Origin of the sequence: Parabacteroides sp. ZJ-118, from assembly GCF_011038785.1 — a bacterium.
Classification (GTDB): Bacteria; Bacteroidota; Bacteroidia; order Bacteroidales; family Tannerellaceae; genus Parabacteroides.
In genome coordinates this window covers 1-57,671 of the sequence record NZ_JAAKDT010000010.1, presented here as the reverse complement: position 1 = coordinate 57,671, position 57,671 = coordinate 1, and the positions used below count along the sequence as shown (strand labels likewise).

At 48.4% G+C, this 57,671-nt stretch carries 47 protein-coding genes (1 of these 47 running past the window's edge); 11 read left to right on the top strand and 36 right to left on the bottom strand.

Features of this window, described 5'->3' with window-relative positions; translation table 11 throughout:
* The 8 genes from G7Y39_RS04775 to G7Y39_RS04740 all read right to left on the bottom strand — a co-directional run.
* Window positions 1–1,416 carry the 5' portion of an acyl-CoA dehydrogenase family protein gene (locus tag G7Y39_RS04775; RefSeq protein ID WP_165155590.1) on the bottom strand. The gene continues 291 nt to the left of window position 1, outside the view, so only the first 1,416 of its 1,707 coding nucleotides appear in the window; it begins with the start codon at window positions 1,414–1,416; its stop codon lies off the left edge, out of view.
* A 2-nt stretch (window positions 1,417–1,418) separates the two neighbouring features.
* The gene (locus G7Y39_RS04770; RefSeq protein WP_165155588.1) at window positions 1,419–2,438 is read right to left on the bottom strand and encodes an electron transfer flavoprotein subunit alpha/FixB family protein; all 1,020 of its coding nucleotides are present in this window, start codon (window positions 2,436–2,438) and stop codon (window positions 1,419–1,421) included.
* 4 nt (window positions 2,439–2,442) lie between these two features.
* A complete protein-coding gene (locus tag G7Y39_RS04765) occupies window positions 2,443–3,348 on the bottom strand; it encodes an electron transfer flavoprotein subunit beta/FixA family protein (protein ID WP_165155586.1) in 906 nt (301 codons plus the stop codon).
* 188 nt (window positions 3,349–3,536) lie between these two features.
* Entirely contained in the window at window positions 3,537–4,916 is a 1,380-nt protein-coding gene (locus G7Y39_RS04760) for a peptide MFS transporter (protein WP_165155584.1), read from the bottom strand.
* 172 nt (window positions 4,917–5,088) lie between these two features.
* On the bottom strand, window positions 5,089–7,941 hold the full coding sequence (gcvP, locus tag G7Y39_RS04755; RefSeq protein ID WP_165155582.1) for an aminomethyl-transferring glycine dehydrogenase: 2,853 nt from the start codon (window positions 7,939–7,941) through the stop codon (window positions 5,089–5,091).
* A gap of 12 nt (window positions 7,942–7,953) precedes the next feature.
* Complete coding sequence (locus G7Y39_RS04750) at window positions 7,954–8,592, bottom strand: MBL fold metallo-hydrolase (RefSeq protein ID WP_165155580.1); 639 nt, start codon at window positions 8,590–8,592, stop codon at window positions 7,954–7,956.
* Window positions 8,589–9,230, bottom strand: coding sequence for a 16S rRNA (guanine(527)-N(7))-methyltransferase RsmG (gene rsmG / locus G7Y39_RS04745; protein WP_165155578.1), 642 nt, complete (start codon window positions 9,228–9,230; stop codon window positions 8,589–8,591). The genes G7Y39_RS04750 and rsmG overlap by 4 nt, the downstream gene beginning before the upstream one ends.
* A gap of 43 nt (window positions 9,231–9,273) precedes the next feature.
* Window positions 9,274–10,125 (bottom strand): DUF3298 and DUF4163 domain-containing protein, encoded by an 852-nt coding sequence (locus tag G7Y39_RS04740; RefSeq protein ID WP_165155577.1) that lies wholly within the window; start codon window positions 10,123–10,125, stop codon window positions 9,274–9,276.
* Between the two features lie 320 nt (window positions 10,126–10,445).
* On the opposite strand from G7Y39_RS04740, the gene G7Y39_RS04735 reads away from it, so the two are divergent.
* Window positions 10,446–12,110: an AMP-binding protein gene (locus G7Y39_RS04735; protein WP_165155575.1), complete on the top strand. Its 1,665-nt coding sequence runs from the start codon at window positions 10,446–10,448 to the stop codon at window positions 12,108–12,110.
* A 66-nt stretch (window positions 12,111–12,176) separates the two neighbouring features.
* Window positions 12,177–14,282, top strand: coding sequence for an outer membrane beta-barrel family protein (locus G7Y39_RS04730; protein ID WP_165155573.1), 2,106 nt, complete (start codon window positions 12,177–12,179; stop codon window positions 14,280–14,282).
* 63 nt (window positions 14,283–14,345) lie between these two features.
* On the opposite strand, the gene G7Y39_RS04725 is transcribed toward G7Y39_RS04730, so the two are convergent.
* The 15 genes from G7Y39_RS04725 to G7Y39_RS04655 all read right to left on the bottom strand — a co-directional run bounded on the left by G7Y39_RS04725 (window position 14,346) and on the right by G7Y39_RS04655 (window position 32,327).
* Window positions 14,346–15,767 carry a sialate O-acetylesterase gene (locus G7Y39_RS04725; protein ID WP_165155571.1) on the bottom strand — a complete coding sequence of 474 codons (1,422 nt, stop codon included), beginning with the start codon at window positions 15,765–15,767 and terminating at the stop codon, window positions 14,346–14,348.
* Between the two features lie 31 nt (window positions 15,768–15,798).
* Entirely contained in the window at window positions 15,799–16,995 is a 1,197-nt protein-coding gene (locus G7Y39_RS04720) for an AGE family epimerase/isomerase (RefSeq protein ID WP_165155569.1), read from the bottom strand.
* Window positions 16,988–18,382 carry an MFS transporter gene (locus G7Y39_RS04715; protein ID WP_165155567.1) on the bottom strand — a complete coding sequence of 465 codons (1,395 nt, stop codon included), beginning with the start codon at window positions 18,380–18,382 and terminating at the stop codon, window positions 16,988–16,990. Before G7Y39_RS04715 ends, G7Y39_RS04720 begins: the two co-directional genes overlap by 8 nt.
* An 18-nt stretch (window positions 18,383–18,400) precedes the next feature.
* The gene (locus G7Y39_RS04710; RefSeq protein ID WP_165155565.1) at window positions 18,401–19,573 is read right to left on the bottom strand and encodes a glycosidase; all 1,173 of its coding nucleotides are present in this window, start codon (window positions 19,571–19,573) and stop codon (window positions 18,401–18,403) included.
* A 98-nt stretch (window positions 19,574–19,671) separates the two neighbouring features.
* On the bottom strand, window positions 19,672–20,778 hold the full coding sequence (locus G7Y39_RS04705) for a glycoside hydrolase family 26 protein (protein ID WP_165155563.1): 1,107 nt from the start codon (window positions 20,776–20,778) through the stop codon (window positions 19,672–19,674).
* An 85-nt stretch (window positions 20,779–20,863) separates the two neighbouring features.
* The gene (locus G7Y39_RS04700; RefSeq protein WP_165155561.1) at window positions 20,864–22,330 is read right to left on the bottom strand and encodes a PD40 domain-containing protein; all 1,467 of its coding nucleotides are present in this window, start codon (window positions 22,328–22,330) and stop codon (window positions 20,864–20,866) included.
* A gap of 6 nt (window positions 22,331–22,336) precedes the next feature.
* Window positions 22,337–24,106 carry a DUF6057 family protein gene (locus G7Y39_RS04695; RefSeq protein WP_165155559.1) on the bottom strand — a complete coding sequence of 590 codons (1,770 nt, stop codon included), beginning with the start codon at window positions 24,104–24,106 and terminating at the stop codon, window positions 22,337–22,339.
* Between the two features lie 7 nt (window positions 24,107–24,113).
* Window positions 24,114–25,586: a PD40 domain-containing protein gene (locus G7Y39_RS04690; RefSeq protein WP_165155557.1), complete on the bottom strand. Its 1,473-nt coding sequence runs from the start codon at window positions 25,584–25,586 to the stop codon at window positions 24,114–24,116.
* Window positions 25,583–27,148: a DUF6057 family protein gene (locus tag G7Y39_RS04685; protein ID WP_165155555.1), complete on the bottom strand. Its 1,566-nt coding sequence runs from the start codon at window positions 27,146–27,148 to the stop codon at window positions 25,583–25,585. The genes G7Y39_RS04690 and G7Y39_RS04685 overlap by 4 nt, the downstream gene beginning before the upstream one ends.
* A complete protein-coding gene (locus tag G7Y39_RS04680) occupies window positions 27,132–27,734 on the bottom strand; it encodes a DUF4369 domain-containing protein (protein WP_165155553.1) in 603 nt (200 codons plus the stop codon). Before G7Y39_RS04680 ends, G7Y39_RS04685 begins: the two co-directional genes overlap by 17 nt.
* Before the next feature lie 184 nt (window positions 27,735–27,918).
* Window positions 27,919–29,046 carry an aspartate aminotransferase family protein gene (locus G7Y39_RS04675; protein WP_165155551.1) on the bottom strand — a complete coding sequence of 376 codons (1,128 nt, stop codon included), beginning with the start codon at window positions 29,044–29,046 and terminating at the stop codon, window positions 27,919–27,921.
* 14 nt (window positions 29,047–29,060) lie between these two features.
* A complete protein-coding gene (gene argC, locus G7Y39_RS04670; RefSeq protein WP_165155549.1) occupies window positions 29,061–30,029 on the bottom strand; it encodes an N-acetyl-gamma-glutamyl-phosphate reductase in 969 nt (322 codons plus the stop codon).
* Window positions 30,026–31,225, bottom strand: a complete 1,200-nt coding sequence (locus G7Y39_RS04665; protein ID WP_165155547.1) for an argininosuccinate synthase — start codon at window positions 31,223–31,225, stop codon at window positions 30,026–30,028. The genes argC and G7Y39_RS04665 overlap by 4 nt, the downstream gene beginning before the upstream one ends.
* 38 nt (window positions 31,226–31,263) lie before the next feature.
* Window positions 31,264–31,857, bottom strand: a complete 594-nt coding sequence (locus tag G7Y39_RS04660) for a GNAT family N-acetyltransferase (RefSeq protein ID WP_165155545.1) — start codon at window positions 31,855–31,857, stop codon at window positions 31,264–31,266.
* Between the two features lie 29 nt (window positions 31,858–31,886).
* On the bottom strand, window positions 31,887–32,327 hold the full coding sequence (locus G7Y39_RS04655; protein WP_165155543.1) for an arginine repressor: 441 nt from the start codon (window positions 32,325–32,327) through the stop codon (window positions 31,887–31,889).
* Between the two features lie 447 nt (window positions 32,328–32,774).
* Between G7Y39_RS04655 and G7Y39_RS04650 the strand changes: the two genes are divergently transcribed.
* Complete coding sequence (locus G7Y39_RS04650) at window positions 32,775–33,569, top strand: M48 family metallopeptidase (RefSeq protein WP_165155541.1); 795 nt, start codon at window positions 32,775–32,777, stop codon at window positions 33,567–33,569.
* Between the two features lie 31 nt (window positions 33,570–33,600).
* Here G7Y39_RS04650 and G7Y39_RS04645 read toward each other — a convergent pair whose 3' ends face one another.
* On the bottom strand, window positions 33,601–35,409 hold the full coding sequence (locus G7Y39_RS04645; protein ID WP_165155539.1) for a MutS family DNA mismatch repair protein: 1,809 nt from the start codon (window positions 35,407–35,409) through the stop codon (window positions 33,601–33,603).
* Between the two features lie 212 nt (window positions 35,410–35,621).
* On the opposite strand from G7Y39_RS04645, the gene G7Y39_RS04640 reads away from it, so the two are divergent.
* The 3 genes from G7Y39_RS04640 to G7Y39_RS04630 all read left to right on the top strand — a co-directional run bounded on the left by G7Y39_RS04640 (window position 35,622) and on the right by G7Y39_RS04630 (window position 38,046).
* Window positions 35,622–36,476 carry a BadF/BadG/BcrA/BcrD ATPase family protein gene (locus tag G7Y39_RS04640; RefSeq protein ID WP_165155537.1) on the top strand — a complete coding sequence of 285 codons (855 nt, stop codon included), beginning with the start codon at window positions 35,622–35,624 and terminating at the stop codon, window positions 36,474–36,476.
* Between the two features lie 3 nt (window positions 36,477–36,479).
* Window positions 36,480–37,295, top strand: coding sequence for an N-acetylmuramic acid 6-phosphate etherase (gene murQ / locus G7Y39_RS04635; RefSeq protein WP_165155535.1), 816 nt, complete (start codon window positions 36,480–36,482; stop codon window positions 37,293–37,295).
* A gap of 109 nt (window positions 37,296–37,404) precedes the next feature.
* Entirely contained in the window at window positions 37,405–38,046 is a 642-nt protein-coding gene (locus tag G7Y39_RS04630) for a hypothetical protein (RefSeq protein WP_165155533.1), read from the top strand.
* Window positions 38,047–38,319: 273 nt separating this feature from the next.
* On the opposite strand, the gene G7Y39_RS04625 is transcribed toward G7Y39_RS04630, so the two are convergent.
* The 6 genes from G7Y39_RS04625 to G7Y39_RS04600 all read right to left on the bottom strand — a co-directional run bounded on the left by G7Y39_RS04625 (window position 38,320) and on the right by G7Y39_RS04600 (window position 48,420).
* The gene (locus G7Y39_RS04625) at window positions 38,320–39,153 is read right to left on the bottom strand and encodes a hypothetical protein (RefSeq protein ID WP_165155531.1); all 834 of its coding nucleotides are present in this window, start codon (window positions 39,151–39,153) and stop codon (window positions 38,320–38,322) included.
* A 40-nt stretch (window positions 39,154–39,193) separates the two neighbouring features.
* Window positions 39,194–40,954, bottom strand: coding sequence for a RagB/SusD family nutrient uptake outer membrane protein (locus G7Y39_RS04620; RefSeq protein ID WP_165155529.1), 1,761 nt, complete (start codon window positions 40,952–40,954; stop codon window positions 39,194–39,196).
* 20 nt (window positions 40,955–40,974) lie between these two features.
* Entirely contained in the window at window positions 40,975–44,220 is a 3,246-nt protein-coding gene (locus G7Y39_RS04615) for a TonB-dependent receptor (RefSeq protein ID WP_165155527.1), read from the bottom strand.
* 364 nt (window positions 44,221–44,584) lie between these two features.
* Window positions 44,585–45,463 (bottom strand): AraC family transcriptional regulator, encoded by an 879-nt coding sequence (locus tag G7Y39_RS04610; protein ID WP_165155525.1) that lies wholly within the window; start codon window positions 45,461–45,463, stop codon window positions 44,585–44,587.
* Window positions 45,464–45,507: 44 nt separating this feature from the next.
* Window positions 45,508–47,001, bottom strand: a complete 1,494-nt coding sequence (locus G7Y39_RS04605; RefSeq protein WP_165155523.1) for an IMP dehydrogenase — start codon at window positions 46,999–47,001, stop codon at window positions 45,508–45,510.
* A 126-nt stretch (window positions 47,002–47,127) separates the two neighbouring features.
* Window positions 47,128–48,420, bottom strand: coding sequence for a M64 family metallopeptidase (locus G7Y39_RS04600; RefSeq protein WP_165155521.1), 1,293 nt, complete (start codon window positions 48,418–48,420; stop codon window positions 47,128–47,130).
* Window positions 48,421–48,711: 291 nt separating this feature from the next.
* Between G7Y39_RS04600 and G7Y39_RS04590 the strand changes: the two genes are divergently transcribed.
* From G7Y39_RS04590 to G7Y39_RS04575, 4 genes are all read left to right on the top strand, one after another.
* Entirely contained in the window at window positions 48,712–49,491 is a 780-nt protein-coding gene (locus tag G7Y39_RS04590; RefSeq protein ID WP_206225145.1) for a GDSL-type esterase/lipase family protein, read from the top strand.
* Window positions 49,492–50,061: 570 nt separating this feature from the next.
* A complete protein-coding gene (locus G7Y39_RS04585; protein ID WP_165155519.1) occupies window positions 50,062–50,688 on the top strand; it encodes an NUDIX hydrolase N-terminal domain-containing protein in 627 nt (208 codons plus the stop codon).
* A 43-nt stretch (window positions 50,689–50,731) separates the two neighbouring features.
* Window positions 50,732–51,082 (top strand): L-rhamnose mutarotase, encoded by a 351-nt coding sequence (locus G7Y39_RS04580; RefSeq protein WP_165155517.1) that lies wholly within the window; start codon window positions 50,732–50,734, stop codon window positions 51,080–51,082.
* Window positions 51,083–51,090: 8 nt separating this feature from the next.
* On the top strand, window positions 51,091–52,344 hold the full coding sequence (locus tag G7Y39_RS04575) for a sugar MFS transporter (protein ID WP_165155515.1): 1,254 nt from the start codon (window positions 51,091–51,093) through the stop codon (window positions 52,342–52,344).
* Between the two features lie 75 nt (window positions 52,345–52,419).
* On the opposite strand, the gene G7Y39_RS04570 is transcribed toward G7Y39_RS04575, so the two are convergent.
* The 5 genes from G7Y39_RS04570 to G7Y39_RS04550 all read right to left on the bottom strand — a co-directional run bounded on the left by G7Y39_RS04570 (window position 52,420) and on the right by G7Y39_RS04550 (window position 56,223).
* On the bottom strand, window positions 52,420–53,256 hold the full coding sequence (locus G7Y39_RS04570; protein ID WP_165155513.1) for a head GIN domain-containing protein: 837 nt from the start codon (window positions 53,254–53,256) through the stop codon (window positions 52,420–52,422).
* 138 nt (window positions 53,257–53,394) lie between these two features.
* On the bottom strand, window positions 53,395–53,817 hold the full coding sequence (mscL, locus tag G7Y39_RS04565) for a large-conductance mechanosensitive channel protein MscL (protein WP_165155511.1): 423 nt from the start codon (window positions 53,815–53,817) through the stop codon (window positions 53,395–53,397).
* A 222-nt stretch (window positions 53,818–54,039) separates the two neighbouring features.
* A complete protein-coding gene (locus G7Y39_RS04560) occupies window positions 54,040–55,017 on the bottom strand; it encodes a dihydroorotate dehydrogenase-like protein (protein ID WP_165155509.1) in 978 nt (325 codons plus the stop codon).
* A 29-nt stretch (window positions 55,018–55,046) separates the two neighbouring features.
* On the bottom strand, window positions 55,047–55,715 hold the full coding sequence (locus G7Y39_RS04555; protein WP_165155507.1) for a YggS family pyridoxal phosphate-dependent enzyme: 669 nt from the start codon (window positions 55,713–55,715) through the stop codon (window positions 55,047–55,049).
* Between the two features lie 4 nt (window positions 55,716–55,719).
* A complete protein-coding gene (locus tag G7Y39_RS04550) occupies window positions 55,720–56,223 on the bottom strand; it encodes a DUF4494 domain-containing protein (RefSeq protein WP_165155505.1) in 504 nt (167 codons plus the stop codon).
* A 243-nt stretch (window positions 56,224–56,466) separates the two neighbouring features.
* On the opposite strand from G7Y39_RS04550, the gene trxA reads away from it, so the two are divergent.
* Entirely contained in the window at window positions 56,467–56,940 is a 474-nt protein-coding gene (gene trxA, locus G7Y39_RS04545; RefSeq protein ID WP_165155503.1) for a thioredoxin, read from the top strand.
* A 539-nt stretch (window positions 56,941–57,479) separates the two neighbouring features.
* On the opposite strand, the gene G7Y39_RS13495 is transcribed toward trxA, so the two are convergent.
* On the bottom strand, window positions 57,480–57,671 hold a 192-nt coding region (locus tag G7Y39_RS13495), incomplete at its 5' end, for a hypothetical protein (RefSeq protein WP_206225144.1).

The window sequence follows — 57,671 nt, the reverse complement described above, 5'->3', positions numbered from 1 at the left end:
CATCTCGGCGGAGCAAGGGATCGCCTCGAAATCGCGGATGGTAGCCAGGTAAGACCCGTTTGTCACGTAACGTATGGCCGCTACGGTCTGCAATTGCGTCGTGCCTTCGTAGATGGAGGTGATACGGGCATCGCGGTAGATACGTTGGCAAGCATACTCCATCATAAAACCGGAACCTCCGTGTATTTGGATGCAATCATAGGCATTCTGGTTGGCGTATTCGGAATTCATACCTTTTGCCAACGGGGTGAAAGAATCCGCCAATTTGGCGTATTGCTTCTGTTCCTTGCGCTCTTCCGGAGTCAGTTTACGCTCGCGGGCGATGTCGTCCAACGCCTTGTAAATATCAACGTAACGAGCGGTTTGGTATAACAATGCACGTCCGGCATCCAGCTTCGCTTTCATGATGGCGAGCATGTCGTAAACAGCGGGGAAATCGATGATCGCCTTACCGAACTGCTTGCGCTCCCTGGCGTAGGCCAATCCTTCGTTGTAAGCGGCTTGGCTGAGGCCTACCGATTGAGCGGCGATACCTAGGCGTGCGCCGTTCATCAAGGCCATCACGTATTTGATCAAGCCCAGTTTGCGATCGCCACAAAGCTCCGCTTTCGCGTTCTTGTAAACCAATTCGCAAGTAGGAGAGCCGTGGATTCCCAATTTATTCTCGATACGGCGTACGTTTACGCCTCCTTCCCGTTTGTCGTAGATAAACATGGACAAACCGCGCCCATCCTTGGTACCTGCCTCGGAACGAGCCAACACGAGGTGAAGATCCGCGTCGCCATTCGTGATGAATCGTTTCACGCCATTCAACCGCCAGCAATTCTCCTTCTCGTCGAAGGTAGCCTTTAGCATCACGGATTGCAGGTCGGAGCCAGCGTCCGGTTCGGTCAGGTCCATAGACATGGTTTCTCCTGCGCAGACACGCGGGATGAAGCGGCTGTGCTGATCCTCATTGCCGAACTCGTATAAGGTTTCGATACAATCCTGTAATGACCAGATATTACCGAAGCCGGCGTCAGCCGCCGCTACGATCTCCGCACACATGGTATACGGCGTGATCGGGAAGTTCAAACCACCGAAACGGCGCGGCATCGTCATGCCGTTCAAGCCGGCTTTTACCATCGCGTCGAGGTTTTGCTTCGTACCCGAGGCATATTCCACACGGCCATTCGCGCAGTGAGGACCTTCGGCATCCACGCCTTCCGCGTTCGGGGCGATGATCTCTCCGGTGATCTCTCCGGTAATCTCCAGCACCTTATCGTACGAGTCTATCGCGTCGGCATAATCTTGCGGCGCGTAGTCGAACTCTTCCTTGTCTCTGTACTCGCGTTCCTTCAGCTCGCAAATACGTTCCATCATCGGATTGTTCAAGTGATACTTGAGTTCCGGTATGTCTGTATAATAATTAGCCATTTTTACTTACTGTTCTTTTTGTAATACTTAATCATCTTAGGAATCACCTCTTCTACCGTGCCATTGATTACGTAATCGGCAATCGTGTTGATCGGGGCATTCTCATCATTATTGATCGAAATGATGATACCGGCGTCTTGCATACCGGCGATATGCTGGATCTGCCCGGAGATACCGCAAGCGATATACAATTTCGGACGTACCGTGACACCGGTCTGGCCGATCTGGCGGTCGTGGTCGCAGAACCCGGCATCGACAGCCGCACGGCTGGCGCCTACCTCGGCGTGAAGCTCTTTCGCCAAATCGAACAATAAATTAAAGTTCTCCTTGGAGCCTACGCCATAACCTCCGGCCACTACGATCGGAGCGCCTTTCAGGTTGTGCTTCGCTTTCTCCACATGACGGTCGATCACCTTCACCACGTAGTCTGTCTCGGGGACATACTTCGCTACGTCGTGGCGGATCACTTCACCTTTATAGTTCTCGTCGAGGACCTCCTTTTTCATCACGCCCTCACGGACGGTCGCCATTTGCGGGCGGTGTTCCGGGTTGATGATCGTGGCTACGATGTTACCACCGAACGCCGGACGGATCTGGTATAACAGGTTCTCATAGGTAATTCCCGCTTTCTTATCCTCGTGCGAGCCGATCTCCAAAGAGGTACAATCGGCCGTCAGGCCGCTTGTCAAGGCGGAGGATACGCGAGGGCCCAAGTCGCGACCGATCACTGTAGCGCCCATCAAGCAGATCTGCGGTTTCTCCTCTTTGAACAAATGGATCAGGATAGAGGAATGAGGGAGTGACGTATACGGGAACAAACCCGGGGCGTCGAACACATGAACCTTATCGACGCCAAAAGGCAACACTTGCTTTTCTACACCCTCAAGGCCGGATCCGGCGACAATTGCCTCCAGCTCACAGCCCAATTGATTGGCCAGCTTACGACCTTTGGTCAGAAGCTCAAGACTTACATCGGCAACATTCGTGCCTTCTGTCTCACAATATACAAATACGTTGTTCATAATCTTATCCGATGGTGTGGTTAGCTAACAGTTCGACAATCAAATCCTCTACATCTTGGTCGGAACCGGAGATCGTCTTGCTTTCCTTGGCTTGGAAGACGATGTTCTGGATTGCTTTAACCTTTGTCGGTGAACCGCTAAGGCCGCATTGAACCAAGTCTCCATTTACGTCGGCTACGCTCCATTCTTGAATATCCAGATACGGGCGGGTCTCGTACAATTTCGGGTAACGAACGGTCGGTTCTTCATCTTGGTGACAGGCGGGTTGCGTGTTCCGCTCTTGCTTGCCCATGGCGTATTTGTACTTCTGCACCAACTTCGCGTTACGGGGACGGCAGGGAGCGGCGGAACCATTCACGGTGATTACGATCGGAAGCGGACCTTCCACGGTCTCGACACCCCCGTCGATATGACGTTTTACGGTGATACGTCCGGCCTCTTTATCTACGTTCAGGATCTCCTCGGCATACGTGATTTGGGTCAGTCCCAGTTTCTCGGCGACTTGCGGACCTACCTGCGCCGTATCGCCGTCGATCGCTTGGCGACCTCCGATGATAATATCATAATCGTTGATTTTCTTGATAGCCGTGGCAAGCGCATAGGATGTGGCTAGCGTGTCGGCTCCGGCAAACGCACGGTCGGTCAACAAAAAACCGCCGTCAGCACCACGATACAAACCCTCGCGGATGATTTCGGCGGCACGTCCCGGACCCATCGTCAGCAGCGTAACCGTTGTCCCGGGGTAAGCGTCTTTCAAGCGTAACGCTTGTTCCAACGCGTTCAGGTCTTCCGGGTTAAAGATCGCGGGCAAGGCGGCGCGATTGATCGTTCCGTCCGCTTTCATGGCGTCCTTTCCCACGTTTCGTGTATCCGGGACCTGTTTCGCTAAAACAATAATTCTTAAACTCATATTATATATTAGGAATGTTAGATTAATCTCGCGTGCAAAAGTAATCAAACATTCTTTATCTCAAAGCATTTCGGGCGAGAAATGCACACTTCCCGCCCTTTTGAGCATAAGACCTTTCTTCATTCAGGGTTGCGCGACCTTTGTCGCGGTGAGACCGGCACATTGGGCGATTACTCGCTGTCTTGGCGTTATACCTGTTTCGCGTCCAAGCGTTTCACCACTTGGCCGTAGATAATGAGGGCAAAGGCTGATACCAAGGCGATCGCGCCGAAATAATACCAGATATAATGGGCGTTCGCGCTAGCCGCCAGCCATTCCTCATGAGAGGCGAAGAGGGTAGGCTCCGGGCAGTATTTGCTCAACAGGAACCCGGACAACCCGAATCCGAAGATGGAGGACAGGAAAGAATGCAAATGGCTGAATCCAAGATAAAGACCTTCCTCTCCCTTGGGTGCTTGCAAGGAGAAGTACTCGAGGAAGCGAGGGGAGATAAACGTCTCCGCCAGCCCTTGGAAGACGATACCCACCACCATCATGAAGGCGACAGGATGCATGCCTAGTATATCTGCGTTCCCATCCAGCATGTTGCCGGATGCCATGCAAAGAGCGGATACTGGCATGATGAACATACCGATCGTCATGGAGGTAAGCGCGGTTCTCTTGCGCATCATCTGTGTTACCAGGTTGACCGTAAGCACGACGACCAGTGGATTGACGTTGGCATACCAAGAAGGAGAGGCTCCTTCACCGGCTAGGCGGAGTACGTACTTCGGCATGGTGGCATATAATTGGTGTTGCACCATCCAGAATCCGGTGATAATGATGATCAAGGTGATCAACCGGCCGTTACCGCAAACCTTGACCAGCGCATTCCAGATCTGCCCGAACGTCTTGCCTTCGCCCGAGTGTTGGGTGCTTTTGTAGAAGAACCAGATGGCTAGCAAGGCCAGGAGCGTCATGCTGGCCGAGAAATAATTCAGGGTGATCAGCCCTTCGTTGCCCAACGCCTCGCGAAGCGGCTTCACGATCGTCTTCCCGGAGAAAGCCCCGATATTTACCATCGCGTAGAAGATAGAGAAACCCTTCGCCCGGGTTTCCGGCGTTGTCTCTTTAGCGACCGTGCCGGAGATGACGCTCTTGATAAAAGCCCCGCCGCATACGATCAAGGCCATGATGGGGATAATGCCGTATTGAAGGTTGCTCTCCAACAATCCCGTGAAGGTAGTCGTCGTGCTGTATTCAACCAGTCCGGCGGATTGGAGCCAAGTAGGGTAAATCGCCAGTCCCAGATAACCGCAGGTTAGCAAAGTAAAAGCCAATAGCATGGAGCCGCGGAAACCGATCTTGTCGGCCAACGCCCCGGCGAACGTGGGCAGCAGATACAAACAGGCGGAAAAGATACCGGCGATGCTGGCGGCCTGAATGTCGCTAAAGCCCAGGATGCGGCTAAGATAAAGGGTGATGACGATAAATACACCGTAATAAGCGGCTCGCTCGAACAGCTCGACGGTGTTCGCCACCCAGAAAGCTTTACTGAACTTGATTTTCTCTTGTTTCTTAGTTGTCATGATATTGTTTATTAGCAAGATAGATCAGATGGATAAATCAAAGAGGAGGCGCAGGTGAGAAAATGAAGAACTGCGCCTCCTCGTCTTTGTTTTATCGTATAGAATAATTACGAGTCAGGGCTTTACGGTATGCGATTGGTGGATCGCCTTGACGCAAGCGTAAAGATATTTATCAGATCTCGCAAGCGCATAAAGTCGGGATCAAGTTACGATCGCCATAAGCGTTATCTACACGGGCTACGTTAACCCAGAACTTGCTGTCGTGCAACCATTCCAGCGGGAAGGCGGCCTTGCCGCGGGGATATGCGTGTTTCCACTCGTCGGCGGTTACCTCGTATTCCGGATGCGGAGCGTTCTTCAAGACGTTATCCTCCTTGGATGCCTTGCCTTCCTCCACTTCCTTGATCTCGTTCCAGATACATTCCATCACCTCTACGAAACGATCCAGCTCGGCTTTGCTCTCACTCTCGGTCGGCTCTACCATCAAGGTGCCGTGTACCGGGAATGATAGGGTAGGAGCGTGGTAGCCGAAGTCCATCAAACGCTTGGCGATATCGCCCTCGTCGATGCCCGAATGCTCTTTTACCGTGCGGCATTCCAAAATCAACTCATGTCCTATGCGGCCTGTCGCTCCGGTATAAACAATCCCGTACGTATCCTTGAACTTAGCGGCCAAATAATTGGCGTTCAATATGGCCGTTTTTGTCACGGTCTCAAGGCCTTCCGTACCCAGCAAGCGGATGTAAGCGTACGTGATCGGCAGGATACCGGCGCTACCATAAGGAGCCGCGGATACCGTATTCAAGTCGCTGCCCCAAAGCACCGGATGCTGCGGCAAGAACGGAACCAGATGCTCGGCTACGCAGATCGGGCCTACGCCAGGGCCGCCACCTCCGTGAGGGGAAGAGAAGGTCTTATGCAGGTTCAGGTGACATATATCGGCACCGATCGTACCCGGATTTGTCAATCCAACCTGCGCGTTCATGTTGGCGCCATCCATATAAAGCTGTCCTCCGCAAGCGTGGACGATCTCGCACATCTCCTTGATGTCCACCTCGAAGATCCCATGCGTAGACGGATAGGTAATCATGCTGGCAGCCAGACGCTCCTTGTTTTCCTCGGCTTTCGCACGGAAATCTTCCAGATCGATATTGCCATTCTCGTCGCATTTGACGGTTACGGTCTTATACCCGCATTGGATAGCGCTGGCCGGGTTGGTTCCGTGAGCGGAAGCCGGGAGCAAAACGATATCGCGATGGCCCTGGCCGATACTTTCCAGATAAGCGCGGATCACACGAAGGCCCGTATATTCGCCGGCGGCGCCGGAGTTCGGTTGCAACGTACAGCCCTTGAAGCCCGTGATCGTGCATAAGTAAGAAGATAGGTTCTCGATCAGCTCCTTATAGCCTTCCACTTGCTCCTCGGGAGCGTACGGGTGGATATTCATGAATTCCGCACGGCTGAGCGGCAGCATGGAGGAAGCGGGGTTCAGCTTCATCGTACAAGAGCCCAGGGAGATCATGGATTGGGCCAAGGAGACATCCTTTCGTCCCAAACGGGTGATGTAACGCATCAACTCGGTCTCCGTATGATATTTCTTGAATACGTCTTGCTGCAAGAAATCGGAGGTACGGGCGAACTTAGCGTCGAAATAAGTCCGGGCCGGGATAGACTCGTCCAGCATATAGTCTTTACCGGCGGCGCCGGCGAAGATGTATAATAATACGCCTATGTCCGTAGGCAACGTCGTCTCGTCTATGCTGACTCCCACTTGTCCGGCCTCGAAATAACGCAAGTTCACCTTGCACTCCAAGGCGATCTCACGCAGCGCGTTCACAGACACGTGTGAGGGAAGCTGTATCTTCAAGGTATCGAAGTAATCCTTGTTTAATTGCGTATATCCCAGTCTCTCCAACTCCTTGGCCAAGAATCCGGTCGTGGAATGAATCCGTCCGGCGATGTCACGCAATCCCTCCGCCCCATGATATACGGCGTAGAAGCCGGCCATGGTAGCCAACAACGCCTGTGCCGTACAGATGTTGGACGTAGCCTTCTCGCGTTTGATATGCTGCTCACGGGTCTGCAAGGCCAAGCGATAAGCCGGATGGCCGTAAGCGTCCTTGGAGATACCGATGATACGTCCCGGGATCGTACGTTTATAATCATCCTTCGTGGCGAAGAAAGCGGCGGAAGGGCCTCCGTAGAACATCGGGATGCCGAAGCGCTGGCTGCTGCCGAATACGACATCCGCTCCCCATTCTCCCGGGGGAGTCAACAATACCAAGCTCATCAAGTCGGCGGCTACGCCTACCTTGGCACCGGCCGTGTTGGCACGGGCTACGAATTCCTTGTAGTCCTCGATCGAACCATCTGCGTTCGGGTACTGCACGATGGCGGCGAACACATCCGGCGTGAACTCGAATTTCTTATAATCGCCCACTACTACCTTGATACCCTGCGGGATCATACGGGTGTGGATGACGGCCAGCGTAGAGGCGAACACATGTTCGTCGACGAATACCGTATCGGCCTCCGCTTTCACCTGCGCACGACTGCGTGAGCCATGGAACATGGTAATCGCCTCGGCTGCCGCTGTCGCCTCGTCGAGTAGCGAGCAGTTCGCCAAGGGCAATCCGGTTAATTCGCAAATGACAGTCTGAAAGTTTAGCAACGCCTCCAAGCGTCCTTGGGATACTTCCGCCTGATACGGAGTATAGGAGGTATACCAAACCGGGTTCTCGAATACGTTGCGTTGGATCGGGGCCGGGCAAACCGTGTCGTACCAACCCATACCGATATAAGAGGTGAATACCTCGTTCTTGGAAGCCAGCTCGGCGATGTGCTCGGCGAACTCACGTTCCGTCATGGCCTCCGGGAGGTTCAACGGCTCTTTCAAACGGATGTTGGCCGGAATGGTCTGATCGATCAACTCATCCAGTGATTTCACGCCAATCGTCTCCAACATGGCCGGAATATCTTCCGCTGAGATACCCACGTGGCGGTTTACAAATTTATTTGTGTCCATAATTTTAGTATTTTATAAATAAGGATTATTTAATTTCTCATCAATGATTCGTGTCTCGGGGCCATGGCCGGGGTAGACCACGGTCTCGCCCGGCAACGACAGCAATTTGTCTTTGATAGCGGCGAGCAGTATATCTTGGTTGCCTCCCCATAAATCGGTACGGCCGATGCTTCCGGCGAACAGGGAGTCTCCTACGATCACGAAACCGTTCTTCTTGTTATAGAAAGCCAAGCCTCCAGGCGAATGGCCGGGGACGCTCAATACCGCCAGCTCGGATTTCCCGAACTTTATGATTTCCCCGTTTACCAGATAGTTCCCTACCGGGATGCTTCTCACCTTCATCGGCAGGCCGAATATCTTGGCTTGCGCCTCGGGAGAGGGAAGGCCCTTCACGTCCGCTTTATGGGCTTCCGGGCTCAATCCGTAGGTGTTATGGATGAATTCGTTACCGAATATGTGATCCAGATGGAGGTGTGTACAAAGGTAGCGTTTCAGCGTCAGCCCGTTCCGGGCGATAAAGTCGCTTACTTCTTTTTGTTCCTCTTCGCGCAGGCAGCCGCAATCGATAAGGACCGCCTCCTTGGTATCATCGTACAGCAAGTAAGTATTCTCGGAGAAATAGTTTACTTCGAAAGATTTTATCGTAATCATAAGGGTACGTACACTACTTTTTTAGTTTCAAAAAACGCTTCTTTAAAATGACCTTTCAGATCTATGCTGATCGCCTGATTCCGGAAGGGCAATATCTCGTGCGCCAGCTCTCCGCCTTTCAGGCAGATCAATCCGTTGGGCAACGCGTTGATCTGTTTTTTCTTTATATTCTTGCGGACGATCTTCGCCAGATCTGCCAGAGGCATCACGGCCCGGCTTACCACGAAATCGAAAAGCTGCTTTTCCTCCTCGCCCCGGCAATGGCGGAAGGATACGTTCTCCAGCCCGATCGCTTCGGCCACGGCTTGTCCCACCTTGATTTTTTTCCCGATACTGTCTACCAGATGGAAATGAGTCTCCGGGAATAAGATCGCCAAGGGGATGCCGGGGAAACCGCCCCCCGTACCCAGATCCATCACCGAGGAACCCGGCTTGAAACGCAACATATCGGCGATACCCAGCGAGTGAAGTACATGATGCGGATATAGGTTCTCGATGTCCTTCCGTGAGATCACGTTGATCTTGGCGTTCCAATCCGTATAGAGCTCATATAGGGCGGCGTATTGCTCCTTTTGCCGATCGGTGAGATCGGGGAAATAGGAGGTGAGAATTGAGAATTTCTCTGTATGTTGTTCCATAAGACGTCTGTTTCTGCTTCTATCAATCGTTCATTTTCAATTCTCAGTTTTCGATCAACGGGCTTATCGGGCTGTCATCCCGCAGCAAATAGCGGATCTCTTTGTAAGGGAGATGGACGTTCGTGACGCCTACCGCGTAGGCCGCTATCTCATATTCGTTGAAAGAATAGGTGATACCCGTCTTGTCTACGAGGAAGTTCCCGTTCGGGAAGATCTCGTCCACGCTAAAGAAACCGATGTTTTCCAGTTCCTTGGCATCGGATACGTTGTTTTGCCTGGCGATCTGATCCACCAATATTCGCGCCAGATTGTCCTGGTAGTTGTCCACGAATATCTCCTCCTCAGTGATGGGCTTACCGGTCTTGAGGCTCACCGTGTGGTTGCTGTAGGAATGTGCGCCATGCGCTCCGCCCGTATAGTTCTCGAAGCGTACCGTATAGCTGATGATATCGTCTTGGTTGAAGGTGATTTCATCCGACGACAGCTCATAGTAAGAGAACCAGGCGCCCACCGGTGTCTCGTCGGATTTCGCCACCTCGACCTTGTAATCCTCTTCCAGATCCTTATAAGCAGCCAGATAGTCGTCGGTATATTTCCGTACCGCCTCCTCGGGGGATAATAGCTCATAATCCTCGCCGAGATAAGAGGAGACGAACTGTCTCTGTAGATTCTTAAGAACCTCTTTATCCGTATATTCCCGGGGATAAACGAACTTGATCTCCAAATCGCAATTGGGATTATCCGGATCATCTAGCAAATGGTAAGTCTTTTCCACGCTGATAGAATCAAACGTGATACTGTTTTCGGAAGCCTTCTTCGTTCCGGTATCGCAACCTGTGGCTAAGATTCCTATCCAAAGGAGTGCCAGCATGCTTTCGCGTAAATGCGTTCTCATCGGACTGCAGATTTAATTTATTTGTACGCGAATGTACGTCATTAAATCGTATAATCAAATTACACGATGAAGTTTAATAACCGGATAACCACACCTGAAATTCAGCCGCCTTATTTTTAGCCTCGAGCATGGGTTCGTCGGCCGGGAGACTCGGATTTAGGTTACCGCCCTTGCCACAGGAAACAAACAACAACGTTTGTGTGTTTTATGAGGAACTTAGCCACATAGTTGCGCACGGTCAGATATTTTAATTTATAGGCTATATCGTGGCAAAAGTAAGGATTTGTTTTTACTTTTACGCGAATTTCAAAAGAGGGGCTATGATCAAAGAGAATTTCATTAAGATTTACGAGGAGAGTTTCAAGGAAAACTGGGCCTTGCCGGCATTGACGGATTACGGAAGAGGAAAGACCTTTACTTTCGGTGATGTAGCGACGGAGATCGCACGTATTCATCTTTTATTCCATGAGTGCCAAGTCCGCCGAGGGGACAAGATTGCGTTGATCGGTAAAGATAGTTCCCGTTGGTGTATCGTTTACATGGCGGTTGTTACCTACGGGGCGATTATCGTACCGATTCTTCAAGACTTTAATCCGAATGATGTACACCATATCATTAATCACTCGGAATCTGTCTTTTTGTTCGTCAGCGACCGGATTTGGGATTCCTTGGAGGAAGATAAGATCGAGGAGGTCCGCGGTGTATTCTCTCTCTCTGATTATCGTTGTTTGCATCAACGGGATGGGGAGAGCATCCAGAAGTTTATGAAATCGCTGGATGAGAAGATGGCCGGGAAATATCCGGATGGCTTCACCCCGGAGGATATCAAATACGCCGAGCTGGATAATGACAAGGTGGTGGAGATCAACTATACGTCGGGTACGACCGGATTTAGCAAGGGGGTTATGTTGACGGGGAATAATTTGGCTGGTAACGTGACGTATGCCCGGACACTGGATTTATTGTTCCGGGGTGAACGTGAGCTATGTTTTCTGCCCCTGGCTCATGCCTATAGTTGTGCTTTCAATTTGTTGGTACCTATGGCTTTCGGTGTGCATGTCTACTTATTAGGTAAGGTGCCGTCTCCTAAAATCTTATTAAAGGCATTCGAGGAGGTGAAGCCGAACTTGATCTTGATGGTTCCCTTGATTTTGGAGAAGATCTATAAGAAGATGATCCTTCCCCAATTGAATAAGCGAACCTTGAAGTTGGCCTTGAATATCCCCTTGCTGGATTCGCGTATCTATGCCCAGATCCGCAAGCATTTGGTGGATGCCTTGGGCGGACGTTTCCGTGAAGTGATCGTGGGGGGCGCCGCCATGAATCAAGAAGTGACGGATTTCTTGTATAAGATCAAATTCCCGTTCACGATCGGTTATGGCATGACGGAATGTGGTCCGTTGATCAGTTATGACCATAATAATGAGTACGTGCCCGGCTCTTGCGGACAGATCTTGAAAGGGATCATGAAGGTCCGTATCGATTCAGAAGATCCTTATAACAAGGTAGGTGAGATTCAGGTATCGGGCGAGAACGTAATGAAGGGCTATTATAAGAACGAGGAGGCAACCCAAAAAGTCTTCACGGAAGATGGCTGGCTGAAGACCGGCGATTTGGGTACGATCGATCATGATAACCGTATTTTTATTCGTGGACGTAGCAAGACAATGATCTTGGGCTCCAGCGGACAGAATATTTATCCGGAAGAGATTGAGTCTAAATTGAACAACCAGCCATTCGTGATGGAGAGTTTGGTCGTGGAGAAAAACGGGAAATTGATCGGTATGGTGTATCCGGATTACGATACGGTGGATAGCACGGGTATATCGCACGCGGATCTTCCGGTTATCATGGAGCAAAATAGGATAGAGTTGAACAAGCTACTGGCTCCTTATGAAACGATCTCGGAGATTCAATTGTATCCCACCGAATTCGAGAAAACACCGAAGAAAAGTATTAAGCGTTACCTATACAACAATTATTGAGATGTAAACAGAATGCAAATACAACGAATAGGTATCATTCTTTGTTTATAAACCGCAGATAATGAGATGAGACAAATTTTACTTCTTTTAGGGGCCGCTTTATTGGCTATGCCGGTATTCTCGCAGACTCCTGCCGATACGACGCTTGCGATCCGGGACATAGAGATTCAGGGTACCCGCTTCGCCGGGTTGAGCGAGAGAGACGGGATGAAAATCTTGCGGGTAGATAATAACTTGAGTAGCGTTACCAATACGGCGGCGGACGCTTTCCGTCAATTGCCCTCTGTCATAACCGATATAGAAGGAGCCGTTGCATACAGGGGCTCCGGTAATGTAGGGATGTTTATCAATGGGGTTCCTTACGGCTTGCTGGAAGAATATAGCGGTGACGTGTTGATCCAATTGCCTGCCCTGTTCTTTAACCAGATCTCATTAGGGGCTTTTCCTCCGATTAACGTGGTGCCGGATGGCGACGCGGGCATACTCGATCTGGTGCCTCGTAGGTATGGAACCGGAGATTCCCCTCTGTATGTCTCGCTTGGGGCGGGATGGAATGAGCGATATAACGTGGGTGCGGTATTGAATTTGCATCCCGGAAAATTCCATATCAACGCGAAATACAATTATAGGAGGGAATACCGGGAACGATCTTTCAGCAAATCGACCGCGACCGCTAAAAACCGGACGGAAATGAACAATAACGCTACGGCTCGTCCGGACGTACATGTGGCGGATATGAAAGTAGATTATGATCTTTCCGCGAAAGACCGGATCACCGTGCATGGCCTGTATCATTTGATGGATTATAGCCGGTATGGACGCATTAACAACCGGGTATTCAACCCGAAAGGGGAGCAAATGAAGTACGTGATCCGTAACCGGTATAACGACCAGCGCCAGGAGGCTTATGCCGTCGAAGCGTATTGGAACCATGCGATCGCGGAGGATCGAGGCTTTTATGCCGTATTCAACTCGAATAATTTCTCGTATGATGAGGATAATGATTTCAAGAATGAGAATCCTCAAAACGGGCATATCGTCTCGGAGGATAACCAAGCTATCGACCATACGAAACATAATTATTTCTGGGGATTAGGATATGGGCAGGAGATCGGTGGCTGGGACTTCAAGGTCGGTTATATCGGTCGCATGCGAAACGAGGATTATTTTACGACCGTTTCTGATATCGTAGAGGGTCGTATGGATTTGAATGAGGCGAAATCGTATGATTACGATTTCAACCGTTACCTGAATTTGATCTATGCGGACGTGGTTAAGAATTGGGGCGCTTTTAAAGCGGAGATAGGGATGCAGGTGGAATTTAGTCATTTTAAGATGGATGAGTTCAGTCCTTCTTGGATCAACGACCCTTATTGGCAGGGGATAAAAGACAAAGAGAACAAGAGCTCCCGTTTTCATTTGTATCCTCGCGCCCGTTTTACTTATGAGGTGAATAGGAGCAATCGCTTAAGCTTGAGTTATCAGCAACGGGTAATTCGTCCGAACGGCAGTTATTTGTGCTCTTTCTTGAATAAAAGTGATCCTACCTATATCATACAGGGAAATCCGGACTTGAAGGACGAGTTTATCCATCATGTAGAGCTGGGATATCAGTTCTCGGCTCCCCGTTTCCGTTTGACTCCGGCTATTTATTACCGGAATCGTACGAATCGTATCATGGAGACCGCTAGCCAAGTAAATGATGAGACGGTTTGGAAGAAAGAGAATATCGGGCATAGCCAAGCCCTCGGAGCCGACTTGTCCGGCAGCTGGAATCCGGTACGTATCTTGACGGTCGGTTTCTCCGGGGATATCTATCGGGACGAGATCGACGGGCGTACGATAGGCTATGACGCGAAGAAGTCTCTGGTTTGTTGGGATGTCAAGGGGAATGTAAACGTAAGTATTACGTCGACTACGGATTTTCAGGTAGACGGCTTCTACGTCTCCGACCAACTTACGCCTCAAGGTAAGATCAAAGGCCGTTATAGTGTAAATGCCGGTCTTTCTCAGTATTTCCTCAATCGTAAATTATGCGCGAACTTAAGTATCAACAATCTATTCGATAGCTTGGAAGAGACAACGATCATTGACGCTCCGAACCTGGCGATGACGCAGAGACGCAATCGCGATGCCCGGGTAGCTTGGCTTACGTTGACTTATAATCTATAAGGGTCTTGTCCGGTCCGACACCCAACATGCTTTCCGGTGTCGGACCGGTATCTTCCCCCTTTTTTATTTATCCGTTCGGAATGGAAGCATCGGTAATCCTTGTACGTTTTTCAAGTTGCCAATTTGGAAATTCCGGAAGCCATAACGAACAGCTTTGGGGGCTTTTACGCCCGGAGCTGAGACAATAACGGTCTTCTTGTTAGCGTCCATGGTCGCGTTTGCTTTGTGGAAACGCATGTCTTTTCCGGCTATCTCGAAGCCTATGATCCCGTTATCTCGATTGAAGCCATCTTCCGCGTTCTTGAAAAAAAGAGTGACTTTGTCTTTATCGATCTCCATATGATCGTATTGAGGACCCTCGCAGGCGATGGTTGTATAGCCATAAGTCTTGTTTAGAGCCATATAACAAAGACGCTCACCGATCTTTTGTTTCTCTTTAGGGTGAATTTGCCGTTTCTCGTAATCCTGTACCAGATCGTTCGTGGAAATAATACCGCTATTGGGGATCAATTGGGTCGCCTTGTATTGCTCTTCACGAAGGTACGCGGCTTGGTCTCCTTCCCCATATTCGTAAGGGGCGATTTCTACCTGGTAGAAAGGCAGTTCTTTTTGTCCCCATAATCCTCTCCAATGTTCTACCATGGTCGCCAGGCGTTTAGCGTAGTCCGGATGTCCGACATTTGACTCCCCTTGATACCATAGGAAACCTCTGACCGTGTATTTGCTGGCTGGTTTCAACATCCCGTTATACATGATCATAGGTTGCAACATCGGATGGATTTTCTCGTCGTTACCCGCTAAGGATAGATCGATATCGCTGTAATTTAACAGGATGTCTTTGGGTAACCAACCTTCAACCGTGGAGCCGCCCCAGCTGCAATTGATGATACCTACCGGTACGTTCAATACCTCGGTCAACAGGGTTGCGAAGAAATAGGCAGTAGCTCCGAAATTCGGGGCGTTTCTCGGATCACATACTTTCCATTCGCCACCTACCGGATAATCTTTCGGCTCCAAGGCTCCGACCCGTTGGATCGTAGCATAACGGATCGAGTTCTTATATTTCCCGGATGTGGCGATAGCTCGGTTACCTCCCTCGATAGGGCAGTGCCAGAAACCTCTTAATGGCATTTCCATATTGGATTGGCCGGAACCGAACCATACCTCGCCGATCAGAAGATCATGCAAGACAATCTTCTCTTGTCCATTCTCTAATGTAAGCTGTTGCTTTTCGAAACTGGCCGAAGGGGTCTGAATCCAGACTTCCCATGTGCCTTGATCGTTTACTTGGGCGGTGTATTCCGTATTGTCCCAAGAATTACGGACTTTCAGGCTCGAATTGGGGGTGGCATTTCCCCAAAGCCGTACTTTAGTGGCTTGTTGAAGTACCATATTATCACCTATCAAAGCCGGAAGCTTGATCTCGGCGAGCAAATGAGTACTACAAATAAATAAAGCGATTAGTAAAAGATTGATCTTACGCATATGAATAATTGTTTTAAATAGAAAATCCTAATTATGAGATCGTACGTTCGATAATTTCCATGCACATGCGTCCATTGTGATAGGGGCATTTCCAGAAACCAGCTTTGTCATCCTCACGATTGATCTCGTGATCAAGTGATACGCTCCAATGCCATTCCCCATGTTCCTTATCGATTAAATAACGCTGAATGAATTTCCAGCATGTATAGGCTGTGCCTAAGGCCGGCTCATCTCCAAAGTGCTGATATAGGTTGAAGTGGCCCACTACATTTTCGGCTTGTACCCACCAATGCAGGTCTGTGTCGGCTTTCTTCTCATTCGGATGATACTCGTAAATGAGGCTGCCGTTCGCTAATAACCCGTCTTCGGCCGCTATCGCTATTTTTTGGACCAAAGGCTCTACTCTCCGGAGAATCTCGTCATCGCCCAATTCGATAGCGGCCTCATGCAGCAACCAAGATGCCTCTATATCATGGCCGTAGGAGATGATACGGTATTTACTTTCCCAATCCTCGTTGAAAAAGAGGTTTAAATGATAGGTACGGTGATCCAAAATTTTGTCGGTGAAAATCAGGATCAAGTTCCGGAGTTGTTTCTTGAGGCGCTCGTCTTTCCATACCCGGTACAAGTTGGTATAAGGTTCGAGGATATGCAGATGGGTGTTCATCGTTTTTTTCTCATTCTCATCCTTGTCACTGAGTCGCATATCCTCTATCAGCTTCCAGTCTCTCGTAAAGGCTTCCATATAACCGTTCTTTTCCGGGTCGAAACTGTATTGCTCGATCGCTTTGAAGAGACGGATCGCGTAATCCAGCGCTTCTTTATCTCCGGTAGCCCGGTTGTACTCGCTTAATCCGTAGATGGCGAACCCTAAGGCATAGATTTGCTTCTTGGTTTGCGCGGGTTGACCGGTATAGTCCAATTCCCAGTAAATGCCCTCGAATTCTTGGTCGTAGAATTTATCGATAAGGTAGCGTTTGGCACGGGTCGCCGTTTCCAGATACTCCGGCTTTCGTAATAAACGGTATGCGGCGGAGAATGTCCATAGGATACGAGCGTTCAAGATAGCGCCTTTCGGGGCATGTACGACTCGTTGGTCGTTCCCCTTGATTTGCCCGTGGAAGCCGCCATACTTACTATCTATCATTTGGTTCATCCAAAAGGGAAGGATATTGTTCTCTAGCTCCCATTGAACCTCGTTTTGTAAATCTTCGGCGATTTTATTCATGTGTTTTTTCCTTCCTTTTGGTTTCTAACGTAGCGGTGATTTCCTTCATGCTTGTCTCGCTAAGCGGGTAGAAGGCGATAAATACAACGGAAAGGATCGTCCCTACGGCCGGTAAGAAGCTGAGGAACATCTTGATTCCGCTAATCGTTTCCTCGCTTTGTACGGTGTTGGCCTGAAATCCGAAGAAGGCGAGTAGCCAGCCTGTGATAGCCGTACCGATCGCCCATCCGAATTTCTGGCTCATGGAGGAGGAACTGAAGATCAATCCTGTGGCACGATTCCCTGTTTTTAGTTCTGAGTAATCCGTGCAATCGGCATACATCGACCAAAGTAGGGGGAAAATACTGCCGGCGCAAATACTGATGAATACTTGGAACGTGAAGATCAGGGCAAGATCCGTCTTGTCGAGCCAGAAAAAGAGAATGCTTAAGACCGAGGCGATCAGCATGGCGCCCATATAGGTTCTTTTCTTTCCGATCCGGTTGCTCAATGGGGCGGCCAGGATTACACCGATAATGTTAGCCGCCTGTCCTACTGCTAGATATAATCCGCTTAGGACGAAGGAGACTCCGAAAAGAGATATATTGGCATAGGTTTCCTCTACGATAAAGTACTTGAAATAATATACGGTAGCCCCGTCACGGATGGAATTGAAAACCAAAGCGGAGACACCTGCTCCCAATAATATCCACCAAGGCTTGTTGTGCAATAGGTCTTTCAAGTCTTCTTTTAACGAGCCTTGCTGCTCCTTAATCGGTTTTACCCGTTCTTTTGTCCATGCGAAACATCCATAAAAGAGAATGGCGCACAGGACGGCGATCACTACGACCGCTAGGGTCCATCCATGCTGTTGGTCCGCCAATTCGTCGCTATTTCCGCTAAAGAAACGCACCATCGGCATGAATAGCAAAAGGGCTATGAAACTACCGATATAAGCGAAGACCATGCGGTACGTAGAAAGGGTATTACGGTCTTGTGGCAATGGGCTCATGACTCCAAGTAAGGATGCGTAAGGCACGTTTATGGCGGAGTAAACCATCATCATCAAGGAATAGGTGATATAGGCATAGATCAAATTGCCTGTCTGCCCGAAAGAAGGAGTCGTGAAAGTGAGCACTCCGATAGCGGCGAATGGGATCGCCAGCCAAAGTAAATAGGGGCGAAACTTTCCCCAGCGTGTTTGCGTACGATCTGCCGCGACACCGACTATCGGGTCAAATACAGAGTCCCATACACGAGTTATCAAGAACATCGTACCTACGGCTGCTGCCGGTAGTCCGAATACGTCCGTATAGAAAATCATCAAGTAAGCGCCAAACAGTTTCCAGAACATGGACGATGCCATGTCTCCGAAACCATATCCTATCTTCTCTGTTAGTTTAATCATATGAGTGGTTTTTGTGGATTATTTCAAGAGTGAAAGATTTCGATCAATCAGCTTTTTCAGTGTCTCGACAGATGCGGTCGTGGTCAACCCGTCGGCCGGAGTGTTCATGCAATAATCTACCAATTTATCGATTGTGGACACAGCCACGTGCATACGGGTATCGGAAGACGCGTAGTAGATATATACGGTTCCGTCCTCATCCGCGATCCATCCGTTGGCGAATAAAACGTTGGATACATCGCCAATTCGTTCTTCATTTTCCGGAGCCATGAAATAACCGGCGGGTGTGGCGATAGGCTTCGTGGGATCTTCCAACGAGGTCATATACATGTAAAGTACGTAACGTAATCCGGCGGCGCATCCCCGTACGCCATGGGCGAGGTGTAACCAGCCTTTCGGGGTCTTGATCGGGTGGGGACCTTCGCCATTTTTTACCTCCTTGATCGTATGGTAGTAACGTTGGTCGATAATGGTTTCTTCCTTGACTTCGGCGTGCGTGATATCATCTACCAAGGCCCATCCGATACCTCCGCCACTTCCCGCGTCGATAAATCCGTCTTGAGGGCGGGTGTAAAGCGCGTATTTACCATTTACGAATTCCGGGTGTAATACGACGTTGCGTTGTTGGCTCTTAGTCTTCAAATCCGGAAGACGTTCCCAGTTTTTCAAGTCTTTTGTCCGGGCGATGGCTGCCGTGGCGGTTGCCGAGGACAAATCTCCGGGAGCAGCGTTTGGGTCATGGCGCTCGGCGCAAAAGATACCGTAAACCCAACCATCTTCATGGGCGGTCAGGCGCATGTCGTAAATATTTGTGGCTGGGACAAGATCGTCCGGCATGGTTACCGGATACTCCCAAAAGCGGAAATTGTCTACTCCGTTCGGGCTTTCGGCCACGGCGAAGAAAGATTTACGGTCGTTTCCTTCTACACGTACCATTAATACATATTTGCCATTCCATTTAATTGCGCCGGAGTTCATGGTCGCATTCATTCCGATGCGCTCCATCAAGTAGGGGTTTGTCTTTTCATTCAGGTCATATCTCCAGTAAATCGGGGTATGCGCGGCTGTCAGTACAGGGTGTTGATAACGGGTAAAGATTCCGTTCCCGTCTTCTAAAGGAATATTTTTTCGGCTTAACAAGGCTTCGTGTTTAGCGAAGAGTGCGTCTACTTTCTCTTGGAATTGTTTCATGATGCTTTTGCTTTAAAGATATCACCAGATGGAGGAGAGACGGGGCATGCCCCGTCTCTACGACTGGATATGACGTGCTTTATCTGTTATGTATGATGTTATTTATAGAGGTCGATGTCGGAGGTGAATAATGTTTTCGGATTTTCAAAGAACTTCTTGAAATCCTTGGCTGAGGTTTGTCCGGGATAGGGGGCAAAGTAGTGAGTGACTCTCTCTCGGGCGTTTCTCCACACCAATACATAAGCGACCGGATATTTCTCCAGGGCAGGCAGCAGGGTTCCCGTCCACCATGTGGAATCTGGTACCCCTTCGTAGCCAGTCTCCGTGACCGCTATGATCTTACGGTTGGCTTTGCCTATGCTGTCTATTACGGAAAGACTGGTATCCATGCTTTTCAAGAAAAAATCCTTATCTTCCCGTTGGTAAGCGTCAAAGCCTAGGACATCGATCAAGTCATCTCCGGGGTAACGTTCCAGGTAAGACGCCTGATCCTGCGGCTCTGTACCCGTGGAATAAGCGTATACGATCTGGTCTGTCGCCCCGTGAGCGTTTAGATAATCGGCGGTCATTCGCCATAGCGCCTTGTATTCATCTGCGGTACATAAATCCTGTCCCCACCAGAACCAACTTCCGGTGTGTTCGTGCCAAGGACGGAACAGAACCGGGATCTTGGTGCCATCGCTTGTTTTCAAGGAAAGGATGAAATCACACACCTTGCCTAGCCAGCTTTGGAATTTTGCGTAGTTCTCTCCTTCCGGAAGGATCGATTTCACGACGGCATGATCGGATACGTCCCAGGCGTCCCCTCCGGTTTTAGGGTTACGGGCATGCCAACTTAAGGATACCAAGCCTCCCCGGTTGTATTGGTGGATGATTTCTTGTCGTATTTTCTCGAACGGTACTTTATCCAGGCTTTTATCTCCTCCGAGTTCGATCTCTCCAAGATCAAAGCTGATAACGGCCGGATAATCGCCGCATACTTTCTGCACGTCTGAACCTCCCTCCTCAAATTCCCATCCGATGCCATAAACCGTATCATCGTGATGTCCGAACATGATTCCTTTTTGTGGAATCGCACGCAGGTTCTTTATGAGACGTTCTCTCGGCGAAACCTGCTCGGTTGCCGGCTCCTGTCCTTTCTTCGACGGTGAACAGGCGACTAATGCCCCTAGGCATAACATAGTGATTAATTTCGTGTACTTCATGATAACTGTCTTTCTTTATGAATGCGAATGTAAGAGGTATCGGGCAGACAATCTAATATTATTTTATCGGATAGTGGTATTATTTCTATTTCTTAGCTTGTACCTGTATACGCTCTTTTGAGGTTATCTTCTTCCTGAATACTTTTGTGTCCAATTGGATCGGGGTATTGACGAAATCCGGGACATTATAGGAATAGACCGAGCGATCGTAATAGGTCTCCGGATCTTCTTGGGGAAGGAGAAAGGGCTTGCTTATCTTGCCATTTTCATCCATGCTTGCCAGGTAAAGGCGGGTATAAAGGCCGTCACCCCGGCGGCTACTGAAGACAAACCAACGGGAGTTGCCGCTCCAGTTGTGAAAGCTTTCGGTATCATCGCTATTTACCTCGGATAGCTTGCGGAGGTTTCCGCTTGTCAATTCCAGTAACCATAGATCCGCCTCTTTATGCCAGATCGAAAAGTTTCCGTAATCAGATAAGGTGAACATAATATATTTGCCGTCATAGGAAGGACGGGGAAAAGATACGCTTTTTCCTAAAGCCTCGGCGTTCACCAACGTATCGATACGGCTCCCGAATGCACCGGTGGAGGGATCGAAATCGATACGACATAGGTTATATCTGATCTCTTTATAGGCTTCCGGAATCTTTCTAGCTTCGGCGGAACAAAAGTAAAGCGTACGACCATCCGGGGAGAAGGCGGGGAAGGTCTCGAACCTGTCTTTCTTTTGCAAGGAATCGCAAAGGAGCAGATGATGGTCTGCCGGATGGTAAACGACTACATCAGATTCCAGATCCAAGACTTCTACCCGCTCGTCTTTAACCGTATGGAACGATTGCCGGGTGTTGTTCGTGGAATACGCTATATATTCACCTCCGGGATGCCAGTAGGGATAGACACAGGCAGTGATTGTCCGGTCTGTTTTCGTGTTGAGGTATTCATCCTTATTATCAGTTCTCATAAAAGTGGCCCCATGCGTCCCTCGGATATGAAGGCTGAAATAGCTCGGGTCCGTACGGTTGAAGGCATGGCAGTTTACGCACATACCTTTGACCAACGTGTTTTCCACCAAGGGCCTTTCTTTATGAGACGATAGATCACGCTCATAAATGCCCATACGACTATAGACTTCATAGCCGGGAGCGATCTTCCGGTATGCCAAACCGTAATCGATCGGGTAGGGGCTGATGTACATGGGGAAAGGTTTGTAAGTACTCCATCGACCCTTTTGCTGGATACTGACAGTAAAGAGTAAACTATCGCCTTGATTGGAGGTGAGCAGTTGTTTCCACTCTTTTTCCGGGAATTTGACATGCCGCCTTGCGTTTATATGTACTGCTTTGCCTTGGCGTCCTTTTACGATAACATCGATCCGCTCATAGGAGGTATCCGCATAAGAGAAATTCATAGGAGCTATCGTGGCGGGAATTGTCACCCCGATGTAATCCGGATAGATGGACGGGTATTTCTCTATTTGTTCGGGGGATACCACCGATTCCTCACAAGCGGTGAATAACGCCACACATATATATAGTAAGATAAGTTTTCTCATGGTCATTTATTTTCTGAATAATAAGTAATACCAAAATGTCTTCTCATATTTCGGGCGAAGGATAGGCTCGGAGTTTTTTTGTGTCACATAAACACGGGCGAACTCGCTTACCCCTTCCAATACATTGCGGGAAATGCTCCAAGGAAGGCCTTGGAAATTAGGATGCTGCTGTGTCCAAATGAAGATCAATGCCTCTTGGTAAGAGATGGGTATGTGGTTATAGCCCAGGTCTTTTCCCAGCGGATAATATTTCATGAAACGTTCCAGATCCTTCTTTTGCAAAACGTAGGCTAACATATACTCGAAAGCCATCCGGTTACTTTTGTTATGTTGCAGTAATAAACCCAGCATGACATCCATTTCCGTGTCGCTGAACAAGAAATCTTCCGTATATCGGGCTTCCCTCAGCCATCCCCATTCGGGATGTTTCTCTATTTTTTCATCGTTATTCAGATAGCTCATGGCATGGGTCGCCCATTTCTTATAGAACAAGGTCTGCTGCAAGGCCCGCAGGTATTTGGCGGCAACAGCGTATTGTCCATTGATCAAATTGGTCTCCGCCAGCCGCATATAGGCACGTCCGCTTTTCTTATAGTCGGGGATAGCCTCCATCGCCTCGAACATATAGCGTTGCGAGGAGTTGATCATTCCCAGATGATAGAATATCTCGCTGGTTGGGAGCGGTGAGATAAAATCTCTTTGGAAGGCCGGGATCAACCCTTCTGTTCCATTCTGGTAGAAATGAAACATGCGATCCCCTAATTGTCCGGTCTTGGCGAGAGCCAGATTCAGGCAGGTCACGGAGAAGGGAGAATCAGGTTCTTTGTTTTCCGCCGCCTTGATGATCTTATTCCATTGTTTCATGCGAGTGAGGTAATCGTATTTCAAGACCTCCTCCTTATCCGGATTGCCGGCGGCATAGATCCATGTACCGCCACCGATAAGAATCAAGGTGGGGATAACAACCCTCCAAGCCTTGGTACCCTTTTCCGGTGGGGGAAGTAAAGCGAGTGCCCCGGGAATCATGGCTACGGTAACGATTGACAGTAATAGCGTATTGGGAACGATCATGGGGAAACGGTAATAATCGATGCCGACCATGAGGCTAAGCAATGGATATTGCGTGAGGCTTTGTGCCAATAGGGGGCATAGGATTCCAAGCAAGATGTAGACAGGAATCCATAGATTGGATTTCTTGGATGCGGCTGGCACGAATTTGATGCAATGCCCGATTGCTACTCCGATCACGAAGATGAAATAGGCTCCACCACCTACCACCCAGTAGAGTATCGGCATCATTAGGAGCGTATAGATGATTTGTCCCCATGGATGAGCGATTTTTCGCTGGATGATTAGAGCGAGGAGGGCGAGTGTTATGGAGATGGGAAATGCCAGCAGGGCATTCTCATCACATAAAAACACCCAGAGCAGGATGGAGGGGAGAAAACTGAATGGATACCAGAAGTCGGAAGCCCCCATTTGTTTGGCAAGCCAGTTTATTTGCCGTTGGATAAGCACGAGGACGATCGCCAAGATCACAGCTCCTGCCCAAGCGAAATAATAGAACTGCGTCAGGAACTCCGCTATATATTCCGCGATACCTCCGGGATAGAGGCATTTGTCGATTCCATATTCCGGCGTGAACAGAAATAACTGGAATTGTTCGTGGTAATGTAAATGATGGGGATAATAAAGTCCCCAAAACAGGCAAATCGCACCACCGAATAATAAGGAGGCGATCCCTCTCAGGTACCTATGTTTATGTGTATTTTCCATGATCCTGTTATTTAAAAATCTCGGCCTCCTCGTTGTAGTAGATCTCTTGTACATCTTCTGCGTCGAAAGGAAGCTCGCTGGTGGATAATTCAGGTATATTATAAGATTTTAACGTGATATCGTAATGTTCCGGGTCCTTTTGCGGGAGTACGAACGGTTTATAGGCTCTTCCGGCACTATCCACGTAAGAGAAATAAGGCTTTCCGTACAACCCATCATCCCGCTTACTGGCAAAGACAAACCAATGGCTATTCGAGGACCAGCTGTGGTAGGTATCCGATTTATCGGAGTTGACGGCAGGTAGGGTATCTATCTTCCCGGTCTGTAGGTTCATCATATGCAGATCTGTTTCCCGGTGCCAGATCGGGAAAGTCCCATAATCAGCTACCGTGAAAAGCAGGTATTTCCCGTCGGGCGATATCTTGGGATGGCAGGCGGAGCCATTATGCTTTCGGGCATTCCATACGGTCTCGATCCGTCGGCCCCATTCTTTGGTGTCTTTATGGAAAGATATGCGGTGTAGGGAATATTTTAGGCTATGGATACTATCGGGCAATGGCTTGAGGGGCGCGGAACAATAATAGATCCAATTCCCATCGGGAGAGAAGGTAGGGAAGGTCTCTAACACATCCTTCCGGCTAGTCAAAGGGGAGCTGATGAGTTGTTGTCCCCTGAAATCGGCGACAACTAGGTCGGAAGTCGTGTCATAGACTTCCAATCGCTTACTTCCTTGCGAATGAAAAGCGGGGATGATGATATTCGTGGAAAAGACGGCGAATTGCCCCGATGGATGGAAATCGCCATAGACAGCCCCGTTCGGCAGACCGTCGTTGCTCAGTTTCAATTTCCTCAAGTATCCGTCACGGTTCAGCAGGGTGCCTCCCCGTTCTCCCCGTAAATGAAACATGGATAAACTTCCCTTCTTATTTCCGTAAATATGGCAGTTCACACAAGAACCATCGGTATCTTTATTGTCGGCGATGACCCGTTCCTTGAAGGTCTTGATCTCCCGTTCGCGCAATTGGATCTTGTTCCATACCTCGTAACCCGGTTCGATGAGCCGGTAGCTTATATAATTATCCAGTTCCTCCTGGACTACTTGCCAGTAGAAAGAGGGGTAGCGGAGCCATTTGCCCCTGATACGGGCGACCACGGTTATTTGCAGGCGGCTGCCCACCTCCTGTTCTAGGAGGTTTTCCCATAGAGTTAAAGGGAAAATGGCTTTTTCCCCGAAAGATAATCGGATCTCCTTTGATTTCCCCTTTAAGGTTACTTGCATAGCGTCCGCATCGTTTCTCAATAAGAAGTTGAGCGGGGCGATATTCGCGGGGATCCGGATATCCGTATAATCGGGATACATGGGGATCGGGTCTGTGGTATCCTCTATTTGCTTCGGGGTAGGGGTACATCCTGTCAACAAGCAGATGATCCAGACGAGGCAATAGATTGTGTCTCCTTTTAGGCTTCTTGTCTCTTTCATGGCTTATTCTCCTTTCCGGATTCTGTGGTCGCAAAATGATAATAGAACCAATAGGTCTTGTCGTATTTCTCTCTCAAGCTCGTGTCCTTTGCCTCATAAAGCCGAGTATAATCGGCGAATCCTTTTGCTGTCTCTACCGGTATTTGGTATTTTATAAGCTCTTCCGCACGGATGTTACCTTTGCGGGCGAGATTGATCAGCATGGCCTCGGCGAAGATAGGACTGGATACCTTGCCCGGCACATAATCTTCTGCAAAGGAATGGAGATCTTTGGAGAGTAAATGATAGCAGAGCAAATATTCGTAAGCGCACAGGTTCCCGGCGTTTGAGGCGACTAAGTTCCGTAAGGAAGTCACGGCATCATTACCGGAACGCAGTGGGTCTTGGGCCGGGATGTCTCTACGTTTTTTCTCCAACCAATCCATTACCTGCGGGGTCTGCTGACCGGGCATTCTCTTTTCGGCCCAGCTTTTATGAAGCAGTGTCTTGTCTAATATACGCAAATATTTAAGAGCCGCCCCATCATCCCCATTGACCAGATTGATCTCAGCCAGCCGTTTTATCATACGGCTGCCTGAATTGCGGGGAGAGAAGATCATACTTAGCATGGCACAATGCTCGGCCATGGTCATATCTCCTACCGCGAGCCACAACTCGTTGGCGAATAGGATAGAGAGGAAAGACGCGGATGGATTCACGGGGAGGATCAATGCTTTCGTGCCCGGTTGATCCCACGCCAGGAGGTTCCGGGAGAGAGATCCGGGTAAGTTGGTCTCGGACGGATACGCGGCGTTGTACAGGTTTCGGTAGTAGGTAGCCCAAAGGATGTGGCGGTCTGTCTCGAGATATTTTCGCATCTTTTGTATATTCCCGAAATAATGTTCCGCATCGAGGCTGAGTACATACTCCCGGTCGAGATCCGGTTTACTCCACCAGGTGGTAGCGGGATATGAGGTCGCCGGAAGAAGCAATATACCCGCCGCGAGCAGGGCACTTAGCTTTTGATGGTGCGCTATGACTCCGGCGGCCAACATAAGGGCGAGACAGAGCCATGCCCCGTACCCGAAACACCAATAGCAAAGAAGCATGGCGGGAATACAGGAGAGAAGACGCTGCCCCTCGGTTTGGCTCCGGCTATATAAAAGGAAAACACCTTCCGCACCGATCAAGGAGAGAGTCGCGGACAACGGATAGGCGAGTCCGCAAGACCTTCCTGTCTCCCATAATACAAGCAGTATCATAAGAGGAAGGGCATATTTCTTGCCGACGAATTGCCGGAATGTCCGGTAGGTAAGCAGGGCGAATAACGTTAAGACAACGCTTAGGATGAACGGGCCTCCCCCGATATAATAAAAGAATTGCGTAAGGAAATCGCCGGCGAGACAAGCCAGCCACGCTCCCTCCTGAAAATATCCGCGGAGAAACTCCTCGCTGTACAAGAACAACATCATTTGCTCTTTGTGGAACAAATGATAGGGGTACATCCGGAAGAAGAAAGCGAAAATCGCTATCCCCAATACCGCCAGCGTGATCGACAGATCTTGTTTAAAGATTCGCTTCATCCAGTTCCCTCCGTTGTTCTTCGGTCAAGGAGGGCTTTATCATCTTATAGAGGAATTTCCCGACCGTTTGGTGGATATGTTCTTTCATGAATGCGTAATTAAAAGCTTGCGTCTCTACTCGCAAGGAGTCCCACGCCTGCTTGATGCGGCCGGAATCTTCCGGCGAGCAAGTCTTAAGCGCAGTCCGTAAAGCATAAGATTCGCCATCGGTCTTTTGTTTCCGCTCTTTCCAATGCTGCAAGGCATCGTTTTGCGCGGTACCGGAGGCCGAGCTGATGGAGTCTATCCGTACCGAGGTCACGCCCGGTTCCGTTACGACCAGTAATTCTTGGAACTTGAAACGCAAAAGGATGCGCATACGGAGGACCTTCATCTCTTCTCCCGTCCCTTGGAAAGTAAATCGTGCGTTCTCTATCCTCGTAGAATCGATATTTTCGATCGAGGCGTTTTCCATAGGTGCCAAATAAACCCATTCCCCATCCTGCTGCGTGGTGGGTAAGGTGCCTTCTAGGATGTATTGGGAGTCGTTAGATTGACAGGCAATCAGGCACAACAAAGTGAATATTCCTATAAATAGATATTTCATCAATCGTGTTCATTAGTAATTGAAGACTCAAAGTCTAGACCGCGTAAAGTTAGTGTTTTTTCGGGAAAAGGAATGGTGTTTTCATGACAAAGGGTGATACTTAACTTACGTAGCCGTCGGGGGAGGTATGAAAAAAGGAGAACGCTGATTAAGACATCCTCCCTTTTTATGAAATAAAGAACAATTAAGCGTTTAGGACTTTCTTGAAGCGACGGATAAATTCCCGGGCCTCATCCATTGTCAAACAAAGCGGAGGAAGCAGACGGATCGTATGGATTCCGGCTACGCCTGTGAACACTTTCTCCTCAAAGAGAAGTTTGCTACGCACCTCCTTGATAGATTGCTCGAACTCGATACCGATCATCAAACCGCGACCCCGAATTTCCTTGATACCCGGAAGCTGGTGAAGCTCGTCCAATAAATAGGCACCCACTTTCGCCACGTTATCAATCAAACGCTCGTCTTCCATGATATCCAGAACGGCGATAGCAGCTGCGCAAGCCAAATGGTTACCGCCGAAAGTAGTGCCGAGCATACCGTAAACCGGCTTGAATTTCGGGCTGATCAATAACCCGCCCATCGGGAAGCCATTGGCGATACCTTTCGCTACCGAGATCAGATCCGGTTTGATGCCGGCATACTGATGCGCGAAGAATTTACCGCTTCTTCCATATCCGGATTGAATCTCATCCACGATCAGACAGGTCTCATAAGTCGTACACAGATCGCGTAACTCGCGCATGAAATCATCCGTTGGCAATTGGATACCACCTACACCCTGGATACCTTCGATGATCACGGAAGATACATCCCCCTTCTTCAACGCTTCCTCTACGGCGGGAGCGTCGTTCAATGGAAGATAAGTAACCGCCAGATCCTCATTGACCGGAGCGATGATCTTCGGGTTATCCGTCACACGTACGGCGGCGGAGGTACGGCCATGAAAGGCGTGCTTGAATGCGATCACCCGCTTTTTCCCGTTGTGAAAAGAGGCCAGTTTTAACGCGTTCTCGTTCGCCTCCGCTCCGGAGTTGATCAAGAACAACGAATAATCATCGTAGCCGGAAGCCTTCCCTAGCTTATCCGCTAATTTCTGTTGCAAGCTATTTATGACCGAGTTCGAATAAAAGCCTAATTTATTTACCTGCTCGGTGATCGCCTTTACGTAAGCAGGGTGGCTGTGACCCACCGACATCACGGCATGGCCGCCATATAAATCGAGGTACTCATTTCCCTCGCTATCCCATACATGACATCCTTTGCCTTGTACGATCTCTATATTAAATAATGGATATACGTCGAATAAATTCATCTTTGTCGTATTTTTTAAAACGCTGAGGGTTTCAAGTGCAAGCCTACTGTCTCTTCCAACCCGAACAATAAGTTCATGTTGTGGACCGCTTGGCCGCTGGCGCCCTTCAATAAGTTATCGATCATAGAGATGATAAGAAGCTTACCATCTATTTTTTGTAAGTGGATCAAGCATTTATTTGTATTTACCACCTGTTTCAAATCCGGGTTCTTATCGGTGATAAACGTGAAGCTGTGATCCTCATAGTATTCCTCATAAATACGTCGGATCTCCACCAAGTCGATCTTGCAATCGATGTACGTCGTGGCGAATATGCCGCGGGAGAAATTACCGCGTACGGGGATGAAGTTGATTCGGCTTGAATAGCTCTTCTGCAACTGGCTCAGGCTTTGGTTGATCTCGGCCAAGTGTTGATGCGTAAAAGGCTTATAGATCGATATGTTGTCGTTGCGCCAGCTAAAGTGAGAGGTGGAAGAAGGCTTCACGCCCGCTCCCGTGGATCCCGTGATGGCATTGACATGCAAGTCGGAATTCAGCATCAAGTGCTTCGCCAGCGGCAACACGCCCAATTGGATGCAAGTCGCGAAACAACCGGGGTTCGCGATATGCCGGGCGTCGCAAATCCGGCGGCGGTTTAATTCCGGCAGGCCGTATACGAAATCGTGCTCCGGGCCTTCGATCCGGTAGTCCATGCTCAAGTCGATAATCTTCACGTTCTTGGGAATCGTGTGGCTCTCCATGAACTTCTTCGTATCGCCATGAGCGGTACAGAAGAACAGTAGGTCGATGCTATCTAACGGCAACTCGCTGGTGAACACCAAGTCCGTTTCGCCATAAAGACCGCCATGCACGTCCGTGATCTTGTTACCGGCGTTACTGCTACTGTTTATAAATGTAAGCTCGGCATCAGGGTGGTTTAGGAGCAGGCGGATCAATTCACCCGCCGTGTAACCCGCTCCGCCTATAATTCCGCATTTAATCATATCTCCTCGTCTTTATGGTTTGTATAATAAACACGCAACGGAGTGGAAAGAACCTTGATAAAGCCTTTTGCGTCCTCGGCGGTCCAGCCTTTCTGCATCTCCCCGTACTCACCGAATTTCGTCTTTACCAAGTCGTCTTCAGACTCTACGCCAACGGTAGAGAAGGACAACGGGCGAAGCTCCAGAATAGCCGTACCGTTCACGTTACGCTGAGACTCTTGCAGCATCGCCTCGATATCGCGCATCACCGGTTCCAGATATTGGCTTTCGTGCAAGAACATGCCGTACCAGTTCGCTACCTGATCCTTCCAGTATTGTTGCCATTTGCTCAACGTATATTTCTCCAGGAAGCGGTGCGCCCCGATAATCAACATCGGAGCGGCAGCCTCGAAACCGACGCGCCCCTTGATACCGATGATCGTATCGCCCACGTGCATATCACGACCGATACCATAAGCGGCCCCGATCTTCTCGATCTTCTGGATAGCGGCGACCTTATCCTCGAACACCTCACCGTTCACGGCATGAACCTCACCGTTCTTGAACTCAATGCGCAATTGCTCGCTACCGGTCTTTTCCACTTGTTTCAGATAAGCGCTCTCGGGCAATCCTTGCGCGGAATCGAGGATCTCGCCACCGCAGATAGAGGTTCCCCAAAGACCTACGTTGTAGGAATATTTCAACTTCGTGAAATCAGCCTCGAAACCGTGCTCCTTCAAGTAGTTGATCTCAAAATCACGGCTCAAGGCCATATCGCGGGTCAAAGTGATAATCTCCACGTTCGGGGCCAATACCAAGAAAGTCATATCGAAACGGATTTGATCGTTACCCGCTCCGGTAGAACCATGAGCGACAGCGTCGGCGCCAATCTCGTTCGCGTAGCGGGCGATCGCCAAAGCTTGGAAGATACGCTCGGAGCTCACGGAGATAGGATACGTACCATTACGCAGCACGTTCCCGAAAATCATGTACTTCAAGCTCTTCTCGTAATACTCTTTCGTAACGTCGATCGTCACGTATTTCGTGGCGCCTAGCTTATAGGCGTTCTCCTCGTTTTGTCTCAATTGTTTCTCGCTGAAACCACCGGTGTTAGCGCAAGCGGCGTACACCTCGTATCCTTTTTCCTTCGCCAGATACATGACCGTGAACGAGGTATCCAAACCTCCGCTGAACGCTACTACTACTTTCTTCTTCATTGTTTCTTTATTTTAGGTTGTTCTTTTATCGTATTAATTTAGTCTTTTTTAGCCTGATCGCGAGCCTCCCGCTCTCGTTGCGCACGATGCGGATCGGCCGGGTCGAACAGCATAGCCGTGCAGATGCAATACTTACGCCCGGTGCGTTCCAAGATATCATGGTTCACGCAACCGTTGCAACCCCGCCAGAAAGCCTCATCGTCCGTTAAGTCGGAGAACGTTACCGGTACATATCCCAATTCGGTATTCATCTTCATCACGGCAGCGCCGGAGGTGAGGCTGAATACCTTCGCTTTCGGCCAGCGCATGCGGGCAAGCCGGAAGGTCATGTCCTTGATGCGTCTCGCTATGCCCAAGCCCCGGAAATCCGGATGCACGATCAAGCCGGAGGTAGTCACGTACTGTTTGTTTCCCCATGACTCGATATAACTAAACCCGGCGAACTCGTTTCCCGCCAAGGCGATCACCGCTTTGCCCTCTTTCATCTTCTGGGCCACATACTCGTGCGTACGTTTGGCGATACCCGTGCCCCGGACTTTAGCGGCAGACTCGATCGTCTCCAGGATCGTATCCACATATACCTCATGAGAGGCTTCAGCGATCATAACATCAATTTCTATTTTTTGTTCCATCTTATTGTTTTGTTCTTAGTTTTTCCCTTTTATATGAAATGTGATAAAGCGGCAATCACCTCCTCTTGGCTTACACCGTCGCGGGGGATTACCAAGATCGTATCATCTCCGGCTATGGTGGCCAGTATCTCGCTAGGAGCATGGGAGTCTATGTCCGAGGCGATTCCCATGGCGTAACCCGGTCGTGTTTTCACCACCGCCAAATTGCCGGAAAACTCGATATTCGGCCTGTTCTTGTCTTCCGGCCGTGCTTGTTTGCTTATACTCTCTTCGGGAAGGCGATATACATAATCTCCGTTCCCGTCGTGTACCTTGGCTCCTTTCAGTTGCTTGATGTCGCGGGAAAGCGTAGCTTGCGTAACCGAGAATCCGCTATCTTCCAATTCTTTAAGCAGTTCTTCTTGATTACTTATCACCTTCGTCTGTATAATACCGCAAATGGCATCCAATCGTTCCTTCTTTGTACTCATGTTGTATATTTATGCGAAACAGGCTGCAAATATAAGGAGTGTTATTGAATAAATATTCATCTAAGGGCTTTTTTCTATCTATTATTCACGACTTTTCATTCAAAATGCTTTCGCTTTCTCAAAAAGACTCTTATTTTATGGCGAGAACGGTTATAAGCTAAGCCGACAACCGGCACAGTATTGACCATACATCGTTTTCACTCGCCGTTTTATACTTAAATGATGTTTTTTTAATGTACGCACGCACATTAATATTGCATAGAATGTCTCCATCAACAAATAAGCAATGTTTCGGGTAGATTGGTAATCTTTTTGAAGGAGACTCAGATCATAGGAAAAGGCCAATACTTCCTATAGAAAGGACGAAAGGATGTGGTCGTTTTGAACAAAATGGTAGTATCTTCGCGTTATTAAAAAAGTATCAAGTTTAATTTCAAATAAAAGGATATGAGAAAAATAGCAAGTTTATTCGTGGCCTTGCTTTTGTTGGCAGGCTGTTCCAGCGTACCGTTGACAGGACGTAAGCAAGTGCTGTTGGTTTCGGATCAAGAGGTGTTGTCGTCCAGCCTTACCCAGTATAACGATTATATAAAGACGGCGAAAAAATCGACGAACGCGAACAAGAGCGCTATGGTAACCCGGGTAGGGAAGAGGATAGCCTCCGCTACGGAGGCGTATTTGCGCGCGAACGGGATGGCGGATGAGGTGAAAAACTTCGCGTGGGAGTTTAATTTGGTGAATGATCCGCAGGTGAACGCCTTCTGTATGCCGGGCGGTAAGATCGTGGTGTACGAGGGGTTGTTGCCTTTGGTTTCCTCGGACGATGAATTGGCTGTGGTCATCGGACATGAGGTCGCTCATGCCGTAGCGAAACACAGCAATGAGCGTATGAGCCAGCAACTAATGGCCCAATATGGGGCGGCGATTTTAGGCGCGGCCGTAAGCAATAAGAGCGCGGCGGTACAGCAGGTGGCCAATACGGTATATGGTGTGGGAGCGCAGTATGGCGTAATGCTTCCGTTCTCCCGTAAGCACGAGTCGGAAGCGGATTATATGGGGTTGGTATTCATGACTATGGCGGGATACAATCCGGACGTGGCGGTCAACTTCTGGCAAAAGATGTCCGCCGGAAAGAGTGGCTCCACTCCGGAATTTATGAGTACGCACCCCAGTGATGCCACCCGTATAGCGGAGATACAGAAAGCGCTCCCGGCAATCAAGGCGAAATACAAGAAGAATTGAATATTAAAGGCAAGCCTCTAATACTCAATTCTCAATGAATGATGATTCCCATTTTGTTCATCAAGAAACAAGCATTCATGTTCTGGGCTATCCCTTCTCTTAGTTGGTAAGAGAAGGATAGCTCCTCGTCTTTTATATCCGCCTCGAAGCGATAATTCTTTATTTGTTCCGGGAACTCTTCCTCCAAAGTACCCAACACTAAATCGTGGGTGGCGATGATACCGCAAGCCTTATAAGCGACCAGTTGCTTCATAAGGGCAAGGGAGCCTTTCTGTTTGTCGACAGAATTTGTTCCCTTCAAGATCTCGTCCAAGATGATAAATAGCTTCTCTCCGTTTTGCAGCCTGTCGATAATCATTTTCAGCCGTTTCAACTCTGCGAAGAAATAAGACTCGTTGCCAGCCAACGAATCCGAGGTACGCAAGCTGGTGACCATGTGGGCGGGGTAAACCGTCAAGGAGGCGGCACAGACCGGAGCGCCTACGCAGGCCAATAAGTAATTGACACCGATCGTTCGGAGGTATGTACTTTTTCCGGCCATGTTCGCTCCGGTGATAATTAGGAACCAAGGACTTTTGCGGATATCGATACCGTTCTTTACGCAAACTTCCCGGTTCAAAAGAGGATGTCCCAAAGCCTTGCCTTCCATTTGGAAATAAGTGTCGGCGATCTTCGGATAGATGTATTCCGGATGGTTAAAAGCGAAACCTCCCAACGAGTTCAGCGCATCGAAACGAGCCAATGCGTCGAACCAAAGTGGAAGCTTATCGGAGTAAGTCTGGATCCAGCGTTCCAAGAGGATGGCGTGTCGTGTATCCCGCAAGTAGAAGAGATTGAAAATGATACCCGCCAGGCTGAATCGTTGGTCTAATCCTCCGATATACGACGACAGACGTTTAATGGCACGCGAGGCCAATTCCTTCTCACTCGCCAATTGCCCGCTGATCTCTTTCAGCTCTTCCGACTGGAAGTTGTCTTCTTCCACACATCGCATCAGCTTTGCGTATCGATTGAAGATAGACTCCATCTTATTGACGGTCGCGTAAAGCGCATTGATCTCCCGGGCACGTGCGTAGGCGATCACTAGCGTGATCAAGAAATACATATTCAATAAACTCCCGCCGATCCAATCCAGCGAGTAAGCGATACCCGATACGATCCACAATGCGGGGACTGCCCGGATCAACAGTTTCCACGGTAGGCTGTCAACGAATTTATGCTTACGCTGAGTGAGTCGATCCATGAAGTTGGTATCGTTGTCTCTCGTATCTATCGTGTCCTGCCGGATAATTCCCGTCACATAGAAATGTTGCCGTAAGGCGGACAAAGCCGCTAATTCCTTGACTGCCTCTTGCCGTTTGACGATCTCCTTCTTATCTGTCAGGGGATTCGAGAACCAACGGGCCAGCCGCTCCCGCCCGAACCCGGTTACGGTACGATTGAGTGATTGAAACAAGGAGCGGTCTCCAAACACATCCAAATCCAAGCAGAAAGAGTGTCCGCCCGAGATCTTATCGGCTGCCCCGTTGAATGCGCTGAAATCATAGTCTAGTCCTTTCAGCTCGTCCTCGTTCAGCTTGATCAAGGTCTCAGCGTATACTTTTCGTGCGTACATTTTATTGTGGTACCACATCAGCGACGCGAACGGGATGATATAAGCGAAGGCGATTCCCGTCAACCATTGCCAACTCCCATCCCTGAATATCCACAGGGAAAGGATCGCCCCTGCCACTAAAGCCAACCGGATACTCCCCATCAGATGGATCTTCTTCTTCAAATGGCTCAAGCGCCGTGTATAAGCGTCGATATTTTCTTGGTAATAACTATAGACTTCTTCCATAGGCGCGAATATAGGAAAAAATAAACGAGCTGAGACGATCGGATAGATCGGGTATCGGGGTTATGGTTTTTATTCGCTTAAAAACATGTCGTCTTTCTGGCGTGATACAGCGTTATTATTTCTACATTTGTAGCGTTTAAACCTGAATCATGAAGTTCTGTTGACAGCAATGGTCATCATTGTGTCCCAGGATTTGAAATGCTGATAAGTATATGATATTAATCGCGGATAGCGGATCTACAAAGACAGAGTGGTGCTTGGCGGATCAAGGCAGGCCGGTGCGTACGGTCGTGACAGCGGGTACCAATCCTTACTTCCAGACGCGGGAGGAGATCGCCGTGGAAGTTCGGGATGCCTTATTGCCCGCGTTGAAGGGAGAGCGGGTCGATGCCATTTACTTCTATGGCGCCGGTTGTGCCTTCCCGGAGAAGAACCGGATCGTGGAAGAGGCGATTATGCCTTATATCGCGGCTCCCATAGCGGTGTATAGCGACTTGATGGCGGCGGCTCGTGCCCTGTGCGGGAACCGTCCGGGAATCGCCTGTATATTGGGTACGGGATCGAACGCTTGCCTGTACGACGGTACGGAGATAACGGAGCATATCCCCCCCTTGGGGTTCATCCTGGGGGATGAGGGTAGCGGAGCCGTACTCGGGAAGTCGCTGGTAGGGGATTGCTTGAAGCGTCAGTTACCGGAGCCTTTGGCCCGGAAGTTTATGGATCAATATAAGCTGACGCCCGCCTTATTGTTGGAACGGGTCTATAAACAACCTTTCCCCAATCGTTTCTTGGCTACCTTATCCCCTTTCTTGTTGGAGAATATCCGGGAACAACCGATTTATAATTTGGTCTATACGAATTTCCGTAGCTTCTTCCTCCGTAACGTGGCGCCATATCCGGGAGCTGACACGTACCCGATCCATTTTGTAGGTTCTATCGCTTATTATTATCAAGAGGTATTGAGAGCGGCGGCCTTATCCTTGGGCTTGAAGGTCGGTACGGTCGTACAGGCTCCCATGGACGGATTGATCCGGTATCATTTTACAAACAAAGAAAAAAACGAGTGAGCGATGGCATTTCAAAAGATAACCGAGTCGGAATCGTTGTACGATAATCTGGATCAGATGTCAGTCCGGGAGTTGCTGGAGGGTATCAATAACGAGGATCGGAAAGTGGCGATCGCCGTTGGCCGGGAAATCCCGAAGATCGAGAAGTTGGTAACCCGCATCGTAGAGCGAATGCGGAGGGGCGGTAGGCTCTTCTATATCGGGGCGGGTACGAGTGGCCGCTTGGGGGTCTTGGATGCCTCCGAGATCCCGCCTACGTACGGTATGCCGAACACCTTGGTGATCGGCTTGATCGCCGGTGGTGACCGGGCGCTTCGGAATCCCGTGGAGTCGGCGGAAGACGATCCGGATAAGGCTTGGCAGGAACTTCAACAATATCATATCCATACGGCCGATACCCTGGTGGGGATCGCCGCCTCGGGTACGACTCCCTATGTGATCGGCGCCCTCCGCAAAGCACGTTCCGAGGGGATCTTGACGGCCTCTATCTCCTGCAACCCGGATTCACCGATGGCGGCGGAGGCGGAGATCGCCATTGAGCCGGTCGTAGGTCCGGAATTCGTCACCGGAAGCACACGGATGAAGAGCGGTACGGCCCAGAAGTTGGTGTTGAATATGATCACGACTTCCACGATGATCCAGCTGGGCCGGGTGAAAGGGAACCGGATGGTAAACATGCAACTGACCAACCAAAAGTTGGTAGACCGCGGTACCCGCATGATCATGGAAGAGCTTCGTCTGGATTACGAGCGGAGCAAGAACCTCCTGCTGCTGCATGGCTCCGTCCGGGAGGCGATCGATTCTTATCACCGTGAATGAAGGCTGAAACAACAAAGAATTCCCATCTTCCAGGGTAAAACCTAAAAGATCATGGATTATGACGTGGAATTCGTATATTCGCGACTCGAAACCATTTAATAATCGTACGATGAATTTTATCTCTAAACTATTCAAGAAGAACGTATCCGAGGCAGAAGAGGCCGGTAAAGGCTCCGTGGAGGAGTTCGTATCTTTGATCCGTGTATATTATCAAGCCGTCATGGCCGTAAACTTGGGTGTCACCAACTTGAACATACTCGCCGATATGGCCTTGTTCAAACGCATGTTGAAGATACCGACCCAGAATAACAAATTGGGAGTTGCCGAGAAATCCCGTGTGCGCAAGGTCTTGATGGAGGATTACGGCCTGAGCGAGGCTTTCTTCAAGGAGATCGACAGCTCGGTGAAGAAGAACTGCAAGAACCAGAACGATATCAAGACCTATTTCTTCATGTTCCAAGGCTTCTGCAATGACTTGTTCAACTTGCTTGGCAATCTGATGCAGTGGAAGTTCCGCTTTTCCATGCTGGTGAAGAAGTTGCTGTATAACATGACGATGAAGACGGTTCACGATATCTTGACCAAGTCCGAGTGGAAGGAGGTCAGCGTACAGAAGGCCGCGTGGAGCGTGCGTAAGTATGCCGAGAAACTGGGTTACTCTGAGCAATGGATCACGGACTTCGTGTACAACGTCGTGCTTCTGGCGAAAGAGGATCAGAAGAAGGAACTCAAAAGGAATAAGGAAGCATAATCATTGAGTCGCGTCCCCGGGCTTCTTCCTCGAGGATTGGAAGAGGAAAGTAACTGGATTACGATAGGATTGTAACAGGTTTAGCGCGCCTATCTACGGTTGTTCATGACCCTATTCCAGGCAGTTTCGATGCCCAACGTCCTGGCATCTTTAGATCTGTGGTGAGAAACCTGATATGGACACACAGAGGTCTGGAAACGAAAGTAGGTCAGAAAACTTTCGTTTCCTGACCTACCTGATTGAGTGATATTCTTTATCCCTCGGACGTGTCTGTTATTTCTTCACTTTGAAATTCCAGAACCAAGCTGTGCCACCTTGACCTGCTCCGGCTTCAGGAGCGCAGAGACGTAAGTGATCATCGTCTGTTACCAAAATATGATAATTGTATTCCTTGGAGTTGCCGTCGTTCGGTTGTATTCCCAGTAAAGGAGTCGTTCCGTCGAATGACAATGTACCGATGTCCCAACCTTCCATGGCGATGGCGGAGAGATCCCATGAGATCGTACCACTCTCACCGCGGCTCATTTCTACTTTTTTCCCGCCTAAGGTGAATTTCATCCATCCTTTCTCGATGGTATCATCCGGATAACCCTTGTCAATAGCCTGTTGGTCTAGATCGGCCGCTTGGATAATCCACCATCCCGGGCCGGAATTACTCATGTAACCACCGTTACCCCAAACGCCATCCGAGGCTTCTGTATCCCATACCCATGTGCGGTTGCTGTATTCCGGACCGAATAGATGCTTGTAGATGGCAGGGACATCTACGTACTCGGTGACGGTCACATCATTCTTGAAAGAAACCAAGGAGCCGTCTTGATTGATCGCCCGGACGATCAGGCCTGTCAACGGAGGAGTTCCGATGATGGATCCGGAGGTGCCGGTCGTCAGGATATTGCCATCTTGATCCAATACTTGCACCGTGATGGAAGGATTGGTCTCGAACGTGAACTTGTTTTGCCCGGCCGTAGTCTGCGTCAGTGTTACCCGGCTTTGCAATTGCTCGGCAGTTATGCTCGCTCCCATGCTACCCTCCTCGATCTCAGTAGGATCGCAGGATGTAAATACAAGGGCGAATGCTGATATTGCTAATAAGAATTTCTTCATTACTTTCTGTTTATTTAGAATGAAACATTAATGTTACGTATTACCAACGAGAGTATTGGCTGTCCGCGCCATCCCATCCGGGATTCTGCGTGATACCTCCGTTGGAGTTGTCGATCTCGCTCTCGGGGATCTTGCAGAAACCGGCCGTAGCGTTATATCGAGCGGCGTAGCCCCCGGCGTGCGCCTTGTTGGTGTCTTCTACGCCATTGCTGTAGACTTTCACGTTTAATTGCTTATCGAGTGCGCTTGCCGCTATGTGCCAACGTCGTATGTCGTTCCAACGTATTCCCTCGAAGGCCAGCTCCCATCGCCGCTCGTTTTGCAAAGCTTGCAAAGAATAGGAAGCGATCGGGGACAAACCTGCTCTGGCACGTACCCGGTTGATACCGTCTACATTTTCTTTCAACTCAGACTGCATCAGCAGCACGTCGGCGAAGCGGATCAATACCAAGTCGTGGATATTGTTCAGTTGTAGATTCTCGGAACCTGCTGCCCATCCATCTGTTCCATACATCAAGTTCTCAAAACATACAGAGTATGCGTCTCCGTTCTTTGCGCACACGGGAAGCCACTTCTTTGAATAGTAGCCTGTCTCTTGGATGAACTCACCGCCGCCGCCGAGAACCCAGCCTTGCGAGGCCCATGCGGTCGCGTCGGATACGGAAGCATCACGGCGCATGTCGTTCGGCTCGGCGCTTTTCCAATCGTTTACCAAGTTGGGTGCGGCAGGTCCGGCTCCCCAGCCTTGTCCGAAGGGGAACGATTCCGCTACGCCCGACATACCGCGTACACCGAAGTGAAGGGCGAAGCCGTTGGCGTAGCCGATGGTTGTACCCCAGGATGCCAGTTTGTTGTATTTGATGGCAAACAAAGTCTCCGGGTTTACGGCATTATCATCCTCTACCCATTTTAGGCCCTGGCCTTTGGTGTATTCGTAGTCTTCCACCGTATACTTGTTCGTATAGGCCCAAAGGTTACGGAAATCGGAGGTTACCAAGGAATAACCGGAATTGTTCACGCAATCGTCGATATATCCGATTACTTGGTCTTTGTTCAATGTCGTACCATCCGGCAAGGCTACGGAGGTCATAGGAGAATAAGTCGTACTGGTCAACGCGGAGATATCGTCACCGTTTCCGTAGAAACCGGTGTAGAACAAGAAGGCACGTCCCAGCATCGCTTCGGCTGTGTATTTGTCTACGTGCCCGTCTGTCTTACGAATCGCCGGCAATACCTCGCAGGCATCGCGTAGATCTTGTAGGATCTGTCCCCATAATTCCGCGCTAGTCGGTTGTACCGGCTCGGCCGATTGGGCAGTGATCGACAGAGGTACCCTGCCATACATGGAAGCCAGCTCGTAATAGTAGAACGCACGGAGGAATTTGGCCTCGCCTTCAATCACGTTGCGATCTGCCTCCGCCAGATCGACGGCGTTAACGCCGTCGAGCAAAGCATTCGCCCGATTGATACCTTGATAGCGATCTTTCCAGAATTGATGGGTCATATCATTCTGGGAGTTCAACATCATATCCAATGACTGCATCTGCAAATCGTTGGGCCCGCCTCCGCCCAGGCAATCATCACTTGCCAGCATCGCTGTGTAGAGAAACGAACATTGCGGTGTCGCGGATACTTGATTTAAGTTTTGGTAGACACCGGCCAGCGCTTGGTTGGCGTCTTCTGTATTGGCGGGGAAGTTACCGCCACCCTTCACCACATAATTCTCGGCATCCAACGTACAGGAGGATACTCCGATCGTGAGTGAAGCGGCTATTCCTAATAAATATATTACTTGTTTCATTTTGATAATAGTTCGATTAATTAGAATTTGACATTAACACCAACCATGAAGGTTCTCGCTTGCGGGTAGTTACCTACGTCTACGCCGGTGATCCAAGGTGTGTCACCGTGCAGGGCCTTACCGTTCTCCGGATCCATACCCTTGTATCCGGTGAATGTGAACAGGTTCTGGGCAGATACATACAGACGGAGTTGCTGGAACTGACAGCTCTTCCACAGCCGTTTGATGTCGTAGCCCAAGGTTACGTTCTGGATACGGAAGTAATCCGCGTCATCAACGTAGATGTCTGATATGTTAATGTGGTTGACCGTATTACCCGGCAAGAGGATGGGGTAGCGATTGGAGGTACCTTCACCGTGCCAGTAGTTGTAGACATTCGTGGTATAGTTGTCAAATTGCCCGTTACCGAACTTACGATACGTGTGAGCTACCTGCATTCCGAATGCCCCGTATGTAGAGATACTTAAATCGAATCCTTTATAGGAGAAATCAAGATTTAAGCCCATGGTCAAATCCGGATGTGGGTTTCCGATCTCGGTCTTGTCTTCCTCTGAGATCTTTCCATCGCCGTTCATATCGACAAACTTTAAGTCTCCCGGAGCGATTGCCGTCCCTTGCAAAGCGTTCTCGGCGTTGCCGCCACAGTTTTGTTGCAGGTAGGCTTGTACATCCGCCGCGCTCTGCATGACACCATCTGTCTTGTATCCCCAGAAGTAGCCGATCGGGAATCCTTCTTCCATACGAGCCATGTAAGTGGTTCCCTCTGACAGGTATTTATTACCACCGTTTACGTAATGCATACCATTGTTTACCTCGGTTACCTCATTCTTGTTGTGCGCGAGGTTCAAGCCGATACCATACGTGAAATCATCACCGGCTTGGTCTCTCCAGTTCAATGACAATTCCACACCGGTATTCTTTACGGTGCCGGCGTTAGCCATCTTTGAGGCGAATCCGTTGATAGAGGAGACCGGAACTTCCAGTAGGAGGTCTTTTGTCTTCTTGTTGTACCAATCGAGGCTCGCGCTTAGCTTACCGCTGACGAAACGTGCGTCCAAACCGACGTTGGTTTGTTCGGATGTTTCCCACGTGATCTCGTTATTCGGAAGCAAGGAGGGGTAAGCACCTTGTGTTCCACCGTTCTTGTCGCTGTTGAAGGAATACAGTCCAAAGTCACCGAACGCGTAAGCGGCGGCGTATTTGTAGGCACCGATGTTCTCATTACCGTTCTGTCCCCAGCTGGCGCGAATTTTCAAGAAGTCCATCCAATCGTGTGTATTCTCCATCCAATGCTCGTTGCTGATTACCCAGCCCGCGGAGAATGATGGGAAGTAACCCCAGCGATGTCCGTCCGCGAAGTTAGAGGAACCATCCGCACGAATGATCGCGCTGAGCATATAGGTTTCCTTTAAGTCGTAGTTAACACGGCCGAAGTAAGAAAGTAGCGAGTGATCATCGGTTGGATAGCCTCCTAAGATTCCATTCGTACGTCCGGAGAAATTATTGAGGTAAGCGTGCGCGAAGTCATTGAATACACTGGTTGTAGCACGTCCGGTCATTGTCTCAGACATGTTATTGCCTTCTCGCGAGTATTCTGTACCAACCAAGACATCGAAATGGTTTTCTTTGATGTCGAAAGCGTAGCTTAACGTATGCGTCATACCCCAATTCCAGCCAATGGTCATGTTTTGCTGCATAGTGTCGTCGGTATTCATGTCGTTGTTATTGTTATGATAGATACCGTCGTAGCTTTTCCAAAGGTTGGAGTTTTGCTTGTAGAATACCTGCCCTTTATACTTCAAGTCCTTGATAGGTTGCACCTCGATATAGCCGATCGCGGTCAGGTTATGTCCCCTGCTCTTGTTGTTGCCACTGCTATTGTTGACCAAAGAATTCATCGGGTTTCCGATGTATTGGTTCAGGCCGAGCAGACCCATCGATCCGGTCCCTTGCGCGATCAGGTCGTCATAATCGAAGTAGTTGCCGTCTTTATCATACATGGGTACGAGCGGATTGGCCGATAACATGCTGTAAATACTGTTTGAGTATTGATCGCCAATGCTGATACCTTGTTTCTCCGCGTGTTGATAGTATACATTCTCGCCGAATTTGATGACCTCAAGATCATCGTTCTTCCAAAGTATATGCTCTGAGTTCAAGCGAAGGGTGAAACGCTTGTAATCTGATTTTACCGGGCCTCCGAAAACACCGTCTTGATATTGATAACCGATACCGGTAGAGAACTTAGACAGCTCGGAACCTCCGGTGACGTTGACGGAATGGGAAGTCGTGAGAGCGTTTTTGTTGCGCAAGGCTTCCAACCAGTTTGTCCCGGGGTTTGCCCCACTGCGGTAAGCATCCAATAAGTCCGCGTCTAAATATTTTGTCCAGTCGAATGGGGCTACACCTGCGTTGAAGTTGATCTGGTCTTGTACCTCCATATATTGCTTCGCGGTCAATGTCTGTGGCATCTTTACGATATTTTGCCAACCTACATAGCCGTCATAGCCTACTTGTACTTTCCCCTGTTTGCCTTGCTTGGTTGTCACCAAGATCACACCGTTGGCGGCACGTGCTCCATAGATGGCGGAGGATGCGGCATCCTTCAATACGTCGATACGCTCGATATCGGAGGGGTTCAAGGAATTGATATCGCCACCGGCTACACCGTCAATAACATAGATCGGAGACGTATCTCCATTCGTACCGGCACCGCGGATGTTTACCTTAAATCCGTCACCCGGCTGACCGGAAGAGGCCACGATGTTGACACCCGGGCTTTGATTCTGCAACGCGCTTAACGGGCTGATCGTATTACGCTTGGCGACCTCATCGCCTTTTACCTCTACGGTAGCGCCGGTCACCAATTTTTTCTTTTGTACACCATAACCTACTACCACTACCTCGTCCAAGCTCTGCGTGTCTTCTTTCAAGGTGATCTGTAGGTTGGATGTTTGGGCGGTTACAGGAATCTCTTGGGTCATATAGCCGATGTAGGAGATCTCAATGATAGAGCCGGGAGCGGCCTCTAAGCTGAACTTACCATCCAAATCGGTTATCACTCCGTTCGTTGTTCCCTTTACGACTACATTAGCACCGATGACTTCCATTCCTGTCGCGTCTTTCACGGTACCAGTGATTCTTTTTGTTTGTTGCATGACTTCCATCGAAGTACCAGGAGCGGCTAACATTTGTGGTATGCCACCTAGCTGGAAGGCCATACATGCGCCTAAAAACAGCGTCGTTTTCTTAATTGTTGAATTCATTATTTTTTACATTAAATCATATAAGGCTAAACTAAAATTCATTTACTCAATAGGGCCATTAGCGGTTAACTGCTAAAAACATTAGATTCTCGGTCCTTTCTCATAGGCAATTTTTTTTGTTGTTAATATATATATTGTTAATTTATGTCGCAAAATTACGTTGCATCCCAAGTGCGTTCAAATACTATTTTATCCAAGAATAATACTTTTTTGCCCGCGTGTATTTTTAACACAGCGATAGGGAAGCCGTAGGCATGAAAGCCCTGCGATTGGTCGCGAAGATAGAGGTGTGAAGGTAAAGAGAAGGGGGAATTTTGTATAGAAATAGGGGGGAATATGTATTTGTCCCTGTTAAAAAGGTCTCTTATACAATGATTTTTGTCTTTTTGTAGTTATCCCGGAACTCTTTGGGAGAACAGTTCTTCTTTTTCTTGAAGATACGGTTGAAGTTCGAGAGGTTATTGAAGCCGCAGTCGTAGCAAATCTCGGCGATGGACCGTTGCGTGTCTACCAACATGCGGGAGGCGTAACCGATACGGATATCGGTGATATAGTCGGAAAGGGTCTTCCCTGTCCTTAACTTGAAAAAGCGGCTGAAAGCGGAAGGGGTCATACCTGCGAGCTCCGCCAGCAGGTTCAGGCGGATGTCCTGTTGGTATCGCTCGTTGATGTAAGTTTGTACTTTCTGGATACGACGGCTTTCGGAATGTATATCCGTTATTTTCGCGAATGAGGAGCTGGACAATACCTTGTAGTTTTCCTCGACGGAAAGCTCATACAAGATAGTGAAGAAATTGATTACCGCATAAAAGCTTTGCTCCTCGGATACCAGCTTTCCCAGTAAACGGTAAACCTTCAGGATGGAAGACATCGGGAAGCTGATGCCGCATTGAGCTTTCTCCAACATTTTCCGGATACTGTTGAATGGGTTTTTCTCCAATAGATTCTTCCCGAAGAGATCGGGAGAGAACTGGATCGTGATCTCATGGATCAGAGGCGATTTACAGGTGTTCTGTTCCCAGACATGCTCCAGCTCTTTCCCGGTTATCAATACTAACTCGTATTCTCCGATCACTTCCGCGGAATCACCGACCACACGCCTTACCCCCGGAGCGTGCTCGATGAAATTGAGCTCGTACTCCAAGTGGCAATGGATCGGATAGGTAAATTCTGTCTTACGCCGGTCTGCGATGTAAAAACAGTCCTTTTCCGATAGAGGGGTTATTTCGCGAATAATATCCATTCTCCAGATCCTTCATGGTGGATTATTGAATGTGTAAATTGCAATTAATTCTGTTCTTTCAGGATCACGTCGTGAGCACCGCCCTCAACGATACTCGTAGAGGAGACAAGCGTGATCTTGGCATGCTGTTGCAACGCTTGGATGGAGATGGAACCGCAGCTGCACATCGTAGCGATCATCTTACCCAATGTCACGTTCAAATTATCTTTCAATTTTCCTGCATACGGTACATAGCTGTCCACGCCTTCCTCGAATTTCAAGGACTCGTTTCCTCCCATGTCATAACGCTGCCAATTCTTCGCACGGTTGGATCCCTCACCCCAATACTCCTTCACAAAGTTGTTCCCGATTTTCATCTTCTTCGTAGGAGACTCGTCGAAGCGGGCGAAATAACGGCCCATCATCAGGAAGTCGGCTCCCATAGCCAACGCCAATACCATATGATAATCGTGTACCAAACCGCCATCGCTACAGATAGGGATATAAACGCCGTGTCTCTTGAAATACTCATCGCGGGCTTTCGCTACGTCGATCAAGGCCGTAGCCTGTCCGCGGCCGATACCTTTCTGCTCCCGGGTGATACAGATAGACCCCCCACCGATACCTACCTTGATGAAATCCGCTCCGGCGTCAGCCAAATAGTTGAAACCCTCTTGGTCAACCACGTTTCCGGCACCAACCAATACCTTGTCTCCATAAGTGTCCTTGATCCAGTGCAAGGTCTCGTACTGCCATTCGGAATAACCATCGGAAGAGTCGATACACAATACGTCGACCCCTGCCTCTACCAATGCCGGGACACGTTCCTTATAGTCGCGGGTATTGATACCGGCACCTACCAATAATTTCTTATCTCCGCCGGACAACTCTTTCGGGTTCTCGCGGTGGCTGTCGTAGTCCTTGCGGAAGACGAAGTATTGAAGCTTCTGGTCCTTGTCGATGATCGGCAATGTATTCAACTTGTGATCCCAGATAATCTGGTTCGCCTCCTTCAAGGTCATACCTAACTCGCCGACGATTAGTTTAGCGAAGGGGGTCATGAAATCCTTTACCTTCATGTCCATCGGGTCTTTGCCCTCACGGTAGTCGCGGCTGGTTACCATACCTAGCAATTTGCCGTTAGGCGTACCGTCGTCTGTCACACCAATCGTGGAATGTTCCGTCCGGCGGACTAGCTCAAGCACATCGGCCAAGGTGTTCTCGGGCGTAAGGTTAGAGTCGCTGATAACGAATCCGGCCTTGAACTTCTTTACTTTGCGAACCATATCCGCTTGACTTTCGATCGGTTGCGAGCCGAAGATGAAAGAAAGTCCTCCGTTGCGAGCCAACTCGATCGCCAATTTAGGGCCGGAAACCGATTGCATGATCGCTGAAACGAAAGGGATATTTAATTCAATAGCGGATTTATCGCCAGACTTGAATTTCACAAGCGGCGTTTTCAATGAAACGTTTGCAGGAATACATTCTTTGGTGGTTAAACCGGGAATAAGTAAATACTCGCCAAATGTTCTCGATACATCGTTTAAGTAGATTGCCATAAGATTTTATATTTACGGGATGAGTTTTTTTATTGCGCGAAAGTAGCGATTTTTGTTCATACATGAATCACATGTTTACATGAAATATTCGAAATATGCGTTTCGCGACATTTATAGTTGCGGATTTTAATGTTTTATCGGTTTATCTGTGAAGTAATCGATCATTTGTAAGATCGCCCGGCTGCAAGCCGGACAGAATGGAGCGTAATCACGCATCATACAGTGATCCATCGGGCGATAAATACCTCTTGTGAGGTAACCGCCTCCCTCGAATACACCAGCCTTATCCTTATGAGCATCGTCTAATGGGGTAGGTATCGGTGTATTAGCCGGCAAAAGATCTTTCCATTTCGCATCGAAGTTAACCAAGGTCGTGATGTTCGGTTCCCAAGGTTCGTACTTCAAGTTATAAAAATCTTGATAAGCGACCTCGGAACTGAAATATTCATCTGCCAGACCCGCGAAACTATGTCCGAACTCGTGAACGAATACGACCGGGGTACGTGGGTTATCGGCGGTTCCCATGGCGTAAAAATTGTACATGCCGCCACCACCGTAAGCGTCTGTGTTTACCAAGATAAAGATCGCGTCGCAAGGAGCATTCCATACGGCGTTACGTATAGATTTCATATCCGGAGTGGTTAAATAGCGATCTACACCAAACGTATAATAACCAGAATTCAATGCGGTATTCTTGAATATACCTTTACCGGATACATCTGTTCCCGATTCTTCCGAAACGGCATCTACCGCCCAGATATTGAAATCTTCCCGGCGCGTGTCATAAGGAGGGGTTTTAAACAATGCCTCCGTAAAACGTTTGGCATCAGCTACGAATTTCTCTTGCTCATCCACCGTATAGCCTTCCGCTAAAAATACGAGGTCTACTTTCTCGGAAGAGTCCCCGTTGTATTGGATTTTTGTGATCCGGTTTTCCTTGAGTTTCCCTCGGTCAATAAAAATACTGGCCGGATCAATCTCTTGTTTCAATAAAGGATGGAACTGCATGTCGGCCTTGTCTCTTGCCGTAATCTCAATGATGACAGGAGCTTTCGGATAGGGGATAGAGACACTATTTGTCCAAGACTGTGTCTCGGCCTTCGCTTGCTCCGTACTTCTCCATTCTTCGAATAACGTATTGAATCCTCGCGAATAGATCAGCTCTTTACCGGTCTTATCGTATACATTAACATAATATCCTCCATAACCAAACGGATCGATCAAGTTTCTGACCGGCCCTGCCCAGATGGGTTCTTCCCGGAGTTGTTGTATGGCGGCGGCTTGGAAATCCCAATTCCCGCTCAATGCGAAATCAATCCGAAGACTTTTCTTCGTGAAGTGTTTTTCAAAATTAGTTTGTGCCAGACTCGTGAAACTGTAAAGAATGGCGAATACTAATAAGGTTACTCTTGCTCTCATAAATCTATACTATTTATCATGTGCAACTTTAAGGCGCAAAGGTATATTATTTTTGGATGCTGTATGCTTTGGGTGGCCTTGCAATTTATTTTCAGTTGTGTAGATAGGTAGCAAAAACCGAAAGAAAATGTCGATGGCATACGCTAATTGGGCGGGGGCATCGCTATGGCCAACTTAGTTAAAGCGATACGAGAGGATCAAGGATATCGGTTGACATTAAAAAATGCGGATACCGCCCCGATCATTACTTCTTATTCTTATCTTCGCGGGAGAATCAATTGAATGGGAACCATGAGACGAATGAAGGGAGTCATCTGTATTTTGATAAGTATCGTTATGTGTTGGTCTGCTTCAGCCGCAAACAATAAGCGTTATGTGAATATCGTATTCATCGGGAATAGTATCACGTTTGGCGCCGGGTTGCCGAAACCGGCCCGTGACGCGCCTCCTGTAAAGGCCGCGTTGTTTTTAAGCAAGTGTCCGGAAGTGGCTTCGGTTAAGTATTCCAATAGAGGACAGAGCGGCTGCACTACCGTTGATTACTTGCCGGATACGAATACGCTCTTCCCGTGGGCCGTACGTGCTGCCGATAAATTTAAGGATGAGACTTGGGCGGATTTGGTATTCTCTATTATGCTAGGTACGAACGATAGCGCGATAGAAGGTACGAACGGTTGCCCGGTAGCGCCTGAGCGGTATTATGAGAACATGAAGACAATTATCAATCGCTTATTGGCTTTATACCCGAGTTGCCGTATTGTGGTACATCGTCCTCTATGGTATAGCCCGAATACGTATAATGGCGCTAAATATCTGGAAGAAGGCTTGCGAAGGCTTCAAGATTATTATCCGCAAATACAACGATTGGTCGATTATTATGCCTCCCATTTCCCCGGACAAGTCTTTCTGGGAGATACGGGTGGATTCGACTATTTTAAGGAAAACCATTTAACGGATTTCCAAGCGGAGAAGGGCAACGCCGGAGTGTTTTATCTTCATCCGAATGAGAAAGGCGCGGTCCGGTTAGGTGAATTGTGGAGTGAGGCGATTCGTAAGGCTTTAGGGCTTTGACCTCTATAAAAAAACATACCATTCTCATAAGACGACATGGCTTGTCCTATATGTACGTCGTTTATAACATAGAACAAGCCACGATCGGTTTTGTTGAGTTTTTGCAAAGGGAAGTGCATCGAGGTTATTTGATCTCGATTACTTTCTCGTCCTTTTTAACCTCGAATTCGCTATAGATACTTCAAATGGCATGCCAATCTGATAATGTGCGTGTTAATACGGATAAAAGAGATTGAATAAGGTTTAACCCACGCATGAGGAACTTATGATTCGGGGGGGGTGCGGATGCAGGGAATAATATCTTTTAGAAACTGGAATAAGATACAATGAAACGGAGATCTGTAATATTGGCATAATATGCGTTATTATGGCATAGTAGAATGGCAGATTGGACAATAACTTTTATCTTTAGACGTTTTAATGAAATAAATAGTAAATCGCTTCGCATATGAGAAAAGAGGTAGGGTTGTGTTGGTCATCGTGATACTCGTGGCGGTTATTTATCTGTTGTCCGGATCAATCTATAATAACTATATCATAGGATCATGTTATCTAAAACAGTAAAATTGTATGTCTAGAAGTAAGGAGTTGGTTCTATTGGCCCAGCGTATCCGGGCCTTGTCTCAGACGGGGTTGGTTTATTCATTAAGTGAGTACGATACGGAACGTTATGAAGAGTTGAGCCGCCTAAGTGATGAAATAACGGCTCTGGCTACGGGATTGAAGCCCGATGATGTGGCCAGTGTTTACCGCCCGGCTCAAGAGTATGTAACTCCGAAAGTCGATATCCGTGCGGTTGTCTTTAACGAGAAAGACGAGATTTTGCTGGTTCGTGAGAAAATGGACGGATGCTGGTCGTTGCCCGGCGGATGGAGCGATGTGGGATATTCCCCGAAAGAGGTAGCGGCGAAAGAGGTGAAAGAGGAGACGGGCTTAGATGTGCTCCCGATACGCTTGCTGGCCGTGATGGATATGAGCAAGCATCCGCATCCCGCTATACCCTATTATGTATATAAGTTTTTTATCCTTTGCGAGTTAAAGGGCGGGGTATTTACCGAGACCTTCGATATCTTGGGAAAAGGTTTCTTTCGAGTGCAGGAGTTGCCCCCGTTGTCTTTGGAACGTGTACTCCCGGAGCAGATCCAACGGATGTATGCCTATTATAAGCATCCGTTCGAAGATGTTTATCTGGATTAAGGATACTTTTGTACCTTTACGACTTTATTTAAAAAACGATGTTATGAAAAGATATTGTCAGACTTTGGATCTGAAAGAAGATGAGCAATTGATGAAAGAGTATTGCTATTGGCATTCGCCGGAACATATTTGGCCGGAGATACCGGAAGGAATCCGTGCGGTAGGGATCTTAGATATGGAGATTTACCGTTTGGGAACTCGGTTGTTCATGATTGTGGAGACACCGGATGATTTTGATTGGGATGCGGCGTTCGCCCGTCTGGCGACGATGGATAAGCAAGCGGAATGGGAGGACTTTGTGGCGAAGTATCAGAAAGCTGCTCCGGGAAGCTCCTCGTCCGAGAAATGGCAGTTAATGGAATGTATGTTTAAATTGCCAGGCGCAAGTAAATAGACGGGAGGATGGAAAAACAAAAGAAACAGTCGCTGGTTGCCGCCCCGGGAGGGAAATCTTATTTGATCCCGTTTATCTTGATCACGAGTTTGTTTTTGCTTTGGGGGTTCGCCCACGGGCTCTTGGATGTGCTGAACAAGCATTTTCAAGGAGTCTTCACGATGACCAAGGCAGAGAGCGGCTTGGTGCAATTCTCTACGTATATCGCTTATTTCTTGATGGCGCTGCCGGCGGGGGCATTCATGAGACGCTACGGATATAAGAAAGGGATTATCATGGGTTTGCTATTGTTCGCTATCGGAGCTTTCGGGTTTATTCCGGCGGCTTTCTTACATTCGGCTACGCCTTTCCTGATCGCCTTGTTTGTGATAGCTTGCGGACTTTGTATCTTGGAGACGGCGGCGAATCCCTATTCTACGATATTGGGGCCGTCCGCTTCCGCCGCCCAACGGTTGAACTTATCCCAGTCTTTTAATGGATTGGGCTGGATATTGGGACCTTTGGTGGGAGGCTTGTTGATATTCGGGGCACCGGAGGGAGATTCGATGGCGTTGACTAAACCTTATATCTTGGTAGGTGGTATCGTCTTGTTCGTAGCGTCGCTCTTCTTTTTTACGAAGTTGCCTGAAATTAAGCCGGAAGATGAAGAGGAGGTGACCGCTATTGCCGAGGAGAAACCCGCCGTCTCAATATGGAAACATAGGCAGTTTGTACGTTCCGTGGTCGCCCAATTCTGTTATTGCGCCGCGCAGACGGGAATCTTCGGGTTCTTTATCAATTACGTGACGGAGATGGATCCGGATATCAGTAATTTGCAAGCGTCTCGTATTTTGGCATTCGGTGGAATGGCCTTGTTTATGATCGGGCGTTTGAGCGGTAGTTTTACGATGAAATGGTTAGCTCCGGGTCGTTTGCTGACTTGGTATTCTTTGTTGAGTGCCGTTTGTATGGCTTTGGTGGTGGCTTCTGTAGGTACGCTTTCGCTATACGCTCTTTATTTGTCCTTTTTCTTTATGTCTATCATGTTCCCTACGATTTTCGCTTTGGGGCTGGAAGGTATGGGCGTTTATACCAAGAAAGCCTCCTCTTATATCGTGATGGGAGTTGCCGGTGGCGCATTCAGTCCGGTGCTGATGGGATATATCGGCGAGGGGAATATGGCGCTGGGTTTCATCGTCCCGTTGATCGCTTTCTTGTATATCTTGTATTTTGCTATCAAGTGTGCCCCAATAAATAACCCCGGTGCACGGGCAAAGTTTTAATTATCGATGATGAGACGCGGATTTTAGGTTTATTCGTTATAAGATTCAATGTGTAAGGAGAAAAAAAAGAGGGTGCTAATCACCCTCTTTTAGAATATCACTACCTCCGGAAGTGTATGTATCCGATCTTGCCGAGCCTTTGTAATGTATATCACTACCTCCGCTTGCCGAAGCCTTGATATGATCGGTCACGTGCGTATAAATATCGGAACCACCACTAGCAGAACATACCAACTGGTTCAAGATAAGATCATAAGCCTTGATATCCGAGCCTCCTGAGGCGGAATACTCGCCATTCTCCGCTTTTCCCGCTAGCTTGAGATCACTACCTCCGCTGGCACTACCTCGTATTATCCGGGTAGCAAGGTTGTTGATGATAATATCGCTACCGCCGGTCGCTTCAATTATGCAATTAGATACATCGACCGGTGGCTTCATTTTTACTTCGCTACCCCTTGTCGCTATAACTTCCAGATCGTCCCCCGATAAAGCGCCTCTTAAGACAAAATCCATACAACCGGACATCTGGATTTTTCCCAGCTTCTTGGAAGTGCCCTCTATTTTAAATCGGGTAGGGTTTAATTGTGTACCATTCTCCGTGGAAATTGAAAGTTCCTCATTTTTTACTTGAACGTTTATATAAGGATATAAGTTCTCGTCGATCGTGATTCGTAAGGATGCTGCTTCTCCTTGCGTATACTCGAAAACGTACGACGGGCTTTCCCCATGGCTGAATAGGCTGAACCAACTGTCGCTATACCCCATGGCGGTTGAGCCGACTTTTATCGCTGAATAGTCTCCGACGGAGATTTCTTTCGTGATAATATCCCCATTCCCTTTTACTTTCTTCGCCTCGATAGGCATCACGCAAAAAGCGATCAACGCAAATAAGGCCATCATTCTTGTTCTCATACGAAGTGTAATTAATTTATACTCTTTTCTTATGAGACGAATGGATTCGAGAAAACGTTGCACCTTCACCCACAATTACACCTGCGGCTAAACCGAACAACACATTTAAAACAGTAAGTCAACCGACAAGGTTCGTGTTTATCTGTTATTTTTCAGCAAATCCCTGATTTCGGTAAGTAATTGGATATCAGCAGGGGGTGCGGCTGGGGCTTTCGGGGCTTCTTCCTTCTTCTTGTTTAAAGCATTAACACCTTTGATAAGTAAAAAGACGGCGAAAGCTATGATTATAAAATCTAGTGTCACTTGTATGAAACTTCCATAGTTAATGGAGACCGCCGGAGAGATCACCTTGTCTCCCTCCATTACGGCGTGCTTCAACGTGATTTTTAAATCCGTGAAATTCACGCCACCTACAAGTAAACCTACCATCGGCATGATCAGATCCGCTACGATAGAAGATACGATCTTTCCGAAGGCACCACCGATAATGATACCTACCGCCATGTCTACTACGTTACCTCGCATGGCGAACTGCTTAAACTCCTGTAACATTTTTTTCATAAAACAACGCTTTTTATATTATAACAACAAAATTAGTCATAAATTGAATATCTTCAATGCCTCATAGCGGAATTTGAAGAAATTATTTTTGATTTTTATGTTTTTGTTTGACCCACTTGACTATCTCTGAAAAAATAGCTAACCCTTACAGGGTTAAAATCAGAGGGTGTACCAAATAGCTTCAATTTGATACACCCTCTACTACTAAAGATTTGTTCTCTTTTAGTCTCTGTTGGAGAAATATTTCATGAATTGTGAACGCTCATACATCGCCGGGTTCGAGATATTGGCGTAATTTAATTTACCTTGGAATTGGGAGAGGGACTGGTAATGCGCCTGATGCATCCACTCTTCCACGCAAGTCAATACTTGGGAGATGATTTCCGCCCCGTGTGTATAGACGGCGCTACACATCTGTATGGCGGAAGCACCGGCCAATAGACATTTGATGACATCTTCCCAATCATGCACACCGGTAGAGGAAGCGATACTGATTCCCGGGATCTTTCCGGATACGATAGCCGTCCAGCGAATCGTATCGCTCAAATCGGAATGATTGCTAAATACGTTACCCGAAACGATCTGCATATTATTGATGTCAATGTCCGGTTGATAGAAACGGTTGAATAGCACGACTCCGTCAGCACCGTTTACTTTCAACAAATGAACCAGCGAAGGAATATTGCTGTAATTCTTTCCGATCTTCATGATAACCGGAATCGATACGGTCTCTTTTACCTTGCGGATGATACTGACATACGTATTCCGGATACTCTCGAGATCTTCGGTCAGTTCGGTTTCCATGAAGAATACGTTCAATTCCAGAGCGTCTGCTCCCGCTAACTCAATTTGGCGGGCGAAATCGATCCAAGCGTCCGCCTTATAACAATTGATGCTGGCGATGATAGGGATCGTACATAATTCCTTGCTCTTCTTGATCAGTTCTAGATAATCGTTTACTTGATTCGCTTTTACATAACCACGGATATAATCCGCGGCTTCGGGGTAATCGGAGTCTTGCATCAAAGCTTCGCTTTGCAGCTCGATCTGCTCTTCGAAAAGCGATTTCAATACGATAGCTCCAGCGCCTGCTTTCTCAAGATCCCTGTTATGTTCCGCCTTATTGGTGAGTCCGGAACTCCCGACGATAATCGGATTGCGAAGTGTCAACCCTGCGTATTGGGTTTTAATGTCAATCATGTTGTCTATATTTAGATTTAATAATTACTTTAATACTCCCGTTCGCCAAAGATACCGGTACCTACCCGTATCAAGGTGCTTCCTTCTTGGATGGCGATCGGGTAATCATGGCTCATACCCATGGATATCTCCTTGAAGTCGACGTTGTCTTTACAGAGCGTCTCTTTCAGTTCGATAAATAAATCATGGATTCTCCAAAATTCATCCCGTATCAACTCTGTATCATCGGTGTTGGTAGCCATGCCCATCAATCCGCAAATACGGATATGCCGGAATTCCGCTAAGGACTCGTCACGCAACAACTCCTTGCATTCCTCGGGACTGAGTCCGTGCTTGGATTCCTCTTGCGCCACATGGATCTCCAATAATACCCGGATCGTGCGGTCGTTTTTTCTCGCTTGTTTATTCACCTCTGCCAAAAGCTTCAAGGAGTCTATGCTATGGATCAAATGAACAAAAGGAGCGATATCTTTTACCTTATTGCTTTGTAATGGACCGATAAAATGCCATTCGATATCCTCAGGCAGTACTTTTTGCTTGGCGCTCAGCTCCTGTGCCCTGCTTTCGCCAAACACTCGCTGCCCCGCGTTGTAAGCCTCCCACAGCGCTTCCACCGGGTGGAACTTAGAGACGGCCACCAACGTCACCCCTTGCGGGAGCGACGTTTTCAGTTGTACTATGTTTTGAGCGATACTCATGTTTTTATCCTCTTTGTTCAGCTTGTTGTTTTTGTTCCGCTATCAGTTTCTCGCCGCTTTCCTTCTCGCCGGGGATACTGTTTGCGTCAAATGGAAACACGTCTATCAGTTGGGTTTCCGTTACCGAGGCAATGGTATAATCCGCCAATGTCCCCTTCATTCCGTCTTCCAATACAGCGATGGCCTCTTTGAGTGTAGTGGCTTGGGCAAGCATTTGCGCGGCGGTTTTCTTTTCCGCTCCGCTCTTCTCGTCCAACGTGATAAAATAAACCTTGATCTTATAGAATCGATCACCATTCTCATTGAAGAATAATTCGGATAAACGAGCTCGTTTGATGTCTGTTACCGTGAATTCACCCGTGATGAAGGGGCGGATCTCCTCGATAATACGAGCTTCCGCTTCCGTAAAAGACAGGGCATCCACTAGATAAGGCTCGGTTACTTTTTTCTGCATGCCATTTTCCAGCATTTTCTCGTAAGAGACCTTACATTCAAACCAATTGTGCATATGCTTTACTTTTTATTTAGTCCGTACTCTGTTTAAAACAACGTACAAATATAATGGCTATTCATCAATAAAACAACTTGCCGCAAAAGATATAACTGAGATATAATTGGCGCAGGGGGAAATGTCCGTGGATAGTTTCCCTCCCGTGCCTTCTTTTCTTTTAAGATACAGAATGTGTGGGAATCTCCTTTTTATTGCTATTTTTGCGTCAAATAATTTATTAATCAAGTAAAAGGTTTCTATATGAGAAAGTTGAAAAGTTTATGGCTGGTTTCGGTTGTGCTGCTATTGGTAAGCTGCTCGATGTCCGCTAAATCAGATAAATCAAGTGAGGTTGGTACCGTTTCCAAGGGAGAGGTCATTACTTTAAACAAGGCCGAGTTCCTGCAAAAGGTATTCAATTACGAGAAGAACGCCACGAAATGGGTTTATGAAGGTGATAAGCCTTGTATCGTCGATTTTTATGCGGACTGGTGTGGCCCCTGCAAGCAAGTGGCTCCTATTTTAAGGGATTTGGCTATCCTGTATAAGAATGACATTGTAGTTTATAAGATAAATGTGGATAAGGAAAAGGAGTTGGCTGCCGCTTTTGGTATACAAAGTATTCCTACGTTCTTGTTTATCCCTAAGGAAGGACAGCCTCAAATGTCGATGGGAGCTCTTCCCCGTGAGGAGTTTGTGAAGCAGATCAATACTTTCTTGTTGAAGAAGAGGTAACCTTCGGCAAATGCGGGCAAGGCGTGAAAATCCTAAAATGGGACAGAGACGGTTTCCTCTTTATTGCAAACGCCTTAGCATCCTGTTATTTCCCACCACTGTCTCCTGCTTCCGCGAGCCGGAGCGCCTCGACACACTATCGCGTCTTACACAGACCGGAATTAAGGCGAAAACAAGAGCGTTTTTACGTATCGCGCCGACACGTTTTCGTGTACACTCACGTCGGTCGAGGTACTGGAAAAGCAGGTTTTTCGCTCACGGAATCGCCGGAAAAAACGTCTTTTCGAGATCACGGAGATCACGTCGGAACAGGTAAAAGCCAATTTCTTGCGCCCTGGGCAGGAGAAGGGGAACAGCGACCCTGAGAAACCCGAGAACACTGAGGATCAAAAGGATAAGCCCGGTCCAACGCCGCCTCCCTAAAAGGAGCCAGGGCGCAAAGGGCGCAAAAACAAGACCTCCGCTAAAAAAAATATATATATATAAATATTCATCTTACTGTGTAAGTACGATGTAAATTTATATATATATAAAAGTTTTTATAAAGGCACGTAAAGATGCGCCCTTTGCGCCCTGCTCTCCTCGTTCGTCTCCCACCGGGACCCGGCCGGAGAACCATTGAGATCCGGCGCCAAACCAATGGGACGCGAGGGGGATTCCAGAGACTTAGCCGCCCTGTCCCAGGCGGATATATCCCCGGGAAGGCGGCGGCGGGTCGCTTGTCTGTTGGC

What these genes read in the sequence shown, in the direction of transcription:
- G7Y39_RS04770 (WP_165155588.1), bottom strand. Translation starts at nt 2,438, where the DNA reads ATGAACAACGTATTTGTATATTGTGAGACAGAAGGCACGAATGTTGCC.
- G7Y39_RS04765 (WP_165155586.1), bottom strand. Translation starts at nt 3,348, where the DNA reads ATGAGTTTAAGAATTATTGTTTTAGCGAAACAGGTCCCGGATACACGA.
- G7Y39_RS04760 (WP_165155584.1), bottom strand. Translation starts at nt 4,916, where the DNA reads ATGACAACTAAGAAACAAGAGAAAATCAAGTTCAGTAAAGCTTTCTGG.
- gcvP (WP_165155582.1), bottom strand. Translation starts at nt 7,941, where the DNA reads ATGGACACAAATAAATTTGTAAACCGCCACGTGGGTATCTCAGCGGAA.
- G7Y39_RS04750 (WP_165155580.1), bottom strand. Translation starts at nt 8,592, where the DNA reads ATGATTACGATAAAATCTTTCGAAGTAAACTATTTCTCCGAGAATACT.
- rsmG (WP_165155578.1), bottom strand. Translation starts at nt 9,230, where the DNA reads ATGGAACAACATACAGAGAAATTCTCAATTCTCACCTCCTATTTCCCC.
- G7Y39_RS04740 (WP_165155577.1), bottom strand. Translation starts at nt 10,125, where the DNA reads ATGAGAACGCATTTACGCGAAAGCATGCTGGCACTCCTTTGGATAGGA.
- G7Y39_RS04735 (WP_165155575.1), top strand. Translation starts at nt 10,446, where the DNA reads ATGATCAAAGAGAATTTCATTAAGATTTACGAGGAGAGTTTCAAGGAA.
- G7Y39_RS04730 (WP_165155573.1), top strand. Translation starts at nt 12,177, where the DNA reads ATGAGACAAATTTTACTTCTTTTAGGGGCCGCTTTATTGGCTATGCCG.
- G7Y39_RS04725 (WP_165155571.1), bottom strand. Translation starts at nt 15,767, where the DNA reads ATGCGTAAGATCAATCTTTTACTAATCGCTTTATTTATTTGTAGTACT.
- G7Y39_RS04720 (WP_165155569.1), bottom strand. Translation starts at nt 16,995, where the DNA reads ATGAATAAAATCGCCGAAGATTTACAAAACGAGGTTCAATGGGAGCTA.
- G7Y39_RS04715 (WP_165155567.1), bottom strand. Translation starts at nt 18,382, where the DNA reads ATGATTAAACTAACAGAGAAGATAGGATATGGTTTCGGAGACATGGCA.
- G7Y39_RS04710 (WP_165155565.1), bottom strand. Translation starts at nt 19,573, where the DNA reads ATGAAACAATTCCAAGAGAAAGTAGACGCACTCTTCGCTAAACACGAA.
- G7Y39_RS04705 (WP_165155563.1), bottom strand. Translation starts at nt 20,778, where the DNA reads ATGAAGTACACGAAATTAATCACTATGTTATGCCTAGGGGCATTAGTC.
- G7Y39_RS04700 (WP_165155561.1), bottom strand. Translation starts at nt 22,330, where the DNA reads ATGAGAAAACTTATCTTACTATATATATGTGTGGCGTTATTCACCGCT.
- G7Y39_RS04695 (WP_165155559.1), bottom strand. Translation starts at nt 24,106, where the DNA reads ATGGAAAATACACATAAACATAGGTACCTGAGAGGGATCGCCTCCTTA.
- G7Y39_RS04690 (WP_165155557.1), bottom strand. Translation starts at nt 25,586, where the DNA reads ATGAAAGAGACAAGAAGCCTAAAAGGAGACACAATCTATTGCCTCGTC.
- G7Y39_RS04685 (WP_165155555.1), bottom strand. Translation starts at nt 27,148, where the DNA reads ATGAAGCGAATCTTTAAACAAGATCTGTCGATCACGCTGGCGGTATTG.
- G7Y39_RS04680 (WP_165155553.1), bottom strand. Translation starts at nt 27,734, where the DNA reads ATGAAATATCTATTTATAGGAATATTCACTTTGTTGTGCCTGATTGCC.
- G7Y39_RS04675 (WP_165155551.1), bottom strand. Translation starts at nt 29,046, where the DNA reads ATGAATTTATTCGACGTATATCCATTATTTAATATAGAGATCGTACAA.
- argC (WP_165155549.1), bottom strand. Translation starts at nt 30,029, where the DNA reads ATGATTAAATGCGGAATTATAGGCGGAGCGGGTTACACGGCGGGTGAA.
- G7Y39_RS04665 (WP_165155547.1), bottom strand. Translation starts at nt 31,225, where the DNA reads ATGAAGAAGAAAGTAGTAGTAGCGTTCAGCGGAGGTTTGGATACCTCG.
- G7Y39_RS04660 (WP_165155545.1), bottom strand. Translation starts at nt 31,857, where the DNA reads ATGGAACAAAAAATAGAAATTGATGTTATGATCGCTGAAGCCTCTCAT.
- G7Y39_RS04655 (WP_165155543.1), bottom strand. Translation starts at nt 32,327, where the DNA reads ATGAGTACAAAGAAGGAACGATTGGATGCCATTTGCGGTATTATACAG.
- G7Y39_RS04650 (WP_165155541.1), top strand. Translation starts at nt 32,775, where the DNA reads ATGAGAAAAATAGCAAGTTTATTCGTGGCCTTGCTTTTGTTGGCAGGC.
- G7Y39_RS04645 (WP_165155539.1), bottom strand. Translation starts at nt 35,409, where the DNA reads ATGGAAGAAGTCTATAGTTATTACCAAGAAAATATCGACGCTTATACA.
- G7Y39_RS04640 (WP_165155537.1), top strand. Translation starts at nt 35,622, where the DNA reads ATGATATTAATCGCGGATAGCGGATCTACAAAGACAGAGTGGTGCTTG.
- murQ (WP_165155535.1), top strand. Translation starts at nt 36,480, where the DNA reads ATGGCATTTCAAAAGATAACCGAGTCGGAATCGTTGTACGATAATCTG.
- G7Y39_RS04630 (WP_165155533.1), top strand. Translation starts at nt 37,405, where the DNA reads ATGAATTTTATCTCTAAACTATTCAAGAAGAACGTATCCGAGGCAGAA.
- G7Y39_RS04625 (WP_165155531.1), bottom strand. Translation starts at nt 39,153, where the DNA reads ATGAAGAAATTCTTATTAGCAATATCAGCATTCGCCCTTGTATTTACA.
- G7Y39_RS04620 (WP_165155529.1), bottom strand. Translation starts at nt 40,954, where the DNA reads ATGAAACAAGTAATATATTTATTAGGAATAGCCGCTTCACTCACGATC.
- G7Y39_RS04615 (WP_165155527.1), bottom strand. Translation starts at nt 44,220, where the DNA reads ATGAATTCAACAATTAAGAAAACGACGCTGTTTTTAGGCGCATGTATG.
- G7Y39_RS04610 (WP_165155525.1), bottom strand. Translation starts at nt 45,463, where the DNA reads ATGGATATTATTCGCGAAATAACCCCTCTATCGGAAAAGGACTGTTTT.
- G7Y39_RS04605 (WP_165155523.1), bottom strand. Translation starts at nt 47,001, where the DNA reads ATGGCAATCTACTTAAACGATGTATCGAGAACATTTGGCGAGTATTTA.
- G7Y39_RS04600 (WP_165155521.1), bottom strand. Translation starts at nt 48,420, where the DNA reads ATGAGAGCAAGAGTAACCTTATTAGTATTCGCCATTCTTTACAGTTTC.
- G7Y39_RS04590 (WP_206225145.1), top strand. Translation starts at nt 48,712, where the DNA reads ATGAGACGAATGAAGGGAGTCATCTGTATTTTGATAAGTATCGTTATG.
- G7Y39_RS04585 (WP_165155519.1), top strand. Translation starts at nt 50,062, where the DNA reads ATGTCTAGAAGTAAGGAGTTGGTTCTATTGGCCCAGCGTATCCGGGCC.
- G7Y39_RS04580 (WP_165155517.1), top strand. Translation starts at nt 50,732, where the DNA reads ATGAAAAGATATTGTCAGACTTTGGATCTGAAAGAAGATGAGCAATTG.
- G7Y39_RS04575 (WP_165155515.1), top strand. Translation starts at nt 51,091, where the DNA reads ATGGAAAAACAAAAGAAACAGTCGCTGGTTGCCGCCCCGGGAGGGAAA.
- G7Y39_RS04570 (WP_165155513.1), bottom strand. Translation starts at nt 53,256, where the DNA reads ATGAGAACAAGAATGATGGCCTTATTTGCGTTGATCGCTTTTTGCGTG.
- mscL (WP_165155511.1), bottom strand. Translation starts at nt 53,817, where the DNA reads ATGAAAAAAATGTTACAGGAGTTTAAGCAGTTCGCCATGCGAGGTAAC.
- G7Y39_RS04560 (WP_165155509.1), bottom strand. Translation starts at nt 55,017, where the DNA reads ATGATTGACATTAAAACCCAATACGCAGGGTTGACACTTCGCAATCCG.
- G7Y39_RS04555 (WP_165155507.1), bottom strand. Translation starts at nt 55,715, where the DNA reads ATGAGTATCGCTCAAAACATAGTACAACTGAAAACGTCGCTCCCGCAA.
- G7Y39_RS04550 (WP_165155505.1), bottom strand. Translation starts at nt 56,223, where the DNA reads ATGCACAATTGGTTTGAATGTAAGGTCTCTTACGAGAAAATGCTGGAA.
- trxA (WP_165155503.1), top strand. Translation starts at nt 56,467, where the DNA reads ATGAGAAAGTTGAAAAGTTTATGGCTGGTTTCGGTTGTGCTGCTATTG.